Source organism: Sphingomonas trueperi (assembly GCF_011927635.1).
Lineage (GTDB): Bacteria > Pseudomonadota > Alphaproteobacteria > Sphingomonadales > Sphingomonadaceae > Sphingomonas > Sphingomonas trueperi.
The window spans coordinates 113,610-167,626 of the sequence record NZ_JAATJB010000010.1 but is presented as its reverse complement, the minus strand read 5'-3'; the positions used below and the strand labels follow the sequence as shown (position 1 = coordinate 167,626).

59 protein-coding genes, 1 tRNA gene and 1 pseudogene (1 of these 61 only partly in view) are annotated in these 54,017 nt (G+C 68.4%); 27 read left to right on the top strand and 34 right to left on the bottom strand.

The annotated features are described in order from the left end of the window. The first annotated feature begins 241 nt into the window (after positions 1-241). From GGR89_RS15555 to GGR89_RS15515, 9 genes are all read left to right on the top strand, one after another. On the top strand, positions 242-742 hold the full coding sequence (locus tag GGR89_RS15555) for a sigma-70 family RNA polymerase sigma factor (protein WP_425338763.1): 501 nt from the start codon (positions 242-244) through the stop codon (positions 740-742). Next, complete coding sequence (locus tag GGR89_RS15550; protein WP_241213512.1) at positions 739-1,404, top strand: DUF1109 domain-containing protein; 666 nt, start codon at positions 739-741, stop codon at positions 1,402-1,404. The genes GGR89_RS15555 and GGR89_RS15550 overlap by 4 nt, the downstream gene beginning before the upstream one ends. 75 nt (positions 1,405-1,479) lie before the next feature. After that, positions 1,480-1,740, top strand: a complete 261-nt coding sequence (gene bufA2 / locus GGR89_RS15545) for a BufA2 family periplasmic bufferin-type metallophore (protein ID WP_125972340.1) — start codon at positions 1,480-1,482, stop codon at positions 1,738-1,740. 56 nt (positions 1,741-1,796) lie between these two features. Continuing rightward, on the top strand, positions 1,797-2,624 hold the full coding sequence (gene bufB, locus GGR89_RS15540; protein ID WP_125972338.1) for an MNIO family bufferin maturase: 828 nt from the start codon (positions 1,797-1,799) through the stop codon (positions 2,622-2,624). After that, positions 2,621-3,361, top strand: coding sequence for an HvfC/BufC N-terminal domain-containing protein (locus tag GGR89_RS15535; protein ID WP_125972336.1), 741 nt, complete (start codon positions 2,621-2,623; stop codon positions 3,359-3,361). The genes bufB and GGR89_RS15535 overlap by 4 nt, the downstream gene beginning before the upstream one ends. Positions 3,362-3,412: 51 nt before the next feature. Beyond that, a complete protein-coding gene (locus GGR89_RS15530) occupies positions 3,413-4,348 on the top strand; it encodes an alpha/beta fold hydrolase (protein WP_125972334.1) in 936 nt (311 codons plus the stop codon). Positions 4,349-4,474: 126 nt separating this feature from the next. After that, positions 4,475-5,041, top strand: a complete 567-nt coding sequence (locus GGR89_RS15525; protein ID WP_125972332.1) for a carboxymuconolactone decarboxylase family protein — start codon at positions 4,475-4,477, stop codon at positions 5,039-5,041. A gap of 97 nt (positions 5,042-5,138) precedes the next feature. Beyond that, positions 5,139-6,032: an alpha/beta fold hydrolase gene (locus GGR89_RS15520; protein WP_125972330.1), complete on the top strand. Its 894-nt coding sequence runs from the start codon at positions 5,139-5,141 to the stop codon at positions 6,030-6,032. A gap of 83 nt (positions 6,033-6,115) precedes the next feature. Further along, a complete protein-coding gene (locus tag GGR89_RS15515; protein WP_125972549.1) occupies positions 6,116-7,087 on the top strand; it encodes an alpha/beta fold hydrolase in 972 nt (323 codons plus the stop codon). Positions 7,088-7,132: 45 nt separating this feature from the next. Here GGR89_RS15515 and GGR89_RS15510 read toward each other — a convergent pair whose 3' ends face one another. After that, the gene (locus tag GGR89_RS15510; protein ID WP_125972328.1) at positions 7,133-7,822 is read right to left on the bottom strand and encodes an SDR family NAD(P)-dependent oxidoreductase; all 690 of its coding nucleotides are present in this window, start codon (positions 7,820-7,822) and stop codon (positions 7,133-7,135) included. 97 nt (positions 7,823-7,919) lie between these two features. Here GGR89_RS15510 and GGR89_RS15505 point away from each other — a divergent pair, with 97 nt between their 5' ends. Continuing rightward, entirely contained in the window at positions 7,920-8,834 is a 915-nt protein-coding gene (locus GGR89_RS15505) for a LysR family transcriptional regulator (protein ID WP_125972326.1), read from the top strand. Between the two features lie 22 nt (positions 8,835-8,856). Here GGR89_RS15505 and GGR89_RS15500 read toward each other — a convergent pair whose 3' ends face one another. From GGR89_RS15500 to GGR89_RS15490, 3 genes are all read right to left on the bottom strand, one after another. After that, positions 8,857-9,573 (bottom strand): SDR family oxidoreductase, encoded by a 717-nt coding sequence (locus GGR89_RS15500; RefSeq protein ID WP_125972324.1) that lies wholly within the window; start codon positions 9,571-9,573, stop codon positions 8,857-8,859. A gap of 47 nt (positions 9,574-9,620) precedes the next feature. Next, positions 9,621-10,295: a peroxiredoxin-like family protein gene (locus tag GGR89_RS15495; RefSeq protein ID WP_125972322.1), complete on the bottom strand. Its 675-nt coding sequence runs from the start codon at positions 10,293-10,295 to the stop codon at positions 9,621-9,623. Between the two features lie 113 nt (positions 10,296-10,408). Continuing rightward, positions 10,409-11,308, bottom strand: a complete 900-nt coding sequence (locus GGR89_RS15490; protein WP_125972320.1) for a LysR family transcriptional regulator — start codon at positions 11,306-11,308, stop codon at positions 10,409-10,411. Positions 11,309-11,423: 115 nt separating this feature from the next. Between GGR89_RS15490 and GGR89_RS15485 the strand changes: the two genes are divergently transcribed. The 3 genes from GGR89_RS15485 to GGR89_RS15475 are packed head-to-tail and all read left to right on the top strand — an operon-like array spanning position 11,424 to position 13,316. Next, positions 11,424-11,579, top strand: coding sequence for a hypothetical protein (locus GGR89_RS15485; protein ID WP_164521822.1), 156 nt, complete (start codon positions 11,424-11,426; stop codon positions 11,577-11,579). Continuing rightward, the gene (locus GGR89_RS15480) at positions 11,572-12,192 is read left to right on the top strand and encodes a glutathione S-transferase family protein (protein ID WP_125972317.1); all 621 of its coding nucleotides are present in this window, start codon (positions 11,572-11,574) and stop codon (positions 12,190-12,192) included. The genes GGR89_RS15485 and GGR89_RS15480 overlap by 8 nt, the downstream gene beginning before the upstream one ends. A 23-nt stretch (positions 12,193-12,215) precedes the next feature. Beyond that, positions 12,216-13,316 (top strand): alkene reductase, encoded by a 1,101-nt coding sequence (locus GGR89_RS15475; RefSeq protein ID WP_125972315.1) that lies wholly within the window; start codon positions 12,216-12,218, stop codon positions 13,314-13,316. Positions 13,317-13,369: 53 nt separating this feature from the next. Here the strand turns inward: GGR89_RS15475 and GGR89_RS15470 are convergent, their stop codons facing one another. Then, positions 13,370-14,266 carry a LysR family transcriptional regulator gene (locus GGR89_RS15470; RefSeq protein WP_125972313.1) on the bottom strand — a complete coding sequence of 299 codons (897 nt, stop codon included), beginning with the start codon at positions 14,264-14,266 and terminating at the stop codon, positions 13,370-13,372. A gap of 341 nt (positions 14,267-14,607) precedes the next feature. On the opposite strand from GGR89_RS15470, the gene GGR89_RS15465 reads away from it, so the two are divergent. Both GGR89_RS15465 and GGR89_RS15460 read left to right on the top strand, forming a co-directional pair. Beyond that, a complete protein-coding gene (locus GGR89_RS15465; RefSeq protein ID WP_125972311.1) occupies positions 14,608-15,378 on the top strand; it encodes an enoyl-CoA hydratase/isomerase family protein in 771 nt (256 codons plus the stop codon). 57 nt (positions 15,379-15,435) lie between these two features. Then, the gene (locus GGR89_RS15460) at positions 15,436-16,290 is read left to right on the top strand and encodes an alpha/beta fold hydrolase (protein ID WP_125972309.1); all 855 of its coding nucleotides are present in this window, start codon (positions 15,436-15,438) and stop codon (positions 16,288-16,290) included. Positions 16,291-16,603: 313 nt separating this feature from the next. Here GGR89_RS15460 and GGR89_RS15455 read toward each other — a convergent pair. Together GGR89_RS15455 and GGR89_RS15450 are read right to left on the bottom strand one after the other, a co-directional pair. Beyond that, positions 16,604-17,816, bottom strand: a pseudogene (locus GGR89_RS15455) (tyrosine-type recombinase/integrase). Positions 17,817-17,967: 151 nt separating this feature from the next. Then, positions 17,968-18,043: transfer RNA gene (locus tag GGR89_RS15450), tRNA-Thr, on the bottom strand. Between the two features lie 217 nt (positions 18,044-18,260). Here GGR89_RS15450 and GGR89_RS15445 point away from each other — a divergent pair. Both GGR89_RS15445 and GGR89_RS15440 read left to right on the top strand, forming a co-directional pair. Continuing rightward, positions 18,261-19,529 (top strand): PAS domain-containing protein, encoded by a 1,269-nt coding sequence (locus GGR89_RS15445; protein ID WP_125972307.1) that lies wholly within the window; start codon positions 18,261-18,263, stop codon positions 19,527-19,529. An 89-nt stretch (positions 19,530-19,618) separates the two neighbouring features. Then, on the top strand, positions 19,619-24,241 hold the full coding sequence (locus GGR89_RS15440; RefSeq protein WP_125972305.1) for an NAD-glutamate dehydrogenase: 4,623 nt from the start codon (positions 19,619-19,621) through the stop codon (positions 24,239-24,241). Between the two features lie 46 nt (positions 24,242-24,287). Here GGR89_RS15440 and GGR89_RS15435 read toward each other — a convergent pair whose 3' ends face one another. Both GGR89_RS15435 and GGR89_RS15430 read right to left on the bottom strand, forming a co-directional pair. Beyond that, positions 24,288-24,728: an NUDIX hydrolase gene (locus GGR89_RS15435; protein WP_125972303.1), complete on the bottom strand. Its 441-nt coding sequence runs from the start codon at positions 24,726-24,728 to the stop codon at positions 24,288-24,290. Then, the gene (locus GGR89_RS15430) at positions 24,725-25,009 is read right to left on the bottom strand and encodes a BolA family protein (RefSeq protein ID WP_125972301.1); all 285 of its coding nucleotides are present in this window, start codon (positions 25,007-25,009) and stop codon (positions 24,725-24,727) included. The genes GGR89_RS15435 and GGR89_RS15430 overlap by 4 nt, the downstream gene beginning before the upstream one ends. 89 nt (positions 25,010-25,098) lie before the next feature. Here GGR89_RS15430 and GGR89_RS15425 point away from each other — a divergent pair, with 89 nt between their 5' ends. Next, entirely contained in the window at positions 25,099-25,656 is a 558-nt protein-coding gene (locus GGR89_RS15425; protein WP_125972547.1) for a J domain-containing protein, read from the top strand. 55 nt (positions 25,657-25,711) lie between these two features. Here GGR89_RS15425 and GGR89_RS15420 read toward each other — a convergent pair whose 3' ends face one another. The 6 genes from GGR89_RS15420 to GGR89_RS15395 are packed head-to-tail and all read right to left on the bottom strand — an operon-like array spanning position 25,712 to position 28,734. Then, a complete protein-coding gene (locus tag GGR89_RS15420) occupies positions 25,712-26,491 on the bottom strand; it encodes a VOC family protein (protein ID WP_125972299.1) in 780 nt (259 codons plus the stop codon). Between the two features lie 16 nt (positions 26,492-26,507). After that, on the bottom strand, positions 26,508-26,864 hold the full coding sequence (locus tag GGR89_RS15415; RefSeq protein ID WP_125972297.1) for a DUF1428 domain-containing protein: 357 nt from the start codon (positions 26,862-26,864) through the stop codon (positions 26,508-26,510). A gap of 12 nt (positions 26,865-26,876) precedes the next feature. Further along, complete coding sequence (locus GGR89_RS15410) at positions 26,877-27,548, bottom strand: glutathione S-transferase family protein (protein ID WP_125972295.1); 672 nt, start codon at positions 27,546-27,548, stop codon at positions 26,877-26,879. An 18-nt stretch (positions 27,549-27,566) separates the two neighbouring features. Beyond that, positions 27,567-27,797, bottom strand: coding sequence for a DUF4287 domain-containing protein (locus tag GGR89_RS15405; protein WP_125972293.1), 231 nt, complete (start codon positions 27,795-27,797; stop codon positions 27,567-27,569). Between the two features lie 19 nt (positions 27,798-27,816). Further along, on the bottom strand, positions 27,817-28,299 hold the full coding sequence (locus GGR89_RS15400) for a VOC family protein (protein ID WP_125972291.1): 483 nt from the start codon (positions 28,297-28,299) through the stop codon (positions 27,817-27,819). Between the two features lie 3 nt (positions 28,300-28,302). Continuing rightward, entirely contained in the window at positions 28,303-28,734 is a 432-nt protein-coding gene (locus tag GGR89_RS15395) for a VOC family protein (RefSeq protein ID WP_125972289.1), read from the bottom strand. 75 nt (positions 28,735-28,809) lie between these two features. On the opposite strand from GGR89_RS15395, the gene GGR89_RS15390 reads away from it, so the two are divergent. Next, a complete protein-coding gene (locus GGR89_RS15390; protein WP_125972287.1) occupies positions 28,810-29,490 on the top strand; it encodes a winged helix-turn-helix transcriptional regulator in 681 nt (226 codons plus the stop codon). A gap of 73 nt (positions 29,491-29,563) precedes the next feature. Continuing rightward, entirely contained in the window at positions 29,564-30,568 is a 1,005-nt protein-coding gene (gene cobS, locus GGR89_RS15385) for a cobaltochelatase subunit CobS (protein WP_125972285.1), read from the top strand. 35 nt (positions 30,569-30,603) lie between these two features. On the opposite strand, the gene GGR89_RS15380 is transcribed toward cobS, so the two are convergent. From GGR89_RS15380 to GGR89_RS15355, 6 genes are all read right to left on the bottom strand, one after another. Then, positions 30,604-30,858 carry a ribbon-helix-helix domain-containing protein gene (locus GGR89_RS15380; protein ID WP_125972283.1) on the bottom strand — a complete coding sequence of 85 codons (255 nt, stop codon included), beginning with the start codon at positions 30,856-30,858 and terminating at the stop codon, positions 30,604-30,606. 4 nt (positions 30,859-30,862) lie between these two features. Continuing rightward, positions 30,863-32,692, bottom strand: coding sequence for a cobaltochelatase subunit CobT (gene cobT / locus GGR89_RS15375; RefSeq protein ID WP_125972281.1), 1,830 nt, complete (start codon positions 32,690-32,692; stop codon positions 30,863-30,865). A gap of 72 nt (positions 32,693-32,764) precedes the next feature. Further along, complete coding sequence (locus tag GGR89_RS15370) at positions 32,765-33,658, bottom strand: FAD:protein FMN transferase (protein ID WP_125972279.1); 894 nt, start codon at positions 33,656-33,658, stop codon at positions 32,765-32,767. A 98-nt stretch (positions 33,659-33,756) separates the two neighbouring features. Beyond that, on the bottom strand, positions 33,757-34,659 hold the full coding sequence (locus GGR89_RS15365) for a DUF4198 domain-containing protein (protein ID WP_125972277.1): 903 nt from the start codon (positions 34,657-34,659) through the stop codon (positions 33,757-33,759). 18 nt (positions 34,660-34,677) lie between these two features. Continuing rightward, complete coding sequence (locus GGR89_RS15360; RefSeq protein WP_125972275.1) at positions 34,678-35,202, bottom strand: DUF2271 domain-containing protein; 525 nt, start codon at positions 35,200-35,202, stop codon at positions 34,678-34,680. Positions 35,203-35,212: 10 nt separating this feature from the next. Beyond that, complete coding sequence (locus GGR89_RS15355) at positions 35,213-35,857, bottom strand: PepSY-associated TM helix domain-containing protein (RefSeq protein WP_125972273.1); 645 nt, start codon at positions 35,855-35,857, stop codon at positions 35,213-35,215. 192 nt (positions 35,858-36,049) lie between these two features. Between GGR89_RS15355 and GGR89_RS15350 the strand changes: the two genes are divergently transcribed. Then, entirely contained in the window at positions 36,050-36,949 is a 900-nt protein-coding gene (locus GGR89_RS15350; RefSeq protein ID WP_125972271.1) for a pirin family protein, read from the top strand. A 102-nt stretch (positions 36,950-37,051) separates the two neighbouring features. Then, entirely contained in the window at positions 37,052-37,954 is a 903-nt protein-coding gene (locus GGR89_RS15345) for an alpha/beta fold hydrolase (RefSeq protein ID WP_125972269.1), read from the top strand. An 85-nt stretch (positions 37,955-38,039) separates the two neighbouring features. Here the strand turns inward: GGR89_RS15345 and GGR89_RS15340 are convergent, their stop codons facing one another. Both GGR89_RS15340 and GGR89_RS15335 read right to left on the bottom strand, forming a co-directional pair. After that, entirely contained in the window at positions 38,040-40,844 is a 2,805-nt protein-coding gene (locus GGR89_RS15340) for a TonB-dependent receptor (protein WP_125972267.1), read from the bottom strand. 239 nt (positions 40,845-41,083) lie between these two features. Further along, on the bottom strand, positions 41,084-42,166 hold the full coding sequence (locus GGR89_RS15335) for a DUF2332 domain-containing protein (protein ID WP_125972265.1): 1,083 nt from the start codon (positions 42,164-42,166) through the stop codon (positions 41,084-41,086). Between the two features lie 60 nt (positions 42,167-42,226). On the opposite strand from GGR89_RS15335, the gene hisG reads away from it, so the two are divergent. Genes hisG through thiL form a run of 4 tightly spaced genes read left to right on the top strand, consistent with a single transcriptional unit; the run spans position 42,227 to position 45,562 of the window. Next, positions 42,227-42,877 carry an ATP phosphoribosyltransferase gene (hisG, locus tag GGR89_RS15330; RefSeq protein ID WP_064310984.1) on the top strand — a complete coding sequence of 217 codons (651 nt, stop codon included), beginning with the start codon at positions 42,227-42,229 and terminating at the stop codon, positions 42,875-42,877. Then, positions 42,874-44,160, top strand: a complete 1,287-nt coding sequence (gene hisD / locus GGR89_RS15325) for a histidinol dehydrogenase (RefSeq protein WP_125972263.1) — start codon at positions 42,874-42,876, stop codon at positions 44,158-44,160. The genes hisG and hisD overlap by 4 nt, the downstream gene beginning before the upstream one ends. Before the next feature lie 12 nt (positions 44,161-44,172). Then, positions 44,173-44,634: a transcription antitermination factor NusB gene (gene nusB / locus GGR89_RS15320; RefSeq protein WP_121073911.1), complete on the top strand. Its 462-nt coding sequence runs from the start codon at positions 44,173-44,175 to the stop codon at positions 44,632-44,634. Positions 44,635-44,662: 28 nt separating this feature from the next. Further along, the gene (thiL, locus tag GGR89_RS15315) at positions 44,663-45,562 is read left to right on the top strand and encodes a thiamine-phosphate kinase (RefSeq protein WP_125972261.1); all 900 of its coding nucleotides are present in this window, start codon (positions 44,663-44,665) and stop codon (positions 45,560-45,562) included. On the opposite strand, the gene ruvB is transcribed toward thiL, so the two are convergent. Then, positions 45,559-46,581, bottom strand: a complete 1,023-nt coding sequence (gene ruvB / locus GGR89_RS15310; protein WP_064310980.1) for a Holliday junction branch migration DNA helicase RuvB — start codon at positions 46,579-46,581, stop codon at positions 45,559-45,561. The genes thiL and ruvB overlap by 4 nt on opposite strands. Positions 46,582-46,670: 89 nt before the next feature. On the opposite strand from ruvB, the gene GGR89_RS15305 reads away from it, so the two are divergent. Then, the gene (locus GGR89_RS15305; protein ID WP_125972259.1) at positions 46,671-47,561 is read left to right on the top strand and encodes a 2-hydroxyacid dehydrogenase; all 891 of its coding nucleotides are present in this window, start codon (positions 46,671-46,673) and stop codon (positions 47,559-47,561) included. 14 nt (positions 47,562-47,575) lie between these two features. On the opposite strand, the gene GGR89_RS15300 is transcribed toward GGR89_RS15305, so the two are convergent. From GGR89_RS15300 to tolQ, 10 genes are all read right to left on the bottom strand, one after another. Beyond that, positions 47,576-48,133 (bottom strand): DUF4337 domain-containing protein, encoded by a 558-nt coding sequence (locus GGR89_RS15300; protein WP_125972257.1) that lies wholly within the window; start codon positions 48,131-48,133, stop codon positions 47,576-47,578. Positions 48,134-48,137: 4 nt separating this feature from the next. Then, complete coding sequence (gene ruvA / locus GGR89_RS15295) at positions 48,138-48,734, bottom strand: Holliday junction branch migration protein RuvA (RefSeq protein WP_125972255.1); 597 nt, start codon at positions 48,732-48,734, stop codon at positions 48,138-48,140. A gap of 121 nt (positions 48,735-48,855) precedes the next feature. Further along, positions 48,856-49,098: a hypothetical protein gene (locus GGR89_RS15290; protein WP_125972253.1), complete on the bottom strand. Its 243-nt coding sequence runs from the start codon at positions 49,096-49,098 to the stop codon at positions 48,856-48,858. Then, the gene (locus GGR89_RS15285) at positions 49,095-49,313 is read right to left on the bottom strand and encodes a type II toxin-antitoxin system antitoxin (RefSeq protein ID WP_125972251.1); all 219 of its coding nucleotides are present in this window, start codon (positions 49,311-49,313) and stop codon (positions 49,095-49,097) included. The genes GGR89_RS15290 and GGR89_RS15285 overlap by 4 nt, the downstream gene beginning before the upstream one ends. A 9-nt stretch (positions 49,314-49,322) precedes the next feature. Next, entirely contained in the window at positions 49,323-50,228 is a 906-nt protein-coding gene (locus GGR89_RS15280) for an SPFH domain-containing protein (protein WP_125972249.1), read from the bottom strand. Positions 50,229-50,357: 129 nt separating this feature from the next. Then, entirely contained in the window at positions 50,358-50,870 is a 513-nt protein-coding gene (pal, locus tag GGR89_RS15275; RefSeq protein ID WP_125972247.1) for a peptidoglycan-associated lipoprotein Pal, read from the bottom strand. A gap of 65 nt (positions 50,871-50,935) precedes the next feature. Next, complete coding sequence (gene tolB / locus GGR89_RS15270) at positions 50,936-52,333, bottom strand: Tol-Pal system beta propeller repeat protein TolB (protein ID WP_209092277.1); 1,398 nt, start codon at positions 52,331-52,333, stop codon at positions 50,936-50,938. Between the two features lie 10 nt (positions 52,334-52,343). Further along, positions 52,344-53,249, bottom strand: a complete 906-nt coding sequence (locus GGR89_RS15265) for a cell envelope biogenesis protein TolA (RefSeq protein ID WP_342449849.1) — start codon at positions 53,247-53,249, stop codon at positions 52,344-52,346. Between the two features lies 1 nt (position 53,250). Then, complete coding sequence (tolR, locus tag GGR89_RS15260; RefSeq protein WP_125972245.1) at positions 53,251-53,691, bottom strand: protein TolR; 441 nt, start codon at positions 53,689-53,691, stop codon at positions 53,251-53,253. Positions 53,692-53,695: 4 nt separating this feature from the next. Next, positions 53,696-54,017, bottom strand: the final stretch of a protein-coding gene (gene tolQ / locus GGR89_RS15255; protein ID WP_125972243.1) for a protein TolQ. The gene runs 365 nt beyond the window's last position; the window shows 322 of its 687 coding nt (coding positions 366-687); its start codon lies off the right edge, out of view — the gene reads right to left on this strand; the stop codon is at positions 53,696-53,698.

Sequence of the window (54,017 nt, the reverse complement as noted above, 5' to 3'; positions counted from 1 at the left end):
GAGGGGGCCTCTCGCGCGGCGGCCCGCAGGGGGGCATGGCCGCCGCGCGGTGACCCCGGGGAAGGCGGAGGCGCCGGGTCACCTGCTGCCGTACGCCGCGGGTAAAAGCGCGGTTACAGATCCGGCCGGGTCGACCGTGCGATTTCTTTTCTGCATCGCTGCTGTAACCTGCCGCCATTCGCCCACGTACGCCCGACCAGGAGTGGGAATGCGGCACAGCGAAGCAGAGCTACGAGCGTGGATGACGGCAGGACTGGACGGCGATGCCGCGGCGCATGCGGCGTTGCTGCGCGCGCTCGTCCCGTTGCTGCGCAGCTTCTTTCGCCGCCGGATGCGGGGGGATGAGGATATCGAGGATCTGGTGCAGGAAACGCTGATTGCCATTCACACCAAGCGCGGCACCTATGACCGCGATCGACCGTTCACCGCCTGGCTCTACGCCGTCGCCCGCTACCGCCTGATCGACCATCTCCGCAGGCGCCGCGTTTCGGTGCCGATCGAGGAGGTCGAGGCGATCCTGATCACGGAAGGCTTCGAGGAGGCGGTGACCGCGCGTGTCGATGTCGATCGCCTGCTTTCCGGCCTGTCGGACAAGCAGGCGCGCGCGATCCGCGACACGCATCTGGAGGGCCTGAGCGTCGCCGAAGCGGCCGAGGGCGCGCGGATCGGCCAGTCCGACGTCAAGGTATCGGTCCATCGCGGGCTCAAGGCGCTCGCCGCGCGGCTGCGGGGGCACGAATGATGGCGCACGACCCCGACACCAACAGCACCGAGCGGCTGATCGCGGCGCTGTCCGCCGACGTCCGTGCCATCCCGCCGCGCTTCATCGGGCGCCGCATCGCGCTCGGCATCGCCGGCGGCGGCGTGGTGAGCATCGGGCTGGTCTTCGCGCTGTTCGGCATGCGGCCGGACTTTCCGCAGGCGATGTTCGGCTTCTCCTTCTGGATGAAATGGGCCTACACGCTGTCGCTGGGGCTGATCGCGGTCACCGCGACCGTACGGCTGGCGCGGCCGGAGGGCGGATCGCTGCGCATGCTGTGGCCGCTGGCGCTGCCGATCCTGCTGCTTGCAGCGCTCGCCATCGAGGAAATGATCCGCACGCCGATGCGCGACTGGCTCTCGATGTGGCTGGGCGGCAGCTGGAACCGCTGCCCGTGGCGGGTGCTGCTGCTCGCAGTGCCGATCTTCCTCGGGCTGCTCTGGTCGTTCCGGAAGCTGGCGCCGACCAATTTGCGGGCGGCAGGTGCTGCCGCGGGCCTGGCCGCGGGTGCCTGGGCCGCCACCATCTACTGCCTCCACTGCGACGAATATGCCGCGGTGTTCGTGCTGACCTGGTACAGCCTCGGCATCCTGCTGGCGACTGGACTGGGTGCGCTGATCGGCCCGCGCGTCCTGCGATGGTGAGCGTGTAACCGGCCCCCGCGCCGGCCCGTAGATGGAAGGCCGATCCGGCACCCATCTATCCAAGGGAACCTAACCATGATCACGCTCCAGACCGGCGCCAGCATCGCCGCCACCGCCGCCCTCGTCGCGCTCTCCGGCGTCAGCGTCGCCGCCCCGGCCGCTTCGGCGGGCAAGGTCGTCCACTGCTACGGCATCAACAGCTGCAAGGGCACGTCGGACTGCAAGTCGGGCAACCACGACTGCAAGGGCCAGAACGAATGCAAGGGCCAGGGCTTCAAGGCGGTGTCCGCCAAGGCCTGCAAGGCGGCGGGCGGCAGCCTGACCGAGCCGAAGTGACGCGCCCGGCGGCCCGGCCTCCCCGCCGGGCCGCCTCGTTTGGAAGGAGGAAGGGCATGCCCCATCCGCATCTTTTCGGCCTGGGGCTGCGCAAGCCGCACTATGCCGATTTTCTGGAGGCCGCAGCGCCGGTCCCGGTCGACTTCGTCGAAGTCATCTCCGAGAATTTCATGGTTCCCGGCGGCCGCCCGCGGGACATCTTGCGCCGGGTGCGCGAGCGTCATCCAGTGGCGCTGCACGGCGTGTCGATGTCGATCGGCTCGGCCGACGGCGTGGATCGCGACTATATGCAGCGCCTGCGCGCGCTGGTCGACGCGGTCGAGCCGCTGTTCGTCTCGGACCATCTCTGCTGGACGCGGTTCGGCGACTTCCAGTCGCACGACCTGCTCCCTTTGCCCTATACCGAGGAAGCACTGCGGACCGTGTGCGACAATGTCGACGCGGCGCAGACCGCGCTCGGCCGCACGATGCTGATCGAGAACCCGTCGAGCTACATCGCGTTCGACGGCGCCGACATGACCGAATGGGCGTTCCTCGACGCGCTCTGCGCCCGCACCGGCTGCGAGCTGCTGCTCGACGTCAACAACATCTTCGTCAGCGCGACCAACCATGGCTTCGACGCGCATGCCTATCTGGCCGGCATTCCCGCCGCGCGCGTGCGGCAGATCCACCTTGCCGGGCACAGTCGCGGCGAGACGCTGCTGATCGACACCCATGACCGGCCGGTGCCCGATCCCGTCTGGGCGCTCTATGCCGAAGCGTTGGAGCGTGTCGGGCCGGTCGCGACGATGATCGAGCGCGACGACGCCATTCCCCCGCTCGCCGAGCTGCTTGCCGAACTCGATCACGCGCGCGCCATTGCCGCGCTGCGGGTGGCGGCATGAGGCTGGCGGCGCTCCAGGCGGATTTCGGCCGCTGGCTGCAGGGCGAGTGCCCGGACGCGGCGACCCGGCTGGGCGACGATCCGGGTCTGGATGTCTATCTCAACAATTACCGCAGCCAGCTGGTCGCCGCGCTGGAGAGCAGCTTTCCGCAGCTGCAGCGCTGGCTGGGCGAGACGGCGTTCCTCGCCGCCGCCGCACGGCATATCGAAGCCTCGCCGCCCTCCGCCTGGACGCTCGACGCCTATGGCGAGGACTTCCCGGCGACCATCGCGGCGCTTTACCCCGACGATGCGGAATGCGCCGAACTGGCGCGTATCGAATGGGCGCTGGCGGCGGCGTTCACCACGCCCGACATTGCCCCCTTCCTCGTGGAGGCGCTGGGCGCCGTAGAATGGGAGACGGCGCGCTTCGCTTTCGTTCCCAACCTCGCCATGCTGCCCGTGAAGACCAATGCCGCCGCCTTGTGGCAGGCGCTTGTCGACGGCACCGTTCCGCCCGCCGCCCAGCGCCTGCCCGCCCCTGGCGCCGTGCTGCTCTGGCGCGACGGCTTCAACCCCAGCTTCCGCACGATCGAGCAGGCTGAGGCGACGGCGATCCTCCAGCTGGAGGCAGGCATGCAATTCGGCGCGCTCTGCACTGCCCTCGCGGAGGAGCATGGCGAAGCGGCCAGCGCCGCCATCGTGGGCGGCTGGCTGGGGGCGTGGCTTCGCGACGGGCTCCTCGCCGCGCTCCATTGACCGCCCTGTCGACCGGCGACCTGCGCAACTCCACAACCTTCGGAGGTTTCCATGTTCCAGCAGCTTGCGGCCCTCGCCCTCAGTGCCGCCACGCCGGCGCTGCCTGCGCCGCCCCTGCCCTCCACTTCGGCGACGACCAGCTTCCACAAGGTGCAGGTCGAAGGCGTCGGGATCTTCTACCGAGAGGCGGGACCGAGGGACGCACCGACGATCGTCCTGCTCCACGGCTTCCCATCGTCGTCGCGTGAATTCAACAACCTGATCCCGCTGCTGGCGACGCGCTATCACCTGATCGCGCCCGACTATCCCGGCTTCGGCCAGAGCGACGCGCCGTCGCCCGATACCTATGGCTACAGCTTCGATCACCTCGCCCAGACGACCGGCGCGCTGCTCGACCAGCTGGGGATCCGTCGCTATTCGCTGTACCTGCACGATTACGGCGCGCCGGTCGGCTACCGCATGATCCTCGCGCATCCGGAGCGGTTGCAGGCGCTGATCGTCCAGAACGGCAATGCCTATCGCGAAGGCCTCGGCCCGAAATGGACGAGGATCGCGGAGTATTGGGCGGCACCGGCCGCGCATCCGGAGGTGGTGGACGCCTTCCTCTCGTTCGACGCCACGAAGCAGCGCCACCTTGCCGGCACCCGCCATCCGGAACGCTATGATCCCGACAGCTGGACCGACGAGGCCGCCCATCTCGCCCTGCCGGGACAGCGCGCGATCCAGGCGGCGCTGCTCTACGACTATCGGACCAATGTCGCCGCCTACCCAGTCTGGCAAGCATGGCTCCGCACGCATCGGCCGCCGACGCTGGTCGCCTGGGGTGCCAACGATCCGTCCTTCGTCGCCGCCGGCGCCGAGGCTTATCGGCGCGACCTGCCGGATGCCGAGATCCAGCTGCTCGACGCCGGCCATTTCGCGCTCGACGAAGCCACCGATGCCATCGCGCAGCGGATCCTCGACTTCCTCGCGCGGCATCCCGGCTGAGACCGGCCACTGCCAACCCATTCTCGGCAGGCATAGGCATTAGTCGGCCAAGCGGTCTTCGTCGCCGCGGTGGGAAACGGCATTTCCCTGCCTGTCGAACGCATCACCCCAGGAAAGGAACGACCCATGACCGACTTTACCGCCTACACCGTCGATACCGCCCCGGCCGCCGCCCGCCCGATCTTCGAAGGCGTCAAGGCAGCCTTCGGCTTCGTCCCCAATCTCCAGTCCTATATGGCGGAATCGCCCGAGCTGCTCGCCGGCTACACCGCGCTGTGGGACCTGTTCTCGAAGACCAGCCTGACCGCGCATGAGCAGCAGGTGGTCTACCTCACCGCCAATTTCGAGAATGAATGCCATTACTGCATGGCCGGCCACACCACCCTGGCCAAGATGCAGAAGATGGACGCCGGCGTCATCGCGGCGCTGCGTGCCGGCACCCCGCTGCCCGATGCGCGGCTGGAGGCGCTGCACCGCTTCGCCACGCTGGTCGTGCGCAACCGCGGCTGGGTCGACACCGCGGAGGTGGACGCGTTCCTCGCCGCCGGTTTTACCCGCCAGAACGTGCTCGAGGTCGTGCTCGGCGTCGCGACCAAGGTGATGAGCAACTACACCAACCACATCGTCCACACCCCGCTCGACAGCTTCATGCAGGGCAATGAATGGACCAGGCCGGCCGCCCAGGCCGCCTGACCCGCACGCCTCCCCCACGTGCGAACCTGCCCGGCCTGCGCCACGATGGCGCGGGCCGGGTTCTGCATTCCGCCCACCCGATATTGGTAGCGAACCCATGCCATCCCCTTTCCCGCAGGGTAGCCACACCCTGATCGTCGCGGACATCCCGCAGCATGTCCACGTCGCGGGCACCGGCCCCTGCTGCATCGTCCATTCCGGCGGACCGGGGATCGATTCCGGTTATCTGCGCATGCCGCTGCTCGAAGCGCATTGCACCATGGTCTATCTCGATCCGATCGGCACCGGCGCGTCCGGGCGGCTGCCGACGCACCCGATGGGCTATTCGGTCGATCGCTTCGCCGACCAGTTGGTCGCGCTGCTCGACGCCATGGCGGTGCACCGCCCGTATCTGCTCGGCCATTCGCACGGCGCGTTTGTTGTCCTCGAAGCGGCGCTGCGCCGGCCGGACGCCGTGGCGGGCCTGCTGCTATATGCCGGCGCTGCCAGTACCGGCGGGGGCTTCATGGCTGCGGCGGCCGCGCGGATCGACGACTTCGTACGCCGCCATCGCGATACCCCCGACGCGGAGAGCGTGCGCGCAGCCTGGAACGGGCTGCCGGCGATCCGCAGCGACGCCGCCTATACCGCGACGCTGCGAGGGCTGCTGCCTGCCTATTTCTCCAATCCAGCCCGCTCCGCCGAAGTGCTGGCGGCGCTGCGCCGCCGCTTGCACGCCACCTTCCTGGTCGGCGACTCCGCGCCGTTCGACGTCCGCGACCGACTGGCCACACTGACCACGCCGACGCTGGTGATGGCGGGCCGGGACGACTTCATCCTCGGTCCGGAATTTGCAGACCGTCTGACCGAACATCTGCCCGACGCTCGCCAGGTCCTGTTCGAGCAGAGCGGGCATTTCGCGCATCTCGAGGAACCCGAGGCCTTCGCCAAGGCGGTGCTGGACTTCGTCGCGTCGACGCGCGGCGATTATCGATCGGAATCGCAAGGATGAACTTCAGCATCCGCCGATTATCATCCGATCTGCCGAGAGCCACAAAGGGGTATCCAAGTCCTTCGCTCAAGGAGCAGACCATGATGAACGCACTCGCCGCCGGCACGCTTGCCGCCGCTCTCGCTTTCGGCACACCCGCTGCGCATGCCGCCGAGCCCGCAAGCCGGGCTACCGTGCAGGCGCCGGAAACGGTACTCCACTACCGCACGGCCAAGGTACAGGGCCTCGACATCTTCTATCGCGAAGCCGGCCCCAAGGACGCGCCGACCGTGCTGCTGCTCCACGGCTTTCCGAGCTCTTCCTTCCAATATCGCAACCTGATCCCCGCGCTGGCCACGCGCTACCATGTGATCGCGCCCGACTATCCCGGCTTCGGCCAGTCGAGCGCCCCCGATCACACCCAGTTCGCCTACACCTTCGCGCACCTGACCGACGTCACCGAGGCGCTGCTCGATCAGATCGGCGTCACCCGCTACACGATGTACATCCAGGATTATGGCGCGCCGATCGGCCTGCGCCTGGCGCTGCGCCACCCGGACCGCGTCGCCGGCCTGATCGTCCAGAACGGCAATGCCTATCTCGACGGCATCCAGGACTTCTGGAAGCCGGTGCAGGCGCTCTGGGCCGATCCCAGCCCCGCCAATCGCAACGCGCTGCGCAAGGTGGTGACGCCGGAGATCACCAAGTGGCAATATCTGAACGGCGTGTCGGACCCCAGCCGGGTCGACCCGGATACGTGGGGTCACGACCAGGCGCTGCTCGATCGGCCGGGCAATGACGAGATCCAGCTCGACCTGTTCTATGATTATCGCACCAACCTTGCGCTCTATCCGCAATTCCAGGCCTTTTTCCGCACGCGCAAGCCGCCGATGCTGATCGTATGGGGTGCCAAGGACGAATGCTTCGTCGTCGCCGGCGCCAAGGCCTATCTGCGCGACAATCCCCAGGCCGAACTGCACCTGATCGACTCCGGCCATTTCGCGCTGGAGGACAAGGCCGACGAGATCGTGCCGCTGATCCAGGACTTTCTCGGCCGCACGCTGCCCGCCCGTTGATACTGGAGATCGGCGGCGACCGCCGGGCCGCCGCCGATCCCGGTCTCACCAGGAAATGCGCCGGTTGAACCGGTCGACATAGCGGAGCCCCGGCTCGCCGCGATTGGCCTCGATCATGTCGACGACCAGCGGGATGCTCTCCTCGATCGACAGGGCGGCATCGCTACCGCCCATGTCGGTCCGCACCCAGCCCGGCGCAACCAGGAGCAGCACATGCCCGTCGCCTGCATGCTTTGCCGCATAGCCCTTCATCAGCATGTTGAGCGCGGCCTTGCTGGAGGAATAGAGCTGCCAGCCGCCCCCCGCGTGCTCGATGCTGCCCAGCTCGGAGGTCATGACCGCAATCGTCCCGCCCGCGGGCACCAGGTCGCGCAGCAGTTCGGCAGCACGGACCGGCGAAAAGGCGTTGGTGAGCATCATGTCGAGGAAATCGGCTTCGTCGGCGGTGGCGGGGCTCGCCTCGATCGCGCGCGCGATGCCGGCGTTGACGAACAGCACGTCGAGCCGCCGCCCGTCCAGCCGCGCGCGCAACGTCCGCACTGCGTCCGCCGCGTTGATGTCGACCTGCTCGATCGCGAGGGCATCGGGATAACGACGCGCGAGCGCGTCGAGCCCCTCGGATGCGCCGCGCGCCGTCGCGATCACCCTCCAGCCGCGGCCGAGCCATTCCTCGGCAAGGGCGAGCCCAAGCCCGCGCGATGCGCCGAGAACAAGGGCAGTCGAAGCTTCCGTCATGCGATTCTCCTCAAAACACCCCATCGCTATGGCGCGGCAACTCCGGCGGGCGTAGCGCCGTTTCGTCCAGACATTCCGGATAAGGAGTCATGGAACCATGGGGTATGACGGACGGCTGCTCTCGGGTGTGACGGTGCTGATGGCGGTAGTGGAGGCCGGCACGATGACCCGCGCTGCCGAGGCGCTGGGGCTGACCCAGTCGGGCGTCGGACGCGCCATCCAGCGGCTGGAAGCCCGCGTCGGCGTGCGGCTGCTCGACCGAACGACGCGCAGCCTGCGCCTTACCGACGAAGGGCGGCGGTTCTGGGAACAGGTGGGCCCGCATCTCGAAGGGATCGAACAGGCCGCGCTCGAAGCCGCCGGCAGCAGCCAGCGGGTCCGCGGCAGGTTGCGGGTCAACGTCGATCCGTTCTTCTCGCGGCTGGTGCTCGCGCCGGCGCTGACCGCGTTCCTCGCCGCGCATCCGGAGCTGCGGCTCGAATTGCTGATGCGCGAGCAGATCGGCGACTTGGTCGCCGACGGGTTCGACATGGCGCTCCGCTTCGGCGAGCCGCCCTCGGCGGGGGTCACCGCGCGCAAGCTGCTGGAGACGCGTATCCTGACCGTGGCCTCGCCCGCCTATATCGCCGCGCAGGGCCGCCCGGCCGACCCGCGGGAACTGATCGACCACGCCTGCATCGACTATCAGGATCCCCGCAGCGGCCGCCCCTTCGCCTGGGAATTTCGACGGGGGGATGTGGTGCTGCCCGTCCGCCAGCCGGCGCGGCTGATGGTCTCGGACGTCGACACGATGATCCGCGCCTGCTGCGGGGGTGCGGGAATAGCGCAGATCCTCGAACTGGGCAGCCGCGACCTTCTGGAGCGCGGCGCGCTGGCCGAGCTCTTTCCGGACTGGCCGGGCGAAACCTTCCCGCTCTACGCGCTGTACCCCACCCGCCAGCATCGGCCGGCCAAGGTGCGCGCGTTCACGGACTGGTGCCTGCAGTTGCTTCGCCAGCGCACCGCCCCCTGAGTGCAGACGGCACCATGCTGTCTTAGAACGCCGCCTTGCCGATCGAGGCGCCGCCGTCGACATGCAGCGTCTGGCCGGTGATGAAGCCGGCATCGTCGGAAAGCAGGAAGGCGATCGCCGACGCGATCTCGTCCGGCCAGCCCAGGCGACGCATCGGCACCTGCGCCAGATAGCGCTGCTCGCCGCTGCTGCCCACGGGATTGTTCTCGCGGAACAGCGCAGTCTGGGTGGGACCGGGCGACACCGCGTTCACGGTGATGCCGGTGGTCGCCAGTTCCAGCGCCCAGCTGCGGCTGAAGCTGGCCAGCGCGGCCTTGGCAGCGGCGTAGGCGGTGCGCTCGAGCGCGCCGAGTACGGTCAGGCTGGTGATGTTGACCACCCTGCCCCAGCCGCGCTCGATCATCCCCGGCAGCAGCGCCTGCACGGCCTGCAGCGCGGGGTGGAGGTTGACGCGCAGCACCTCCTCCAGCACGGGCAGTTCGACGGCGCCGAGCGGCTGGGGGCGCACCAGCCCGACATTGTTGACCACACCGTCGAAGCGGAAACGGGCGAGGAGCTCGCGGAGCGTCGCCTCGGTCGCCTCCGGATCGGCGAGGTCCGTCAGCACCAGCGTGCCGGGAAAGTCCGCCGTCGAGCGGCGTGCGAGGCCGACAACCTGGTGGCCGCTTCGATGGAGGCGCTGGGCGAGCGCAAGGCCGATGCCCTTGCTGGCACCGGTGACGAGAAAGGTACGCGACATGGGACTGCTCCCGAAAGGCCCGGCCGCCGGCGCGGCCGGGCGGAGGGTCAGGCTGAAAGGGCGACGGCGCGGCGGAGCGCCGGGAGCATGTCCTCGGGCTCGGGGCGGCGGGTGTAATCCGGGTTCACCTCGGCATAGAGGATCGTGCCGTCCTGGCCGATCACGTAGCGGGCCGGCATCGGCAGGGTCCAGCTGGGGTCGCCGTTGAACGCGGGCAGGTCGTTCTTGAGGCTCTGGTAAAGTTCGACCAGATAGTCGGGAAGCGCGAAGCGGAGGCCGAACGCGGCGGCGACATCGTTATGGGTGTCCGACAGGATCGGGAAATCGAGCGCATTCTGGCGCACCGACTTGCGGCTGTTCACCGCGGTCTGCGGCGAGATGGCGACGAGGTTCGCGCCCAGTGCCTGGAACGCCGGCAGCGCTTCCTGCAGCGCCTGCAGCTCCATGTTGCAATAGGGACACCAGGCCCCGCGAGAGAAGCTGACGACCAGCGGCCCGTTGGCGAGCAGCGCCGACGAGGAGACGGGATTGCCGTCGGGATCGTTGAGGGTGAAGGCCGGGGCCTTGTCGCCGGCCTTGCGCGCCTCGGCTGCGGCACCGCTGGCGATCAGCTCCGCCGTCGCGCGGCGCATCGTTGCGATCACCGAGGGCGGCACGTTGTAGGGCGGCTTGCCGGCTTCGAAATCGGCCTTGAAAGCATCGAGCTTGGCTTGGAGAGTCATGGGGGTGGTCCTTGTCCGTAGTGGCAAGGCACAGATGCGCCACCGCACCCCGCCGGTGCAGCCGCGCCCGGCGACTAACGTCCATTCCTCCGGGGAATGAGCAGCCGCCGCTGCTAGTTTGGCGATGTAGCCTGGTGGCCCGCCATGGCTGCCTCGACAAAGGCGGCGAACTGGCGCGCCTTGGCGCTCGCCATGCGCCCGGCCGGGAACACGGCCCAGAGGTCGATCGGCGGCAGCGTCCAGTCCGTCAGCACCCGGCGGACTTCCCCGCTCGCCAGTTCGGACCAGAACATCCAGTCCGACGCGATGGTCAGCCCCATGTCGCTCAGCACCGCGGCGCGCAGACCCTCGGCCGCACTCACGCGCACCCGGCTGCGCACCGTCACCGACGCTTCGGTGCCGTCGCGCTGGAACGACCAGATGTTGGAGAGCTGGCTGTACAACACGGTATCGTGCGCGGCGATGTCGGCCGGGCTTTGCGGCGCGCCGGCGCGGGCGAGATAGCCGGGCGTTGCCAGCACCGAACGGCGCCCGGTCGCCAGCTTGCGCGCCACGGCGGAGGAATCTGGCAGCGCCCCCATCCGCAGCGAGACGTCGATGCCCTCGGCAATCAGGTCGATCACGCGATCGTCGAGGATCACGTCGATCTCCAGTTCGGGATGCTGTGCCAGGAAGCGCGGCAGCAGCGGCACGACATGCAGCCGCGCGAAGGTCGTGGCCGCCGAGACCCGCAGGCAGCCGGAAAGGCCCGCCCTCGCCCCGCGCGCGGCAAGCTCGGCCTCGTCGGCCTCCTGGATGGCGAGCTTGGCGCGCTCGTAGAAGCGCTGCCCCGCCTCGGTCGGGGTAAGGCCGTGGGTCGAGCGGATCAGCAGGCTCACCTGCAGCCGGCCCTCCAGCTGCGCGATCGTCTTGGATACCGCCGGCTGCCCCACGTTGAGATGCCGCGCCGCCGCCGAGAAGGAGCCGGTCTCCACCACCCGCACGAAGGTGGCCATTGCCTGATATCGGTCCACGTCATTCCTCCTCGGAATGGACGTTATCGCGCAGGCGCGGCTGCCATGTCCACAACAGAAGAGGCATTTCGTCGACACGTCTTCGGATCCGCCGAGGCGAACAAGGAGACCGTCGATGCTGACATGGCTAATGCGGACCAGCGCCGCACCCGCGGTCCTCGACGGGCTGCTCGCCTACCAGAGCACCGGTAGCCCGATCCCGGCGCTGGTCGCGATGGCCGCCCCGCTGCTCCGGGCCCGCTTCAACTCCAAGGAGGACTCTCATGCTTGACGTCTATGCCTTCGCCACGCCCAACAGCATCAAGGTGCCGATCGCACTGGAAGAACTCGGCCTCGACTATGAGCTTCACGCGGTGAACATCCGCAAGGGCGAGCAGAAGCTGCCCGACTTCATCGCGCTCAACCCGAACGCCAAGGTACCGGTGCTGGTCGACAATGACCTGGTGCTAACCGAGTCCGCCGCGATCCTCGTCTATCTCGCCGAGAAGGCCGGCAAGCTGCTCCCCGCCTCGGGCGAGGCGCGGGCGCGCGTGTTCGAGCAATTGTTCTTCCACGCCTCCGGCCTGAGCCCCGCCTTCGGCCAAGCGGGCTTCTTCCAGCGCCTCGCCGCCGAGCCGCAGCCGCTCGCCATCGAACGCTTCTCCGGAGAGGCGAAGCGCACCGTCGCGGTGCTCGACGCGGTACTGGCGACACGCCGCTTCGCCGCCGGCGACGCCTTCACCATCGCCGACATCGCCCATTTCGGCTGGCTGTGGCGCCGCGAATTCGCCGGGGTCGGCCTGGAAGCCGCGCCCAACGTCGCCCGCTGGTACGCCGAGGTTGAGCAGCGCCCTGCCGTCCGGCGCGCCATCGCCCGTGTCGAGGCGCTGGTGCCGGTCGCCTGAAGCCCCATCGAAGAGGAAGTCCCATGTCCAAATTGTTCACACCGGTCCGCGCCGGTGCCCTTTCGCTCGGCCATCGCGTGGTCATGGCCCCGCTCACCCGCATGCGCGCCGATCCCGGCGATCGCCCGAGCGCATTGATGCGCGAATACTATACCCAGCGCGCGTCCAAGGGCGGGCTCATCGTGTCCGAGGCAACGCCGATTTCGCGGCAGGGCTATGGCTATGCCGGCGCGCCGGGGATCTATGACGATGCCCAGATCGAGGGCTGGCGGGCGGTGACCAACGCCGTCCATGCGAAGGGCGGGCAGATCGTGCTGCAGCTGTGGCATGTCGGCCGGCAATCGCATCCGGACATCCAGCCGAACGGCGCGGCGCCGGTCGCGCCCTCAGCTATCGCGGCGGCCGAGGGCTATGGCTATGCCACGCACGGCCCGGTCCCGTTCAGCATGCCGCGTGCGCTGGAGCGGGACGAAATCCCGGCGATCATCGCCGAGTTCGGCGCGGGCGCGGCGCGGGCCCGCGCCGCCGGGTTCGACGGCGTCGAGATCCACGGCGCCAATGGCTATCTGCCGGATCAGTTCCTGCAGGACGGCACCAACCGCCGCACCGACGACTATGGCGGACCGATCGAGAACCGCGCGCGCTTCCTGCTGGAAGCGACGCAGGCCGCGATCGATGCGTTCGGTGCCGATCGCGTCGGCGTACGGCTGAGCCCCAGCGGCACCTACGGATCGATGTTCGACAGCGATCCGCAGGCGACCTTCGGCTATGTCGCGCGGAAGCTCGATGCACTGGGCATCGCCTATCTCCACGTCGTCGAGCCGCGCATCAAGGGCACGGAGCTGATCGTCGAAGCCGAACCGGTCGCGGTGCGCCACCTTCGGCCGCTGTTCCGCGGCACGATCATTGCGGCAGGTGGGTTCGACGGCGTCGGCGCCAAAGCGCTGCTGGAGGCCGGGGATGCCGATGCGGTGGCGTTCGGCCGCGCGTTCATCGCCAATCCCGACCTGCCCGAGCGGCTGCGGCTCGGCCTGCCGCTCAACGCCTATGACCGCGCGACCTTCTATGGTGGCGATGCGCGCGGCTACACCGACTATCCGTTTCACGACCGCGCCGCGGCATGAACCAGGTGCGCAGGCTCTTCCCGCAAGGGCCTGCGCACCCGTCCTGCCCCGGCTCAGCCGAGCCGCGCGGTCCGGAAATACTGCTTCACCGCCTCGATAAACACGCGGAGGTTGGGCGAGGCGGATCGCTGGCCCTGGAACAGCAGGTGCACCGGGACGGGCGGCGGCTCCTGGTCGACCAGCAGCCGCTTCAGGCGTCCCGCGGCGATATCGTCCGCCACCTGGTAGGAGAGCGCGCGCGTGATCCCCATCCCCAGGCACGCCGCCTGGATCGCTGCGTCCGCGCTGTTGACGATCAGCCGCGGTTCGAGCCGGAGCGCCGGGCGCCCGGCAGCGCCGAAGCGCCATTCCCCCGGCGGCCCGGCCAGCCCGTCGAAATGGATCAGCCGGTGCGCGGCAAGCTCGGGGACGCTGGTCGGCTCGCCATGCTGCGCGAGATAGGCCGGGCTCGCCGTCACCACCTTGCGGATCTCGCCGACGCGCACGGCGTGGAACGCACTGTCCGAGAGATCGGCGATGCGCACCGCGATGTCGATCCCCTCCTCCACCATCCGCACCACGCGATCGAGCAGCAGCAGGCGGATGTTGAGATCGGGATTAGCGCGGATCACCGCGTCGATCACCGGCACGATGTGGAGCCGGCCGAACACCATCGGCGCGGTGACGACCAACGTGCCGTGCGGCTTGGCCCCGACGCCGCGCACGTCCCGCTCGGCTGCGTCCAGCTCCGCCAGCGCCGCGCGGCAGCGGCCGATATAGCCTTCGCCGGCTTCAGTCAGCCGCACCGAACGGGTGGTGCGCATCAGCAGCGTCAGCCCCAGCGACTCTTCCAGGTCCTTGATCGCGCGGGTGGCGGTGGAGGGCGTCATGTTCAGGCTGCGCGCCGCCTCCGCGAAGCTGCCCTTGTCGGCAACCGCGATGAACGTCCGCAACATCTCCAGTCGATCCATTTGACGCCCGCAAGAAACAGCCTCTGATGGCCCGGATTATCATCTGGATCCGCAAGGCCGCTAGAACGAAACCGATGGATTGCACGCCGTCCGCCCGGACGGCGCAGGCGTGCAAGAATGAGTTTCGACTTTTGCGCATTATCGCGCCGCCCGCGCTGCCGTAGCTAAACAGGTCGACGCCGGACACGCGATCGTCGCCAGCGCAGAGTCCGAAGCGCCCGCGCTGACCTGCCGAACAACATTTTGAAGGAACGGGCCGGGCAGCCCTTCTGTCCCGCCCCTGTCGTCGCGTCGACATGCCGTCGGCGCGCGCCCACCAGGCTCAACTTTGGAGACACGACATGGCAAAGTTCGAAACCTATCGCGACGCCTTCCCCAACGCCCGCCTCACGCGCAAGGACAATGGCGTCCTGGAGGTGGCGCTGCACAGCAATGGCGGCAAGCTGGTCTTCAACGGCCACACCCACGAGCAGTTCGTCGACCTATTCCACCAGATCGGCGAGGATCGCGACAATCGCGTGGTGATCCTCACCGGCACGGGCGACGCCTTCATGGACGTGATCGAGCCCGACGGTTTCGATTTCTTCACGCCCCAGGGCTATGACAAGATCCTGCGCGAGGGTCGCAAGGTCCTGTCCAACCTGCTCGACATCGAAGTGCCGATGATCACCGCGCTCAACGGCCCGGTGCTGCTCCACAGCGAATATGCGCTGCTGACCGACATCATCCTCGCCACGCCCGAGACGGTGTTCCAGGACAAGCCGCATTTCGAATTCGGCATCGTCCCCGGCGACGGCATGCACCTGCTCTGGCCGCATGTGATCGGCTCGGTGCGCGGGCGCTATTTCCTGCTGACCCGCCAGGTGCTGGACGCCGCGACGGCCAGGGACTGGGGCGTGGTCAACGAGATCGTGCCCGCCGATGGCCTGCTCGCCCGCGCGCATGCGATCGCCGACGGCATCGCGGCACTTCCGCCGCTGACCAGCCGCTACACCCGCATCGCGCTGACCACGCAACTGCGCCGCCTGATCGACGAGGGCACCGCCTATGGCCTGGCGCTGGAGGGGATCAGCGCCGCCGAGGTCGCCCGCACCATGGCCGCCCAGGCCTGACCGCGAACGCCCGCCGGGCGCACCGCCCGGCGGCGCACACTACGAGAGGAGTCCACAATGACCACCATCCGCTATCGCACCGTCGACGTCGACGGCCACGTCGTCTTCTACCGCGAAGCCGGGGACCCCAGCCGTCCGACGCTGCTGCTGCTCCACGGCTTTCCTACGTCGAGCCACATGTTTCGCGACCTGATCCCGCTGCTGGCAGATCGCTTCCACCTCGTGGCGCCCGATCTGCCCGGCTTCGGCCAGACCGAGGTCAAGCCGCGCGACCGCTTCACCTACAGCTTCGATGCGCTGGCGCGGGTGATCGGGCGCTTCACCGAGGTGCTCGACCTTCAGCGCTATGCGCTTTACATCTTCGATTATGGTGCCCCCACCGGCCTGCGCCTCGCCATGGCGCATCCGGAACGGGTGACGGCGATCATCTCGCAGAACGGCAATGCCTATGAAGAGGGACTGAGCACCGGCTGGAGTCCGATCCAGCGCTACTGGCGCGATCCCAGCCCGGAAAACCGTGAGGCCCTGCGGGAATTGCTCACCCCCGCCTCGATCCGCTGGCAATATGAGCATGGCGTGCCCGACACCAGCCTGCTGTCCCCCGATGGCAGCGCGCTCGACGCCTGGTACACCGGCGGCGACGAGATCGACGAGATCCAGCTCGACCTGTTCGGCGATTATGCCAGCAATGTTGCGCTCTATCCGGCCTTCCAGGCCTATTTCCGGGAGCACCAGCCGCCCTTGCTGGCGATCTGGGGCAGGAACGATCCGTTCTTCCTGCCCGCCGGCGCCGAGGCCTATCGCCGCGACCTGCCGAACGCGGAGATACGCTTCCTCGACACCGGGCATTTCGCGCTCGAAACGCATGCACTGGTAATCGCCGACGCAATTCGCGACTTCTTGCCGAACTGAGGTCGTTGTTGGAGGCGAGTTGAAAACCCGCCTCCACACACATCGTCGACGACAGGTTTCGATGCGATCCGCCGTTCGATACACCTCTGGTGAACGTCTTAATCTGGTCGCCAGCTGCCGATCGATCGTGGGACATCTCCGGAGTTCGTAGTTGCCCAACCCGATCGCGTTTGTGCTTCGAACCCGATTTACGAAAAGGGGAGTGGGGCCTTACCCCTGGGGCTTCATTTTTGCTGCATTGCGGTAAGTGCTTATTTTGACGAGCGTATTTCGATCGGTTGGTTTCCCTTCACCGCAGGCGATTAGGCCAACTCTATCCGCGCTTTCGGAATTTCGCCTTGATCACCGCACCGCCGACCCGAAGCTGGTCAAGGTAGTCAGACCACCACTGCGCCATGCGGCCCCGCTCATCCCAGTGAGCACCTCGGTGATAGGCTGCCCGGACCCGATCCCGTTCGCCATGGGCCAACGCACGCTCGATCGCATCGGGGTGCCAAAAGCCGGATTCATTGAGCAGCGTGCCCGCCATGGCCCGGAAGCCGTGGCTGGTCATTCGTCATGCTCGAAGCCCAGGCGCCGAAGTGCGACATTCAGCGTGTTGTCGGAGATCGGACGCAACGTCGTATGCAGCGCGGGGAAAAGGAACTCGCTGGATCGCGCAAGCGAGCGCAGATCCTGGAGCAGATACAGCACCTGCCGGGAGAGCGGCACAGCGTGCGGCTGCTTCATCTTCATGCGCTCCGCAGGCACGCGCCAGACCTCCTCGGCGAAGTCGATCTCGCTCCATTTCGCTTGCCGGAGTTCGCCCGGCCGCAGGAACACATGCGGAGCGATCCGCAGTGCATACAACGTCTCCGGGCGACCCTGATAGTCTTCGATCGCCCGAAGTAATTCGCCCACCTTCTTCGGTTCAACGATCGCGGCGTGGTGCTTCACACGAGGGACGGTCAGCGCCCCCCGGAGAATGTCCGCCGGGTTCTTTTCGGTGCGCAGCGTTGCGAAGCCATAGCGGAACACGCGGCCTGCGAAGGAGCGTAGCCGCACCGCCGTTTCATGATGCCCTCGGCGCTCGGCCCGCTTCAACACGTCGAGCAACTCGTGCGGGGTTATCGCCGCGATCGGCCGCCGGCTATGCCCGCTAGCAGTTCCAGAAACCAGCGCGCCTTCTTGAGGGTGGCCGCCGGCCTCCCCTCCCGCTCCATCTTTTCGATATACTCCGTCGCGACGACCTCGAAGGTGGTCTTCGCCAGATCTGCTTGGAGACGCTTCTGCCGCTTCTCCTCGACCGGATCGATCCCTTCATCGAGTTCGGCCTTCGCCACGTCCCGAGCCCTTCGAGCCTGCTGGAGCGATACGTCGGGGAGGCCGCCGAGCGACAGCTTCCGCTCGATCCCGCAGCAGCGATAGCGGAACCGCCAGAGCAGGGCGCCGCTGGGTTGAACGAGCAGATAGAGCCCCTCCGAGTCGAAAACCTTGAAGGGCCGGGGTGCCGGCTGAAGCGCTCGAATCTGGACCACGGTAAGCATGGGACCACGGCTCCTGAAGCGTTCGTGGCTCCATGATTCGTGGCCCCTTTTGAGTGGGCCACAGCGGAGCATAATGAGGAAATATGGGACCGCGTTAGGCCCATTTTACCGCAGTTTTCCGCGGCTTTCTAACGATGTTCACTAGATGTAGTGGTGCCGCTTACAGGACTCGAACCTGTGACCCCCGCATTACGAATGCGATGCTCTACCAGCTGAGCTAAAGCGGCGCCCGGTGCCGGGCGCTGGCTTGCCCGGAGGAGGGCGCGCTTACCAGCCGTTCCGGGCGCATGCAAGCGTCTCCGTGCACCGTCGGCAACTTTCTTGGCCCACGCCATTCCCGCGGCTTTTCCTGATCCGCCTTTTACGCAGCATTTACCATGGACCCTGCACAAGGCGCCGGATCAGCGTTTTCGGGCCCTTCCTTGCCCGCAGTGGAGCATCCGCATGAACATGGCTCGCGGCATCAATCGTCCGACGGATCCCGAGCCCGTGCCCGCGGCGGACGAGGCGATCGACGAGCGCCCCGTCGCGATCGGCGGCGACGAGCGGCGGATGCACGTGCGCGCCTATAACCACTGGGTCTCGCTGCTGCGCGGCCGCCCCTACCCCGCGATCCACGATCTCGATCCCGAGAACATCGCCGATTTCGGCCCGAACAGCGTGCTGCTCGATTTCACCGCCGGCATCGAGAACCCCGCCATCCGCTATCTCGGCACCGCGCTGCGCGAGGAATGCGGGATCGAGGGGCCGATCGCGCATGTCGGCGAGGTGCCCAGCCGTTCGCTGCTGTCGCGGCTGACCGACCATTATCTGCAGATCATCGCCAACCGCGCGCCGATCGGCTTCGAGGCCGAGTTCGTCGGCCAGCGCGGGCACCAGATGTTCTACCGCGGCATCCTGATGCCATTCGCCTCCAACCCCGAGACGATCGACTTCATCTACGGCGTGATCAACTGGAAGGAAGTGGTCGACGCCGAGATGCAGGCGCGACTCGATGCCGAGATCGAGGCGTCGCGCCGCGCGGTGCCGCATCCCGCGCCGACCCAGCCGGTCTGGGCCGACGGCCCCAGCGCCGGGTTCGATTCGCCCGCCACCGCCGAAGTACCGCGCACCGAAGTCGCCTCGCCTCTGGCGGACCAGCTGATGCTCGCGCGCGAGTCGGCCGCCGCCGCCCGCGCCTCGGAGCTGCGTGGCCGTGTGGCGCTCTACCGCGCACTCGATCGCGCCTATGGCTTCGCGATCGCCGCAGAGAAGGACACGCAAGGCTATGCCGCGCTGCTCGCCGAGGCGGGGATCGCCGCCCAGGCACGCGCGCCGATGACGCCGGTGGCCAAGCTCGTCTTCGGTGCCGACTATGACAAGACGCGGCTCGCCGAATTCGCCGCCGTGCTCACCCATGCCCGGCGCCTCGCGGTCCCGGCGGACGGGCTCGACGCCTTCCTCGAGATCACCCCCGGTGGGATCAAAGGCGTCGTCGCGGCCGAGCGCGAGTTGCGCGCTTCGGTGGCCGGCGAGCGCCGCCCGGCCGCCTTCGCCCGCGCCGTCGAGGCGCTGCGCCATCGGCCGCCGCTCGCCCGCGTCGCGATGGCGCCGGGCCAGGCCGAATTCGTGCTGCTGCTGGCGCGTGCGGGCGAGCAGGGCCTCGACATCATCGCCAAGCTGGAAGACGACGCGCAACTGACCGACCGCGCCGTCCGCCGCGCGGCGGCCTGAGTCCCACCGGGGCGGAGGGCGCTTCTGCGCCTTTCCTCCCGGTTTTTCCAGACTTGAGGTGGCCTTCGCCCGGGAGCATAGCCGCATTCATGAAGAACCTAGAAAAAAAGATCATGCAGGCTTTTGAGGATCGGATCTTCGAAGGTGCCCTGCCCGGAGAGCTGGAAGGACTGGACGACACCGAGCGCACCGAGGTGGCGCGGTTCGTCGCGGAAACGGCGGCGGAACGCCCGTCGCAGACGGTACGGCTCAATCTCGAAACCTATCAGGACGATGCCAGCCGCAAGATGCGGCTCGCCGTGATCAACGACGACATGCCGTTCCTGGTCGACTCGATCGCGGCGGCGATCGCCTCGTTCGACCTGAGCATCTTCCGCATCATTCACCCGATCCTGCCGGTGGAGCGCGACGCCAAGGGCGTGGTGACCGACATCGGCGAGAAGGCGAAGGATGCGTCGCCCGAGTCGATGATCTACATCGAGATGGAGCGCGCCGACGCCCGCACCCGCCGCGCGCTGACCAGCGAGATCGAGCGCGTGCTGGAGCATGTCCGCGACGTGGTCTCGGACTGGCGCCCGCTCCAGCAGGCGCTGTCGATCGACGGCGCCCGCGTTCCCTCGCGCGAAGGCGAGGCGCTGCTCCGCTGGTTCGCCGACGATGCGATGACGCTGCTCGGCCATGAGAAATGGTCGGTCAGCGGCGAGAGCAGCGACCAGATCGGCCTTGCCCGCTACACCCATGAAGTGCCGCTGCTCGCCGATACCTCACGCAAGCTGGCGATCGATTATTTCGAGATGGGCGGCGAGATCCCGCTGCTCCTAAAGTCCAACGCCACCTCCACCGTGCATCGTCGCGTGCCGCTCGACATCGTCGTCACGCCGCTGATGACCGGCCAGGACGTCACCGGCCTTTCGATCCACTATGGCCTGTGGACCAGCCAGGCGCTGAACACACCCCCGGCGATGGTGCCGATGCTGCGCGGGCGGCTGGAGATGCTCGAATCGAAGTTCGGCTTCGATCCCTCGGGCCATACCGGCAAGGCGATGACGCATGCCCTCACCGGCCTGCCGCACGACCTGACCACCGCCTTCGACCTTGAGGCGCTGGAGAGCCTGGTGCTCACCGCGATGTCGGTCGCGGACCGTCCGCGCTCGAAGCTGGTGCTGGTGCGCAGCACGCTCGGCCGCCATTTGTTCGCCTTCGTCTGGCTGCCGCGCGAGCAGGTCGCCGCCGGCCATCGCGAGACGATCGGCACCATGCTGACCGAGGCGGCGCACGCCAAGATGATCAACTGGTCGATCGCGCTGGAAGACGGCGTGCTGGCGCAGCTGCGCTACACGCTCGACCTGCGCGGCGACACGACGATGCCCGACGAAGCCGAGCTCGACGCGCGCATCGCCCGCATGGTGCGCGGCTGGGCGCCGGCCGTGGAAGCGTGTTTGAGCGAGATCGCCGGCAGCGGCGCCGCCCGCCTGTCGCTGCGCCTCGCCAACGCCTTCCCCGACGTCTACCGCCTCACCCACACCCCCGAGGAAGCCGCGCAAGACATGGTGCGGATCGGCGGGCTCGAGGATGAACATGCCCGATCGGTGCGGATCGTGCCGCTCAAGGGCGAGCCGGGCAAATACCGGATCAAGCTGTACCGCCTGGGCGGCGCGCTGGCGCTGTCGGACGCGGTCCCGGCCTTCGAAAATTTCGGCTTCCGCGTGATCGAGGAAGTGCCGACCGAGCTGACCAACGGCGCTTTCATCCACGACTTCAAGGTCGAGCCGGCGACGCCCAGCGAGATGCTGGATACCGACCCGGCGACCGTCGAGGCGGCGGTGGCCGCGGTGCTCGAAGGCCGCGCCGAGAACGACCTGTTCAACCGGCTGATCGTCGAGGCGGGCCTCAGCCCGTCGGCGGTGGTGCTGCTGCGCGCCTGGTTCCGCTATCTGCGCCAGACCGGCATGCTGTATGGCCTGGGCACCGTGGTCGACGCGCTGCGCCGCGCGCCGCTCGTCGCCACCGCGCTGGTCGAGCGGTTCGAAGCCGCACACAATCCCGCACGCGGCGGCGAAGCCGAAGCGATCGAGGATGCCGAACGCGCGATCGACCTTGGCCTCGGCCAAGTCAACGCGATCGACGACGATCGCATCCTGCGGCTGTTCAAGGGCGTGGTGCTCGCCACGCTGCGCACCAACGCCTTTGCGCCCGCCGGTGCCGAGGCGCTCGCGTTCAAGCTCGATTCGGCCAAGGTGCCGGGCCTCCCCGCCCCGCTCCCCTGGCGCGAAATCTGGGTGTACAGCCCGCGCGTCGAGGGCATCCACCTGCGCGCCGGCCCGGTCGCCCGCGGCGGCCTGCGCTGGTCCGATCGCCGCGACGACTTTCGCACCGAAATCCTCGGCCTGATGAAGGCGCAGCGCGTGAAGAACGCCGTCATCGTGCCGACCGGCGCCAAAGGCGGTTTCTATCCGAAGCATCTGCCCTCGCCCGCCGTCGATCGCGACGCCTGGCTGGCCGAGGGCACCGAGAGCTACCGCATCTTCATCCGCGCGCTGCTGTCGATCACCGACAACATCGTCGCCGGCGAGGTGGTGCATCCGCCGGGCGTGACCGTGCTCGACGGCAACGACCCCTATTTCGTCGTCGCGGCGGACAAGGGCACGGCGACCTTCTCGGACGTCGCCAATGCACTGGCGATCGAGCGCAATTTCTGGCTGGGCGACGCCTTCGCCTCGGGTGGCAGCGTCGGCTACGACCACAAGGCGATGGGCATCACTGCCAAGGGCGCCTGGGTCTCGGTCCGCCGCCACTTCCTCGAAATGGGCACCGACATCCAGTCCGAGCCGGTGACCGTGGCGGGCGTGGGCGACATGTCGGGCGACGTGTTCGGCAACGGCATGCTGCTGTCCAAGGCGATCAAGCTCGTCGCGGCGTTCGACCATCGCCACATCTTCCTCGATCCCAATCCGGATCCGTCGAAGAGCTGGGAGGAGCGTGCGCGCATGTTCGCGCTGCCGCGGTCGAGCTGGGCGGATTACAACCTCGACCTCATCTCCGAGGGCGGCGGCGTGTTCCCGCGCACCGAAAAGTCGATCCCGCTCAGCCCGCAGGTAAAGGCGCTGCTCGACCTCGACGTCGACAGCATCGATCCCAACGGCCTGATGATCGCGATCCTCAAGGCGCGAGTCGGGCTGCTGTGGTTCGGCGGCATCGGCACCTATCTGAAGGCGGCGAGCGAGAGCAACGGCGAGGTGGGCGATCCCGCCAACGACCGCATCCGCATCAATGCCGAGCAGGTGCGTGCGCAGGTGGTGGGCGAAGGCGCCAATCTCGGCGTGACCCAGGCGGCGCGCATCGCATTCGCGCGCAACGGCGGCCGCCTCAACACCGACTTCATCGACAATTCGGCCGGTGTTGACTGCTCGGACAACGAGGTCAACATCAAGATCGCGCTCAACCGCGAGATGATCGAGGGCCGGCTCGGCTTCGAGGACCGCAATACGCTGCTCGTGTCGATGACCGACGACGTGGCGCACCTGGTGCTGGAGGACAACCGCCTCCAGACGCTGGCGCTCTCCTTCATGGAGAATGACGGCGCGCTCGACCTGCCCAGCTATGTGCGGGTGATCGAGATCCTGGAGGCCAATGGCCGCCTCGACCGTAATGTCGAGGGCTTGGGCTCGAACGAGGACCTGCTGCGCCGCGCGCAGGAAGGTCGCGGGCTCACCCGGCCCGAGCTGGCGGTGCTGCTCGCCTCGGCCAAGCTGGCGCTGCAGGATGCGATCGAGCAGGGCGAGCTCGGCCATGATCCGGCCCTGGCCGGCGACCTCCACGCCGCCTTCCCCAAGGCGATGCAGGCGCGCTTCGCCAAGGCGATCGACGAGCATCGGCTGCGGGGCGAGATCGTCGCGACCAAGCTCGCCAATCGCGTGGTCAACCGCCTCGGCGTGCTCCACCCGTTCGAGCTGGCCGAGGAAGAAGGCGCGTCGATGCGCGACATCGCCGCGATGTTCGTCGTCGCCGAACGGCTGCTCGGCCTGCCCGCGCTTTGGGAAGCGGTGGAAACCGCCGAGATCAGCGAAGGCGCCCGCGTCGCGCTGCTCGACGAGCTGGCGGTGGCGGTGCGCGGCCAGATCGCCGATCTGCTGCGCATCACCCGCCCGGGCGCCAGCCCGGCCGAGGTGATCGCCCGCCTGCAGCCCGGCATCGAGGCGCTGGGTCGCGAGACCAAGAGCCTGATGCTCACCGAGGTGCGTGCCCAGGCCGATCGGATCATCGGCAAGCTGACCGCCGCCGGCGCGCCGCACGAACTCGTCAACCGCGTGGTCCATGTGTTCGAGCTGGACGGCTGCATCGGCCTTGCCGATCTCGGCCAGCGCAGCGGCGTTGACGAAGTGGTGCTCACCCGCGCCTTCACGTCGCTCGGCCAGGCGCTGGGGCTCGACTGGGCGCAGGCGACCGCGGCGCGGATCACCACCGGCGACGTGTGGGAACGCCTGCTGATCGCCGGCCTGGCCCGCGACTTCCAGCAGCTGCGGCTGGACTTCCTCGGCCGCGTCGACGGGCAGGACCCGCAGGCGGCGGTGGACGCCTGGCTCGCCGAGCACCGCGCCCGCGTCGACCAGTTCAGCGCGCTGGTGCGGCGTGCGCGGCAGTCGGCGGTGCCGAACGCTGCGATGCTGGCGCAGATCGCGGGGCAGGCCCGCGTGCTGCTCGGACGGGAATGAGCCTCTGAATCCCCCCTCCCGCTTGCGGGAGGGGGTGCGTGGCCCGCTACAGTTCGAGCGCCGTCAGCATCTTCAGCAGATCCTCCGGGAAAATCGGCTCGTCATGCGCGGCGATCTCGTCGCTGGTGAACCAGCGCCAGCCGCGCATCACCCGCTGCTCGAGCGCGGTATGGCCGCCGGTCGCGATCGCCTCCACTTCGGTGCGCACCAGGAAGTAGCGCTCGTCGGCCCAGACCGGCACGCCGTCGATCGTCACGAATTCCACGACCCGCCGGGCCACCTCCGGCCCGGGCTCGGCCCAAATGCCCGTCTCCTCCCACAGCTCGCGCCTCGCAGCGTCCGCATAGCTTTCGCCCGGATCGACCGCCCCGCCCGGCGTACACCAGAAGGGCGGCCGGTCGCTGGGATCGAAGCGGAACAGCAGCACGCGCCCTGCGCCGTCGAGCAGCAAAATCCGCGCCGCCGGGCGCGCGATTCGCGTGCTCATTCGCCCGGCGCGGTCGCCTTGATCGCCAGAGCGTGGATGCGCGTGGCAAGCAGATCGGCGAGAACATGGTTCACCTTGCGCTGGCGGGCGACGCGATTGAGCCCGGCAAATGCGGGGCTCTCGATGGTGACGGTGAAATGGCTTTCGCCGGTGCCGTCGTCGCCCAGATGCCCGCGATGCTGGGCACTGTCGTTGCTGACATGGAGGTGCGAGGGGGCGAGCGCGGTGCGCAGGCGATCGGCGATAAGATCGGCCAGGGGGCCGGTAGCGAGGTCGGTCATCGCGCCTATATAGGCGGTTTGCTCGAGGGAGTCGCGTGGCTAGCCGTCCGCCGAAAAAGGATCGTCCGAATGCCCGTTTCCATGGTCGCATGGAAGCGGAGGGAAGACTGTGCGCAGAGCCGGGCTGCAGCGCCCCCGGCGAATTCCGCGCGCCGCCGCTGGAAGGCGCGCGCAGCGGCTTCGACGGGCCGCCGCCGTTCCGCTGGCTGTGCCTCGACCATGTCCGCGCGTTCAACTCCGGCTACAATTTCTTCGCGGGGATGAGCCCCGACGAAATCCACGAGGCGCAGCGCCCGATCGCCGGCTGGGAGCGCGAGACGCGCGCGTTCAGCGCCAATCCCGACATCCCGCCGCGCTGGGCCGACTTCGCCGACCCGCTCGACGCGATCGGCGCGCGCTTCCGCGACAGGATGAAGGATCGCGGCGAGCGCAAGGACGGCCGGCCGCTATCGGGCGCCGACCGCGACGCGCTCAAGGTGCTCGACCTGGCGATCGACTGCGATCGCACGGCGCTGCGCAAGCGCTATTCGGAACTGGTGCGCAGGTTCCACCCCGACCGCAACGGCGGCGACCGCAGCCACGAGGCGCGGCTGCAGCGGGTGATCGCGGCGTATCAGCAGCTGAAGGGGTCGGCGGCCTTCGCTTGAGTTTGGGCGCGCGGGGATGTCCCCTCCACCACGCTGCTGGCGCGGCGCGTAGCCGCTACGCTTCGACCCCGCTGACCAGCCCGAAGACCGTACCGTCGGGATCCACCGCCTGCAGCGCGCGCTCGCCACCGGGCACGTCCATCGGCGCCATTACCACCATTCCCCCCGCCGCCTCGACCCGGCCTCTCGCCGCATCGACATCGTCGACCCGGAAGTAGAAGCCCCAGCCCGGCTTCGCCTCTGGCGGGCACGGCATGATCGCGCCGATCGGCGCACCGCCGTCATGGCCGATGAAGCTATACTCCCCCATCTCGCCCATCGGCATCCCGCCCATCCGGGTGAGGCCGAACTGGCGATGATAGAAGCCGAGCGCCGCCTCGGCATCCGGCGCCAGCAATTCGTTCCAGCCGACATGGCCGAGCCCGTGCCGCTGGTAGACGCTGCTCGTCGCGCCCTCGGTCGCGCCGCGCATCACGTAGAAGGGCACGCCCTGGGGATCGGTGACCATCGCGATCCGGCCCACGCCAGCCGCATCCCACGCGGGTACCAGCACCTTCCCGCCCGCGGCGACGATGCCCGCGACGCTCGCATCGACATCGTCGACCCCGAAATAGGCGAGCCAGGTGGGGCTCGCGCCGGCCTGCAGCATGGCCGCGTCCAGCTGGAGCATGCCGCCCGCATTGCCGTCGGGCGCGACGATCATGCGATAGTCAGGCCCGCCGGGCGGCGGCGCGCCGACCTGCCAGCCGACAACCGCGTCATAAAAGGCCGCCGCCCGATCTGCATCGCTGGTCATCAGTTCGTACCAGATGATCTCGCCCTGCCGGTTGGTCATGTTCGGCTCCCTGTCCTCAGCCTTGGGCGATCTCGACGATGGGCTCGAAGCCGCCCCAGAACATTCGCTTGGTGTCGAACGGCATCGCCAGCCCATCCATTTCCGGGTCGGCCATCATTGCCGCCCAACCCTTGTCGCGTGCCACCTTGTCCGGCCAGACGACCCAGGAGAAAACCACCGTCTCTCCCGCTTCGGCGTTGGTCGCGCGATAGAAATCGGTAGCCGTCCCATGGGGCACGTCCTGACCCCAGCATTCCACGACATGCGTCGCGCCCAGCGCGCGCAGCTTCTCGCCGGTCCGCTGGGCAAGCTCGGTATAGGCGGCGCGGTTCGCCTCCGGCACCGGCAGTACATATCCGTCGACATAGGTCATGCTCACGCTCCTTCAGGCGGGTTCGGGCATCTCCGTCCGCAATTCCTCGAGCTGCGCTGCAATCGCGGCGACGAACGCCGGTCGCGCGAGACAGCGCCGCTGGTACGCAGCGAGCGCCGGATGCGCGGCGAGCATGTCGGTATGGTCGAGCATGCGCAGCGCCGAGGCCATCAGCAGATCCCCGGCGGTGAAGCGCCCTTCCAGATACTCCCGCGTCCCCAGCGCCGCGGCCAGATGACCGAGCCGCGTGTCGACATCCGCCACAAGGCCGGGGCGGCGAAGCTGCGCCCAGGCCTCGCCCTGTGCGAACCTGTCGACCGTGGCGAGTTCCATCAGCATCGGTTCGACGCTGTTGAGCGCCGCGACCGCCCAGCTGAGCGCCCGCGCCCGGCCAACGGCATCGCGCGGCAGCAGGACTTCAGAGCGCTCGGCAATGTGGAGCACGATCGCGCCCGATTCGAACATGCGCACCGCGCCTTCGCGATAGGCGGGCACCTGGCCAAAGGGCTGTTCGGCGAAATAGTCCGCCGGCCGATCCACCGTGCTGATCGGAGCGGTGCGGTAGCCGATCCCGGCCTCCTCCAGCGCCCAGCGGACGCGGAAGTCGCGGACATGACCGCGCGCAAAGTCCGGCACCCAGTCCAGGGTGACGATCTCAACGGGACTTTCAGCAATAACAGGCATGGCGTTCTCTCCTCTGGTTCAGGCGTCGCCTTCGCGCTTGGCGCCCTTGAGCAGCGCGACGATCGCCATGGCGTGGCCGTGCCCCAGCCCGAACTGCGCCTTGAGATCGGCGACGATCGTCCCCGCCTTCACCCCGGCGCGCAGGCCTGCCGCATCGGCCCAGCCCTTCTCGGCGGCATAGTCGCGGAAATCGTCGGGGCTGCGACCGGTCTTGGCTTGGATGTTGTCCAAATAGGCTTGGAAGGACATTGCGGTTCTCCTCTGTAGCTCAGGCGGGTTCGACCGCCGCTTCCAGGGCGGCGATGTCGATCTTGCGCATCGTCATCATCGCTTGCATCGCGCGGGCCGCGCGCGCCTGGTCCGGGTCGCCCATCAACTCCACCAGGCGGCGGGGCACGATCTGCCAGCGCAGGCCCCAGCGGTCCTCGCACCAGCTGCAATCGCGCTCGGTCCCGCCATCGGCGGTGATCGCTTCCCACAGCCGATCGGTTTCGGCCTGGTCCTCGGTGTGAATCTGGAACGACACCGCATCATTGAAGCGCGCCTGCGGCCCCGCGTTGAGCGCGATGTAGTGCAAGCCCGCCAGGGTAAACTCCACCACCAGCACCGCGCCCGCCTCGCCCGCCTGATAGGCGGTGGGCGCGCGCACCACCTTGTCGATGCGGCTGTCCGGCAGCAGCGAGGTGTAGAAGCGCGCGGCTTCCTCGGCGGCGCCGTCGAACCAGAGGCAGGGGACGATCTTCTGCGCCATGGCTCAGGCCGGCTCCGCTTGCGCCATCGCTGCGGCGGCGGCGGCCATGTCCATGTGGAACGGCTCGAAGATATGGCCGTCGGGATCGGTGAAGCTGCGGCCGTACATGAAGCCCATGTCCTGCACCGGCCGGATGTCGCCCGTGCCGCCCGCCGCCGCCGCCTTCTCCACCAGCGCATCGACCGCGGCGCGATCGTCGAGCGGCAGCGCGATCAGCACCTCGGTCGTGGCGGTCGCATCGGCGACGGTACGCGGGGTGAAGGTCTGGAAGAAGTCGCGGTGGAGCAGCATGAAGGTCAGCGTCTCGGACAGGACCATCGCGCTCGCGGTCGGGCCGCTGAACTGTTCGTTCTTCGTGCAGCCGATCGCTTCGTAGAAGGCGGTCGCGCGCGGCACATCGGCCACGGGCAGGTTCACGAACACGGCGTTCGGCATGATTTTCTCTCCTTCGACGCTGCTTCGATTCGCGTCCTGCTTGATTCGTGCCTTCTTCGATCCTAAAAAACAACCGTGAAGTTAGAAAATATAACCAACCCCAAACGCCGCTATGACGATGCCTGCGGCACCGCCCTCGCCCTCGAGTTCGTCGGCGAGCGCTGGGCGCTGCTGATCATCCGTGAGTTGCTGCTGGGTCCCCGCCGTTTCGGCGAGATCCGCGCCGGGCTGCCGGGGCTCAGCGCCAATGTGCTCACCCAGCGGCTACAGGGGCTGGAGGCGGACGGGATCCTCGTGCGCGAGAAGCTGCCGCCCCCGGCCAGCGTCCAGGTCTATGCGCTGACCCCTTGGGGATATGAGGCAGAGCCGGTGGTACTGGCGATGGGCCGCTGGGCGCTGCGCTCGCCCCGGCACGATCCCGCGCTTCCCTTCTCGCGCGTCTCGCTGATGCTGGCGCTGCGCATGCTGCTGCTGCCGGACAAGGCGGCGGGCTGGGCGGGCCGGATCGGCTTCCGGCTGGGCGAGGAGACCTATCGCGTGACCGTGGGCGATGGCGCGCTGGCGATCGACCGCGGCACGCTTGCCGATACGGAGGCGGTGTTCGTCGGCGAGCCCAACGACTTCCTGCCGGTGCTGTTCGGCGTCATGCCGCTTGCCATAGCGCTGGCCGAGGGGCGGTTCGAAGTGGAGGGCGACACCGCCCGCGCCGCCGACTTCGCCACGCTGTTCCTGCTGCCGCCCAAGATCGGCGCCTGATCCCTCCCCTTCGGACATGCGGTTGCAGTGCGGCAAACAAGCCACTAGGTCCGGTGCGACTGAAGGATTTGATATGGCCGACATCCCCAACACCCTGCCCGACAGCCGGGACTCCACGATCCTCGACGCGCCCGACAAGATGGTGAAGGTGCGCGACCTGTTCGGGATCGACATCGACATGGAAGTCCCCGCGTTCAGCGAGGCGGACGAGCGCGTGCCCGATCTGGACCCCGCCTATGTGTTCGATCCGGATACCACCCTCGCGGTGCTGGCCGGCTTCGCGCACAATCGCCGCGTGATGATCCAGGGCTATCACGGCACTGGCAAGTCGAGCCATATCGAGCAGGTGGCGGCGCGGCTCAACTGGCCGTGCATCCGCATCAACCTCGACGCGCATATCAGCCGCATCGACCTGATCGGCCGCGACGCGATCGTGCTCAAGGACGGGCAGCAGATCACCGAGTTCCGCGAAGGCCTGCTGCCCTGGGCGCTGCAGACCCCGACCGCGCTCGTGTTCGACGAATATGATGCGGGCCGCCCGGACGTGATGTTCGTGATCCAGCGCGTGCTGGAGACCGAGGGCAAGCTGACCCTGCTCGATCAGAACCGGGTGATCCGCCCGAGCCCCTGGTTCCGCCTGTTCGCCACCGCCAACACGGTGGGCCTGGGCGACACCAGCGGCCTGTATCACGGCACCCAGCAGATCAACCAGGGCCAGATGGACCGCTGGAACATCGTCGTCACGCTCAACTATCTGCCGGCGGCCACCGAGGCGCGGATCGTGCTCGCCAAGTCCGGCGAATATGACAAGCCGGGCGGCAAGGAGACGGTGGAGAACATGGTCCGCGTGGCCGAGCTCACCCGCCGCGGCTTCATCAACGGCGACATCTCGACGGTGATGAGCCCGCGTACCGTGATCACCTGGGCGCAGAACGCGCTGATCTTCGGCGACGTGGGCTTCGCCTTCCGCCTCTCCTTCCTCAACAAGTGCGACGATGCCGAGCGGGCGCAGGTGGCGGAATATTACCAGCGCGTGTTCGGCAAGGACCTGCCGGAGAGCGTTGTCGGCCGGGCGTAATCGGACCTATTCTCCCCTCCCCGGGGGAGGATAGGCTAAGTTCGCGTTGCCGCCATCAGCCATGTCCGGATCGCGCTGGCAAGGTTGGGGGGATCGTCGGCGCTGATCCGCGCGTGGTCGATCGCCGCGACCAGCGCACTGAGCGGCAGCGCGGCGTCCGCCGCCGCCGTCTCCAGCGCGGCCCAGAAGATCGGCTCGAGGCTGATCGACGTGGGGTGCCCCGCGATGGTGATCGAGCGCTTGACCGGCCCGTGAAAGCCTCCCGGCGGGGCGATGATCTCCCGCGCCACCGCGTTACTCGGTGTCGAACAGCGCCGCCAGCTGCTCGACCATCGTGCCGGCCAGCTGCTCGGCATCCATGATCGTCACCGCGCGGCTGTAATAGCGGGTCACGTCATGGCCGATGCCGATCGCCGCCAGCTCCACCGGCGAGCGCGCCTCGATCCAGCCGATCACCTGGCGCAGATGCCGTTCCAGGTACGAGCCCGAGTTCACCGACAGCGTCGAATCGTCCACCGGCGCGCCGTCCGAGATCACCATCAGGATCTTGCGGTCCTCGGGCCGCGCGATCAGCCGGCCATGCGCCCAGAGCAGCGCCTCACCGTCGATATTCTCCTTGAGCAGCCCCTCGCGCATCATCAGCCCGAGCGACTTTTTGGCGCGGCGCCATGGCTCGTCGGCCTGCTTGTAGATGATGTGGCGGAGATCGTTGAGCCGGCCCGGCTGCGCGATGCGCCCCTCGCCCAGCCATTTTTCGCGCGACTGGCCACCCTTCCAGGCGCGGGTGGTGAAGCCGAGCACTTCGGTCTTCACGCCGACGCGCTCCAGCGTGCGCGCCAGGATGTCGGCGCTGATCGCCGCGATCGAGATCGGCCGCCCGCGCATCGAGCCCGAATTGTCGATCAGCAGCGTCACCACCGTGTCCTTGAACTCGGTATCGCGCTCGATCTTGTAGCTGAGCGACTGCATCGGGTTCACCACCACCCGCGCCAGACGCGCCGCATCGAGCAGGCCCTCGTCCTGGTCGAAGTCCCAGCTGCGGCTCTGCTGCGCCATCAGGCGGCGCTGCAGCCGGTTTGCGAGCTTGGTCACCGCGCCCTGCAGATGCACGAGCTGCTGGTCGAGGTACGAGCGCAGCCGCTCCAGCTCGTCGGTGTCGCACAGGTCGGTCGCCGCCACGACTTCGTCGAACTGGGTGGTATAGGCGCGATATTCGAAGCTCGGCGGCAGGTCGCTCCACGGGCGATTGGGGCGGACGGGCATCATACCCTCGTCACCGTCGTCGCCCGGCTCGCCATCGCCATCGTCCATGCCTTCGGACTGCTGCTCCTGGTCGCCTTCCTCGCCCTGTTCGGACTCGCGCTGCTCGCCGCGCGCCTCGGTCTGGCCCTCGCCCTGCTGCTGCTGGGACTCGCCTTCTTCTTCGCCCTGTTCCTGCTGTTCTTCCTGGCCCTCCTCCTCGCCGCCGCCTTCATCGGCTTCGTCGGGGACCATCTCGCCTTCGGTCAGCTCGAGATCCTGGAGCAGCTTGGCGGCAAGCGCGGCAAAGGCATTCTGGTCGTCGATCGCCATCGCCATCGCGTCGAGATCCGATCCCGCCTTCTCCTCGATCCAGTCGCGCACCAGCGCCAGGCCGAGCGCGGCGCTCGACGGCGATTCGCGGCCGGTCAGCCGCTCGCGCACCATCAGGCCGAGCGCGGTGGACAGCGGTACTTCCTCGCGGGTGCGGGCACGGCCGATCGGGTCCGAGCGCAGCCGCATCGCCAGCGCCTGCTCCAGATTGTCGGCGATGCCGGCATAGCCGCGCGAGCCCAGCGCCTCCACCCGCGCGGTCTCGATCGCGTCGTATACGGCGCGCGCGACCGGCTCGCGCGGCGCGGTGCGGCCGTGGAGGTTGGCGTCATGGTGGCGCATGCGCAGCGCGAAACCGTCGGCAAAGCCGCGCGCCTCGGCGATCTGCTCGGGCGGCAGCGTGCGCGAGGGCATCGGCACCTTGATCGTCTTGCCGCTCTGGAACGGCGCGTCAGCGGTGAAGCCGAATTCGAGTTCGTCGGCACCCGAAAGCGCGCGCGCGGTGCCCGCGAGCACGTCGCGAAGCCGGTCGAGAGGGTTGTCCTGCGCCATGTCTCCCACATGCGCCGCATGGGGCAGATGTCAAGGAAGCGCGGCCATCGCTGGCGGCGTCCTTTGGTGCAATCAGCCCAGCATCGCCTGCAACCTGGCGGAGATGCGTTCCGAGAACGCCTCACCCTCTCGCGTCACCATATGCGCTGCCAGCCCCTGCTGCTCGGCGAGCGTCATGCCCGCAGGGCCCAGCACCGTGAGCGCGGTCGCCCAGGCATCGGCCAGCATCGCCTCGCGGTGCAGCACCGAGACCGAGACGACCTGGTTGTCGATCGGCCAGCCGGTCCGAGGATCGATGCTGTGCGCATAGCGGCGCCCGCCCTGCTCGAAGAAGCGGCGATAGTCGCCCGAGGTCGCGACCGACAGGCCATGCAGCGCGACGCGGAGCGGGGCGAGCGTGCTGTCCGGCACCGGCTCCAGCTCGACCCACCAGGGCTGGCCGTCGGGCTTGATCCCCTCGCCGCGCAGCTCGCCGCCGATCTCGATCAGGAAGTCCTCGATGCCCAGCGCGAGCAGCCGCTCGGCCACGGCATCCACCGCAAAGCCCTTGGCGATGCCGGAAAGGTCGATCTGCACCGCTTCGCGCCGGCGGATGCGGCGCTGCTCGGAATCGAACTCGAGGTGACGCGCACCCGACATGACCCTGGCCTCGCCGATCGCGTAGGCGCTCGGCACGTCGTCGCGCGGGCCGGCGGGGCCGAAGCCCCACAGGTCGGCGAGCACGCCCGAAGCCGGATCGAAGGCGCCGCCGCTCGCCGCATGGACCGACAGCGCCGCCTCCAGCACGCGCACCCCCTCGGGCGAAAGCGGCTGCCAATGGCCGAGCATGCCGCGGTTGAACCGGCCGACGCGCGAGCCCGGCTCCCAATGGCTGAACTCGCCGATCATCCGCATCAGCACCGCCTGGACGGTTTCGCGGATGTCCTCGGGCGGGTCGACGACGACCAGCCGCCAGGTGGTGCCCATCGTCGCGCCGCCAAAGGTTGCGACGGGCGCAGCCGGTCGCCGCCGGTGGAACGCCGCCGGCGACAGGCTTTCGGGAACGGCAATACGCGCGTCGATGATCAGGGTGCCAGTACCTCCAGCGTGGTCGTGTAGCTGACGCGGCGGCCGGAGGGAACGCCCCGCATGCCCTGCGATCCGCCCTGGGCCGGATGCGGCGCCCCCGCCTGAGCCTGGGCCTGGGCCGGCGGACGCGGGCCCTCGCCTTCACCCTCGGGCCGCGGCGCGTTGGGCGTGACGTTGATCCAGTACATGCCCGCTTCCGGCCACTGGATCGTCACCTTGCCCGACGCATCGGTGCGCTGCTCCATCTGCTTGGGCGCATTGCGATAGCGGCCGCCGCCGAGGATGGTGGTGACATAGAGGCCCGAGGCGGGCTTGCCGTCGAGCAGGAACTGGAAGGTCGCGGGCTCATTGGCGACGAGATCGTTGGGGTGCGTCACCGGCACCAGCTCGATGCCCTCGCCGGTCGGCTTGAACACGGTGTTGGTCGGCGCGCCCTGCGTCACGAAGATCTCGTTGCGGGCGAGCATCTCGCTGGTCTGCACGTCGGTGGCGCCCGCCGGGATCGCGGTGGCGAGCTGCGCCTTGGTCGTGCCGCGCGGGAGCATCTTGGTCTCGCCGTTCAGCGTGTAGCGGCCGAACACGCCCTGGTTGACCACCGCGATCCGATAGGTGCCCTGCTGGGTGAGGTGCACGTCGAAAGTCGCGCGGAACTGGCCGACATTGTGGTGCTCGGCCTTGCCCTCGGTGCCGTCGGGCTGGGTGATCGTCGGGATCGCGCCCATCGGGCGATGGTCGAAATAGAACAGGTCGTTCGACACCGCGGCATCGACGGTCACCCAGTTGTCGGTGCCGGAGACGACCGTCGACGACGGCAGCAGCCACATGCGGTGGGCGATCGCGGCCGGCGCGGCGAGCGCGGTGACGGCGGCGAGGGCGAAAAGCGGCTTGCGGAACTTCATGATCTGGATCCCCCCGGTTTAACGCTTGAGCGTGAACGAAACGGCACCGAGTTCGCTGGCGCCCTTGGCAGTGGCGGTGGCGCTGCTGCCGTTCCAGGCGAAGGGCAGGCGCACGACCTCGCGGCCGCCGACTTCGCGCGCCGCTTCCACCACCAGCGTATACTGGCCCGGCGTGAGCGCCGGCATGCCGCCCTTGCCGGCGACGAGCCGCTGCTTCTGCACGCCCGGCGCGCGGGTGGCGCCGCTGATGCCGTCTGCAGGGAAGCTCATCGTGCGGCCCGAGGCACGCCACCATTGGCGCACGTCGTGGAGCCATTTGGTGCCTTCGCCGCCGCGCTTGTCGACATCGTACCAGACGGAGAGGGTTCGGGCCGGCTGCCCCTCCTTCTCCAGCCACACCGCGACGTACGGCTTGTGATATTCGGCCACCCGCATCCGCGGCAGCTCGATCGACAGGTCCATCGTCTGCGCCGCCGCCGCGTTCGGCAGCAGCGCGCCGGCGCCGAGCGCGGCCGTAGTGAGTCCGGTCAGGCGAAACTGCATGAAACCCCCTTTAGTGTATCAGGAACAGCGCGATCAGCGCGGGAATGGCGAGGCCGGCGGCGACCAGCGGCCAGGTGCTCTTGCGATGCTTGGAATGCATCCACAGCAGCACCAGCCCGGTCAGCGTGAACACCAGGCAGGCAAAGGCAAACACGTCGATGAACCATTTCCACGCGGTGCCGGCGTTGCGGCCTTTATGGAGATCGTTGAGATAGGCGATCCAGCCGCGCGAGCTGATCTCGCTCGTCACCTTGCCGGTGTTGCGCTCGATCGCGATCCAGCCGTCACCGCCCGGGCGCGGCTGGGCGAGATAGATTTCGTCTGCCGACCATTCGGCGACACCTTCCGCCGGCATCTGCAGGTTGGTGCGCAGCCAGCCCGCGACTGGCGCAGGCAGCGGCTGCTTGGCGTCGGGCTTGTCGTCGGGCTTAACCAGCGGCAGCAGCGCCGCCGGCAGCTGCGCCGCACGGTCCACCGTCTGCGGCGCGCCTTCGATGTCCGCCGCGTGGTTGAGCGTGAAGCCGGTGATTGCGAACAGCAGCAGCCCGATCAGGCTGATCGCCGAGCTCATCCAGTGCCAGGTATGGAGCTGCTTGAGCCAGAAGCTCTTGCGGCTGCGCTTGCGGGGCGCGACGGGAGGAGACGGGGCGTGCATTGGGCGGTCGGGAATCTCGGCTGAAGTCGGGCCGATGCGATAACGCGAACGATTCGCAATTACAACGATCGAGTTGTAACAAGCTGTACCGGCCGCATCGGAAACGCTGTGTTCCCGATCCTATCCGCTGGTTTGGCTGGGCCTCGCCGCCGCGAGCGGCTATCCCGGCATCAGCAAACACGGAGACGAACGATGCGCGACGACCTGGTGATCCAGACGATCGAGCCGACCACGCACGACCTGGGCGGCTTCAAGGTGCATCGCACCCTCCCCTCGCGGCCGCGCACCATGGTGGGGCCGTTCATCTTCTTCGACCAGATGGGCCCCGCGATCCTCGACGTCGGCACCGGCATCGACGTGCGCCCGCACCCGCACATCAACCTCGCCACCGTCACCTATCTGTTCGCCGGCGCGCTCGACCATCGCGACTCGCTCGGCACCTATGCCACGATCGAGCCCGGTGCGGTGAACCTGATGACCGCCGGCCACGGCATCGTCCATTCGGAGCGCTCGCCCTCCGCCGAGCGCGAGAAGGGCCCCGAGCTCTCCGGCATCCAGACCTGGCTCGCGCTGCCGGAAGCGGTGGAGGAAATGAACCCCGCCTTCGAGCATGTCGCGGCCGCCGAGCTGCCGATCGTCGAGGCGCACGGCGCCCGCGCGCGCGTGATCATGGGCGAGCTCTGGGGTGCTTCGGCACCGACCACCACCTATGCCCAGACCATCTATGGCGACGTCGTCCTCGATGGCGGCGCGAGCATCCCGATCGACGCGGTGGCGGACGAGCGCGCGCTTTATGTCGCGATGGGCGATGCCAGCCTCGACGGCATGCCGCTGCTGCCGATGACGCTGTACCTGCTGCGCCCCGGCGTCCGCGCGACGCTGCGCTCCGAACGCGGCGCGCGGGTGATGTTCTGCGGCGGCGAGGCGTTCAAGACGCCGCGCCACGTCTGGTGGAACTTCGTCAGCTCCAACCGCGATCGGATCAACCAGGCCAAGGAGGACTGGAAGGCCGGCGCCTTCCCCAAGGTGCCCAATGACGACAAGGAATTCATCCCCATTCCCGAAGTTCCTAAGACGGTAAGTTACCCCTAGTTTTCCTTCACTTGCGGCTTTCGTCCAACCGGCGCATCTAGGGCCGGGGCAGAAAGACTGGACGGCACGGAGGCGGTGCCGTCCAGGAACAGGGAGAGCCGCGTGACCGGAATTCGACAGACCAGCCTGCCGCTGGCGACGGGCGTTACGCTCAACGTCGCGCTGGCGGGGGACCCCGCCAACCCGCCCATCATTCTGCTCCATGGTTTCCCCGAGTCGCACCGCACCTGGCGGCACCAGATTCCGGCGCTGGCCGAGCGCTATTTCGTGATCGCGCCGGACCAGCGCGGCTATGCCAACTCTTCCAAGCCCGACGGCGTCGAGGCCTATGCCGCGGACAGGATCGCGGCGGACGTGTTCGCGCTTGCCGATGCGCTGGTGGTCGATCGATTCACGCTGGTCGGGCACGACTGGGGCGGCGCGATCGCGTGGATGGCGGCACTGCGCGAGCCCAAGCGCGTCGCCCGGCTGGCGATCGTCAACGCGCCGCATCCACAGGTCTTCCAGCGCAAGCTGTTCGACGATCCCGGCCAGCGCCGCGCGAGCCAGTATATCCGCTTCTTCCGCGAGACCGAGCTCGATCGCGCGCCGGACAAGACGGGGCTCGAGCAGTTCCTGCTCTCGCTGTTCGGCGAGCATCTCCAGGTCACCGTGCCGCGCGAGGAACAGGCGATCTATCTCGAACAATGGAGCCAGCCGGGCGCGCTCACCGCGATGCTCAACTGGTACCGCGCCACCCAGATCGTGGTGCCGGCGATGGACGAGGATCCGCCGCGCCCGAGCTGGATCGACGGCCCCTTCCCGCTCCAGCCGCAGCCCACGCTGGTGATCTGGGGTATGCGCGATCGCGGGCTGCTGCCCTGCCTGCTCGACGGGCTGGAGACGCTGATCCCCGACTATCGGATCGTCCAGATCCGCGACGCTGGCCATTTCGCCCCCTGGGAAAAACCCGAGGAGGTGACGAGCGCGCTGCTCGAATGGCTGGCCGCCCGGCCGGCGCAATAAAGCCGCCGGTCGAAGCCGGGCCTCTCCTTAAAAAAACGCCCGGTCGAAGCCGGGCGCAGGGGGGAAGGAACCGGAAGCCCGGGTCTCAGAAACGGAAGCGCACGCCGACGCTGTAGTAGCGCCCTTCGTAGCGCGTATCGATCGGGTAGTACTGCGTCTCGTTGAAGTAGCGATAGTTGCTGAACGGCTGCGCCAGGATATTGTTGACTTCGGCCGTCAACGTGATGTTCTCGATCGGCGTGTACGATCCCGAGAAATCCAGCCGCGATATCGGCCGCACGCTCTGGCCGGTATATTGCTGATCGTTCGAATTTCGACTGTAGAAATCGATATAGGAGCTGCGATAATTGTACGACAGGCGCAGCGATATCTTTTCGCGCTCGTAGAAGCCGCTGAGGTTGTAGGACCATTTCGACAGGCCGGTGAGCGAGACCATGGGCTGCGCCGTGCCGAGTGCCGCCGGCAGCTGGTTCTTGGCGTCGACATAGGTGAGGTTCGCCTGCGCGCCGAAGCCGCTCAGCCAGCCCGGCAGGAAGTCGAAGAAGCTCTGCGCCGAAAGCTCGAAGCCCTTGATCTTGCCGGTGCCGGCGTTCTCCGGCCGGCTGATCTGGATCAAGCCATAGACCGGATCGTTGACGTCGCGGGTGTAGTTGCTGATGAAGCCCTTGAGATCGCGATAGAATACCGCACCGCTCACCGCACCGTTCCGCCCGAAATAATATTCGATCGTCGCGTCGTAATTCTTCGAGGTCAGCGGCTTCAGGTCCGGGTTGCCGCCCGAGCCGAAAAAGGCGTAGCGCGAGGCGTTACCGCCCGATCCGGCATCGGTGTTGCGGTTGAGGCTGAACGCGGGGTTGAGCTGGCCGAAGCCGGGCCGGGTACGCGTCATGGTGAAGCCCAGGCGCGCCTGCAGCCCCTGCGCCAGCTTGGCGCGCAGCCCGAAGCTCGGCAGCACGTCGACATAGTTCTGGCGATTGGTGTCGGTGACCGCCGAGACGGTGCCGTCCACCGCGGTCACCTTGGAGGTGCCGACATAGCGGCCATCGGTGTTGACGATGCGCACGCCGACGCTGCCGTCGATCGGGATGCCGACATCGAAGGCATAGCCGGCCGAGGCATAGGCGGCGTAGCTCGATTCCTTGGCGTAGAAGCCGCCATAGGGATCCATCGGGATCGCCTGGGTGCTGAACTGCTGCAGCGCGTCCTTGTAGCCCTGGTCGTTCGGGTTGGCGGCGACGATCTTCTGGAGCGACGCATAGGAGAGCTGGCGCAGCGCCTCGGCATTGCCCTGGATCGCGTCATAGGACGGCATCAGCCAGTTGCGGAACGGGGGGCCGTCGCCGCGGAAGCCGTCCTGCACCTGCTCCAGGCTGCCGGTCGGCAGGCTGGCGAACGGGATGTTCAGCGTCGGCGTATAGGCGTAGCGGTTGCCCTGTCGACGCTTCGCGTCGCGGTCGGTTGCGCGCAGGCCGAACTTGATCTTGGGCAGCCAGCCGATCTCGGTGTCCAGCGCGACATCGCCGCGCCACTGGATGCCGGCGCCGCTGACATAATATTCGCGCTCATAATAGCCGCGCCATACATAGTTGGCGGGGTTGGTCATGTCGTAATTGCCGAGATCGAACCAGGAGGATTTCTCCTTCTCGAAGATCACGTTGACCGGCGGCGCCGAAGCGGTCTGCGAATCGAGGCTGCGTTCGTTGGCGCCATATTCCGAGAAGGTGTAGGCGAAGTCGCTCGAGATCACCGCGCGGCCGGTGTTCCAGACGAAGCCCGCGGCGGCCTGGTAGGTGTTGGTGAAGTCGCGGCTGGTCGAACGGAACATCTCCGCCGGATAGCCGCCGGTCTTGCTCACGCTGACCAGCTTGTTGGGCTCACCGGGCACGCGGACGATGTTCGACAGGGTCGGGGGCACTTCGACGCCCGCGGCGTTCTTCGGCGCGGCGCGCAGCAGCGACACGTCGAAGCTCTCGGTCGAACCCTGGTTGCGGAACGCCTGCCACAGGCCGTCGGCATAGATTTCGAGATTGTGCGCCGGCTTCCACTGGAGCGAGCCGTTGACCGACGGGCGCTCGCGCAGCCCGCGCGGATAATAGAGGCCGACGCTGTACGGCAGGCGGAAATCGGCGGCCTCGCCCGCGGGCAGCGTCGCCTTGCTGTTCGCCACCGGATCGACGCCGCCATTGGTGTAGCGGATCGCGTTGTTATAGTAGAAGCGGTTATAGGCGACGTTGACCAGCGCCCCCATCTCGCCGATCGGCGTGTTCCAGCGGTTGCTGATCAGCAGATTGCCGTTCGGGTTCGTCTTCTTCGACTGGTCGTTGTAGGAAGCGCGGATCGCGCCGGCGATCTCCAGCCCCTTGAAGTCGAACGGACGGCGCGATCGGACGTTGACCAGCCCGGCCAGGCCCGGCTCGATCAGATCGGCGGTGGCCGACTTGTACACTTCCAGCGCCGCGAGCGCGCCGGCGGGGAAATCATGCACCTGCACGGTGCGGTTCTCGGCGGTGAAGATCTCGCGCCCGTTGAACGAGGTCCCGACGTCCGGCAGGCCGCGGATCAGGATGCCCGAAGCTTCGTCCGCATAGCGGCTGACCTGCACGCCCGGCAGTCGCGCAAGGCTCTCGGAAGCATTATTGTCCGGCAACTTACCGATATCCTCGGCGACGATGGCGTCGAGGATCGAATCCGAGTTGCGCTTAAACTCGCGTGCCGAGGCAAGGCTGGCGCGGATGCCGGTGACGAGGATCTCCTCCTCGGTCGCGCTGCTCTGCGCGCTGGGCGTTTGCGGCGTCTCGCCGGAATTTGCGTCGGATTGTGCCCATGCCGGCGCGGCACCGGCGAGCGCCATCAGGGCCACGCCCATCAACAGAATCGGTTTGCGAGTCATGCCGTCCTCCCCTTTCGACGTCCACCGGCTCGGGCTTTCCCGATCGCTGCAGCGGACACAGATCACCGCGACAGACGCGGCTTCGATCTTTTAAGTCCGACAAAACGGCAAAACTGTCAATGATGCAGGGATGAAAATTCGCGCTCAACGGTGAAAGACGAGCAGGAGCAACGCGTTGCTCCCGCAAGGGCGACGGTGCCGTCTGCCGGCAGTGCGTGGGAGGGCCGCCAGCGCGGCCGTCAGGCGACCCGCATCACATAAGGCGTGGTGTCATAGGGCGGCGCGAGCCCCTCGACCCAGGCGCCGTGCGCATGCGTCCGCGCGACCAGTTCCATCGGCGTGTCGCCGGGCCAGCCGCGCACCCGCACCTCCTGCGCGGCGAGGTCGCGATTGGGCTCCATCATCACCCAGCCGAGCGGGCGCTCGGGCGTCGCGGCGGCGCCGGCTGCCTCCATCCTCGCGGCGATGCGCGCCTGCGCCTCGGGCCGCAGATATTGCCAGACGACCGAGTGCATCAGCACCCGGGTGACGCCCGCCGGCTGCGGCTCGGCGAGACGGGCTTCGAGCCAATCGGCGGCATCGCCGCGCTCCAGCCGCACCGGATCGGCGCGCAGCATCGCGATTCCGGTGTCCAGCCGCGCCTGCCGCGCCACCGCATCGACCCAGACATAGGCCTGCAGCCGATCGGCATCGCGGTCGTCGGTCAGGTCGAGCGGGGCGATGTCGACGCCGCGGGCGGAGACGATCGCCACCGGCACCGCGGGCGGCGGGCTGCCCCGCCATTCGGGCCGCAGCACCAGCGGCGACTCGGCCGGGCCGGCCGCCACCCCGCCCAGATCGAAGCGGTAGCGCCCCAGCATCAGGTTCAGCCCGGCGCTCGACCCGATCTCGAGCAGTTCGAAACGCGGGCCATAGCGCGCCGCCAGATGCAGCAGCCCGGTCATCAACCCGTTCGAACGCGCCGCCTCGTTGGTCTGGGGCGGGCCGTAGAGCCAGGGCATCAGCGGCAGGTCATAGGCGCAGAGCACCGCATCGAGCGCCGTGGCCATCCGGCCAATATCGGTCTCCTCGCCCGTGAAGATGCGCCGCAGCTCGATCACGCCGCGCCGATGCAGCGCATGCAGCCCGCCCACCAGCCGCAGCACCAGCGCGTCGGCCACCGGCTCGCCCGGCCAGTCGAGCACCCGCCGCCCCGTCTCGCTGCTTCGGCTGATCCCCTGCCCCAGCGCGGTACAGATGCGCGCGGTGATCGGCGCATCCATCGCCGTACAATAGTCGGCCTGGATGGCAAAACTCTTGCGGTTCTCTGCTTCGGACGCCATGCGCTTCCCCTTTGGCGCGTGTTGCGCCCATGGCCGCCCCCAAGTAAAGCCCCCGCACCCATGACCGAGCCGTTGATCCTTGCCGTGCCGAAAGGCCGGATTCTCGAAGAGGCGCTGCCGCTGCTGGCGGCGGTCGGCATCGTGCCCGAAGCCGCCTTTTCCGATAAGAACTCGCGCGCGCTGCGTTTCGCGACCAACAACCCGGCGATCGACCTGATCCGGGTGCGCGCCTTCGACGTGGCGACCTTCGTCGCGCACGGCGCCGCGCATCTGGGGATCGTGGGTTCGGACGTGCTCGCCGAGTTCGACTATTCGGAGCTCTACGCGCCGGTCGACCTGGGCATCGGCCATTGCCGCATCTCGGTCGCCGAGCCGGTGGCGCTCGCCGAACAGGACGATCCGCGCGGCTGGAGCCATGTCCGCGTCGCGACCAAATATCCGCACATCACCCGCGCCCATTTCGAGGCGCGCGGGGTGCAGGCCGAGTGCGTCAAGCTCAACGGCGCGATGGAGCTGGCGCCGGTGCTGGGGCTCGCCCCGCGCATCGTCGACCTCGTCTCCTCGGGCCGCACGCTGAAGGAAAACGGACTGGTCGAGGTGGAAGTGATCGCCGAGGTGACCAGCCGCCTGATCGTCAACCGCGCCGCGTTCAAGACGCGCGCGAGCGAAGTCGTGCCGCTGGTCGACGGCTTCCGAAAGGCCGTGGCATGATCCGCCTGAACTCCACCGACGCCGGTTTCACGCAAGCCTTCACCGCGTTGGTCAACGCCCGCCGCGAAGCGGACGACGATGTCGCGCGCAACGTCACCCACATCATCAAGCGCGTCCGCGACGAAGGCGATGTCGCGCTGCGCGACCTGACCCGGCTGTTCGACAAGCACGATCTGGACCGCTCGGGCTGGACGATCGACCGCGCCGACTGCCTCGCCGCCTATGAGGGGCTGACACCCGAGCTGCGCGACGCACTCGAACTCGCCGCCGAGCGGATCGCGGTCTATCATTCGAAGCAGCGCCCCGAGGATCGCGACGAAACCGACGCGCAGGGCATCCGCCTCGGCGCGCGCTGGACGCCGGTCGATGCAGCGGGCGTCTATGTCCCCGGCGGCCGCGCGGCCTATCCCAGCTCGGTGCTGATGAACGCGATTCCCGCCAAGGCGGCGGGCGTGCGCCGGCTGGTGATGGTCACGCCGACGCCCAACGGCGAGGTGAACCCGCTGGTCCTCGCCGCCGCGCATGTCGCGGGCGTCGACGAGCTGTACCGCGTGGGCGGTGCGCAGGCGGTGGCCGCACTGGCCTATGGCACCGAGACGATCGCGCCGGTCGACGTCGTCACCGGGCCGGGCAATGCCTGGGTGGCGGAGGCCAAGCGCCAGCTCTACGGCGTGGTCGGCATCGACATGGTCGCGGGCCCGTCCGAAATCGTCGTGGTGGCCGACGGCAAGAACGATCCCCAATGGATCGCCGCCGACCTGCTCAGCCAGGCCGAGCACGACCCCACCAGCCAGTCGATCCTGTTCACCGACGATGCCGCCTTTGCCGACAAGGTCGCGGCGGCGGTCGACGCGCAGATCGCGACGCTGGCGACCGGCGCCACCGCACGTACCAGCTGGGACGCGAACGGCGCGATCATCCTGGTGCCCGACCTGCCCACCGCGATGCCGCTGGTCGATCGCCTCGCGCCCGAGCATCTCGAACTCGCCTGCGACGATGCCGAGCCGCTGTTCGACATGGTCCGCCATGCCGGATCGGTGTTCCTCGGCCGCTATACGCCCGAAGCCGTCGGCGATTATGTCGCCGGCCCCAACCATGTGCTGCCCACCGGGCGGCGCGCGCGCTTCGCATCGGGCCTGTCGGTGCTCGATTTCATGAAGCGCACCTCGTTCCTGAGCCTGGATCCGTCCGGGCTCGCCGCGATCGGCCCCGCCGCGGTCGCGCTCGCAGAAGCCGAAGGCCTGCCCGCGCACGCGAAGTCGGTCGCGATCCGTCTAAAGTGATAGAGTAAGAATATGGCCAGTCCGCAAGCACGCTCCCGTTCCAAGGCCCGCGCCGCCGCGCGCCTCGGTGCCGTCCAGGCGCTGTACCAGCGCGAGATGGAGGGCACCTCGATCCCGGCGCTGCTGCACGAGTTCCACCAGCACCGGCTCGGCGCGATCATCGAGGACGTCGAATATGCCGACGCCGACATCGCCTTTTTCGACGACATCGTCAGCGGCGCCGACGCCCGCCGCGAGGAGATCGACGGCATCATCGCCGCCAAGCTGAGCACCGGCTGGACGCTGGAGCGGCTCGACAAGCCGATGCGCCAGATCCTGCGCGCCGGCACCTATGAGCTGCTCGCCCGCGCCGACGTGCCGACCGCGGCGGTGATCAGCGAATATCTGGATGTCACCGACGCCTTTTACGATCGCCGTGAAAAGGGGTTCGTGAACGGCATTCTGGACGCGATCGCCAAGGACGCACGCGGTTGATGCCCGCCCCTGCCCCGTGCCGGGCGGGATGAACGAGGCGGCGTTCCTTGCCTATCTTCGTCACCTGCCGCTCCATGCCGGAGCGCGCGGGCTGCGCGACGATGCGGCCGTGCTCGGCGATCTCGTCCTCACGCACGACCTACTGGTGGAGGGCGTCCACTATCTGCCGGACGATCCGGCGGAGGACGTCGCCTGGAAGCTGGTGGCGGTAAACCTGTCCGATCTCGCCGCCAAGGGCGCGGTGCCGGAGGGCGTGCTGCTCGGCTATCCGCTCGCGGGCGACGAGGCCTGGGACTCGTCGTTCCTGGCAGGGCTGGACGCCGCGCTGGCGGCCTTCGCCTGCCCGCTGATCGGTGGCGACACGGTGAAGGCGCCCCCAGGCGTGCCGCGGACGCTGTCGCTGACGGCGCTCGGGCGCTCGCCCCATGCTCCGGCAAGGAACGGCGCGCAGGCGGGCGATCTGCTCTACGTCACCGGCACGATCGGCGATGGCGGTGCGGGGCTGGAGGTGGCGAGGACGGGAGAGGGCCCGGCGACGCTGCTCGCGCGCTACCGTCGCCCGACGCCGCGGCTGGAGGAGGGCCAGGCGCTCGCCTCGGGCGTGCACGCGATGATGGACGTGTCCGACGGGCTGCTGATCGACGCGACGCGGATGGCCGAGGCCAGCGGGCTGGGGGTGACGATCGACCTCGCCGCCCTGCCGCTTTCGGCGGACTATCAGGCGGTGCGCGGCGGCGACCGCGCGGCGCGTCTTGCCGCCGCGACCGCGGGCGACGATTACGAGCTGCTGTTCGCGGCGCCACCGGGACCACTGCCGCTGGCAGCGACGTGCCTCGGCGCGTTCAGCGAGGGCGCAGGCCTGACGCTCCACGATGCCGGCACACCGCTCCCGCTGCCAGATCGGCTGGGCTTCGAACACGGCGCCTAGTCGAACAGCCCGTCCTGCGATCCAGCCGGCGGATTGAGGCCGAGATGCTTCCAGCCCGGCCCGTTCAGGCACCGCCCCCGCGCCGTCCGCGCGATCAGGCCGAGCTGAATCAGATAGGGCTCGATCACTTCCTCGACGGTATCGCGCGGCTCGCTCAGGCCGGCGGCGAGCGTCTCCACCCCCACCGGGCCGCCGCGATAGACGTCGGCGATCATCATCAGATAGCGCCGGTCCATCGCGTCGAGCCCCAGCCCGTCGACCTCCAGCCGGTTGAGCGCCGCATCGGCGACCTTGGCGTGCACCACCGCCTCGCCGAAGACGTTGGCGAAATCGCGCACCCGGCGCAGCAGCCGCCCGGCGATGCGCGGCGTCCCCCGAGACCTGCGCGCGACTTCACGCGCCCCATCGGCGGCGATGTCGAGCCCCAGCAGCCCGGCGGCCCGGGTTACCACCCGCTCCAGCTCATCGACGGTGTAGAACTGCAATCGCACCGGAATGCCGAAGCGGTCGCGCAGCGGCGTGGTCAGCAGCCCCTGCCGCGTCGTCGCCCCGACCAGCGTGAAGCGCGGCAGATCGATCCGCACGCTGCGCGCCGAAGGCCCTTCGCCGATCATCAGGTCGAGCGCGCGGTCTTCCATCGCGGGATAGAGCACTTCCTCCACCGCCGGATTGAGCCGGTGGATCTCGTCGATGAACAGCACGTCGCCGTCCTCGAGATTGGTGAGCAGCGCCGCCAGATCGCCCGACTTGACGATCACGGGGCCGGAAGTCGAGCGGAACCCCACCCCCATCTCGCGCGCGATGATCTGGGCGAGCGTGGTCTTGCCCAATCCCGGCGGCCCGAAGAACAGCACATGGTCCAGCGCATCGCCGCGCGCTCTGGCGGCATCGATGAACACGCGCAGATTCTCGCGCGCCGCCTTCTGCCCGACGAACTCGTCGAGCGACTTGGGACGCAGCGCGGCGTCGACGTCTTCGGCGCGGCGGCCGGCGGTGAGGAGGCGATCGGTGTCGGTCATGGCAAGGAAATCACATTGTAGCCGCCGCGCACGCGCCGGTCGATTGGCTGGACTGGCAAAGCCGCGGCGAAGTGCGCATCTAGGGGCGCATGGTCGATCTGTACGTGGCAACCGCCATTTCCGACTCGCTCCGCGCCGAACTCGCGCGGCGCTTCACGCTGCACGAGCGCACCCCACCCGCGACCACGCGCGCGATCGTCGGCGGCGGTCAGCTGCAGCTGGATGCGGCGATGCTCGATCGGCTGCCCGAACTGGAGATCGTCGCGATCAACGGGGTCGGCTATGACGGGCTGGATCTCGATGCGTTGCGCGCCCGCGGCGTGCGGGTGTCGACCACCCCCGACGTGCTGACCGAGGACGTCGCCGATCTCGCCATCGGGCTGATGCTGGCGGTACAGCGCCGGATCGCCGCCAACGACGCGCTGGTGCGCCGCGGCGGCTGGAAGGCACCGCTCGGCCGGCATGCCAGCGGCCGCCGCATCGGCATTTTCGGGATGGGCAAGATCGGCGCCGCCATCGCCGCCCGCGCCGCGCCCTTCGCGCGCGAGCTGCTCTACACCGCCCGCAGCGCGAAATCGCTTCCCTGGCGCTATGTGCCCGACATCGCCAGCCTGGCGGAGGAAAGCGACGTGCTGATCCTGGCGGCACCCGGCACCGCGGCGACGGCGCACGTGGTGGATGCCGCCGTGCTGGACAGGCTCGGCCCGGCCGGCGTGCTGGTCAACGTCGCGCGCGGCAGCCTGGTCGACGAGGATGCGCTTGTCACAGCCCTGTGGGCAGGCACCATCGCCGGCGCGGGGCTGGACGTGTTCGCCGATGAGCCCCACGTGCCCGAGGCGCTGCGCGCGATGGAGCAGGTGGTGCTCGCCCCCCATCAGGGCAGCGCCACGGCGGAGACGCGCGCGGCGATGGCGGCGCTGGTGGTCGCCAATCTCGACGCGCATTTCGCCGGCGAGCCGCTGCCGACGCCGTTGCTCTAGGGGCGCCCTGCCCCTCATCCCAGCAGCGTGCTCAGCACGTCGGGATGGAAGCCCCAGCCGGCGAAGCCGCACAGCCCCATGAACAGCCCGAACGCGCCGAACACCCAGGCGACCACCAGCAGCCAGCTGCTCTCCGCCAGCGCCGAGACGGCCGCGACCGAGATCGCGGTGGCGATCGCCGCGTCGCTGGCGTCGAACTGGTCGTCATGGACGTTGAGCGCGTCGTACAGCGCCGCCTGCGCCTTGGCCTGCTCGGCGAGCCTGGGTGCCTCCTGCTTGTACTTGGCGATATCGGCATCGAGCCCGTGCAGGATCGGGGCGACTCTCGCCGGATCGCTCGCCACCGCCGCGATCTGCGCGCGGCTGGTTTCGGCGAGGTGCTGCTTGGTCTTGGTGGCCTGATATTCGTTCCACAGGTCGACCGAGCCGGACTGCGCCTGTTCCATCGACTGGACGATGTTGCCGTCCTTGATGTTGCACAGCCCGGTCGCGACCGACAGCACCACCACGGTGATCGCGACGCGGCGGTTGAGGCGCTTGTCCTTCGCCTCGGCGGAGACTTCGATTTCCACGATGCTACTTCGCCGCCTTGCGCAGCGCGAGGCGGACGAGCGCGTCGAGCGTTGCTGCCGGGCCGAGCTCGTCGCTGGCCGCGTTGACCGCCGCGCTGGCCTCGGCGGGCTTGAAGCCGAGGTTGAGCATCGCCGACACCGCATCGGCCCCCGCCCCGCCGCTGGGTGCCGCCGTGGCACCGACCCCGCCGAGCGCGAGGCCGCCGGCCTTGTCCTTCAGCTCGTTGACGATGCGCTGGGCGAGCTTCGGCCCCACCCCGTTCGCCCGCGCGATCGTCGCGGAATCGGCGCGGGCGACGGCGGTGCGCAGTTCCTCGGGGGCGAGGATCGATAGGATCGCCAGTGCCACCTTGGCCCCCACCCCCTGCACGCTGGTCAGCAGCTTGAACCAGTCGCGCTCGTCGGCGGTGGCGAAGCCCATCAGCCGGATCGAATCCTCGCTGACCAGCATCTCGGTATGGATGGTGACCTGCTCGCCCACCGCGCCCAGCTTGTCGAGCGTCTTGGCCGACGCCCCGACCAGATAGCCCACGCCGTTCACGTCGATCACCGCATGATCGGCGCCGCTGGACGCCAGTGCGCCGCGGAGGTGGGCGATCATCGGCGGGGCTCCCAAAGGAGGGGGAGCGGCGACAGGAACGAGGCGAAGCGCGGCATGCCCGGTACATAAGCGGAACAGTGAAACGGAGAAAGCGATTTCGGTCGTTCCTGCGGCACGCCGTTCAGGGCCGCCAGCGCCACGCCCCGTCGGTCTTCGCCCAGCTGATCCAGACCAGTGCCAGCGTCAGCGGCGCGAGCAGCGCCAGGAACAGCGGGTGCCGCGGCATCGCCAGGCGCAGGATCAACCCCGTCAGCAGCACGAACAGCGCCACGACCAGCCAGCCCTGCCACGTCACCGGCGTCGCGCCATAGCCGAACGCCTTGGGCTTGAACCAGAAGCCCGGGCGCACATCCTCCTCGCTCATTCCTCGTCTCCTTCCACCTGCTTGGGCGGGCGGCCGCGCCTGGGGCGCACCGGGTCCGCCAGCTTCACCCCCCGCCGCGCCAGCGCCTCGCGCAGCAGGCACTCCACCTGCGCGTTGACGCTGCGCAGGTCGGTCGCCGCGCTCCGCTCGATCGCCGCGTAGAGCGCCGGATCGAGGCGGAGCGGGAACGCCTTTTTCTGCGGGGGGACGCTCACGCGACGGCCTTACTGATAGAGCGAACCGGCATTCACCACCGGCTGGGTGTCGCGCTCGCCGCACAGCACCACCATCAGGTTCGAGACCATCGCGGCGCGACGCTCGTCGTCCAGCTCCACGACATTCTTCGCCGAGAGCTGGTCCAGCGCCATCTCGACCATGCCGACCGCGCCCTCGACCAGCGCCTTGCGCGCCGCGACCACCGCCTGGGCCTGCTGGCGCCGCAGCATCGCGCCGGCGATCTCCTGCGCATAGGCGAGATGGGTGAAGCCGCATTCGTCGACGGTGATGCCTGCCACCAGCAATCGCTCGATCAGCTCGGCGCGGAGCTCGCCGCCGACCTGGTCGTGGTTGCCGCGCAGGGTGACTTCCTGATGCTCGAAATCGTCATAGGGATAGCGCGAGCCGATGGTGCGCACCGCCGCCTCGATCTGGACGTTCACGAAGGCCTTGTAGTCGTCGACGTCGAACAGCGCCTGCGCGGTGTCGGTCACCCGCCACACCACCTGCGCCGCCATCTCGATCGGGTTGCCGCGCAGGTCGTTCACCTTGATCTTGTCCGAAATCATGTTGTTGGCGCGGACCGAGACCTTGGTCTTGATCAGCCACGGCCAGGACCAGCGCAGGCCGGTGGTGCGATCGGTGCCGCGATAGTCGCCGAACAGCAGGATCGCCGCCGCCTGGTTGGGCTGGAGCAGGTAGAAGCCGCACAGCACGAAGAGGAAGACGAGCGACGCGAGCACGATCCACGCGACCACCATCCAGTCCGGCAGCCGATCGATCTGCGTGAAGGCCAGTCCGCCGAAGACCAGCGCCGCCACCGCGACCAACAACATGCCATAGCCGCTCGCCGTTTGCGCCACCGACTCGGTGCTCTGGCGCAAAGCGGGCGCGGTGCTCCGTACGTCCGTCATTTTTCCCTCCTGAATTATGATATCATATTTATATCGAATCAGAAGGCCGGACAAGCGGATTCGGCGAACACGAAAAAGGCCGCCGGAGCATGTCCCCCGGCGGCCTCGATTTCGGCGTCAGGCCCGAACTCAGTTCAGGACGAGCGTCACCGCGCGGCGGTTCTGCGCCCAGGCGGCTTCGTCCGAACCCAGCGCGATCGGGCGCTCCTTGCCATAGCTGATCGTGGTGATGCGATCGGCCGAGACGCCCTGCGCCGCCAGATAGTTCTTCGCGGCATTGGCGCGGCGATCGCCCAGCGCGAGATTGTACTCGCGGGTGCCGCGCTCGTCGCAATGGCCTTCCAGCGTGATGCGGACGTTCGGGTGCGCGACCAGCCACTTGGCCTGGCTGTCGAGGATCGCGCGCGACTGCTGGTCGACGTCATACTGGTCGAGCGCGAAGTGGATCGTGTCGCTCGTCACCTCGCGGCGGAACTGCTCGGAGAGCGGCGTGGTCTGCGTCGTCTCGCCATTGCCATAGGGCTGGCTCGGCGCCGGGGTCTCGGTCGGCGCGGGCGGCAGTTCCTTCGGCGGCTTCTTCGAGCAGGCCGCGGTGGCGACGAGTGCCACGCCGAGCATCAGGCTGGGGACGAGCTTGGTCATGAATTCCTCCTTGTACTAGTGTCGCGCATGCCGCGCATTCGTTACGCTAGAGTTTCTACTTGGTGTCAGGGACGCACGGCACCCCAATTTGGATCCGAGCCGTCGAGCGGCGTCGGCACTTTTCGCGTCGCGCGGCCGGTGAGGTCGACCGTCCAGAGGTCCGGGCGGCCCGATCCCTGCGCGGAGCGGAAGAAGATGATCACCCGGCCATTGGGCGCCCAGCTCGGGCCCTCGTCGCCCCAGCTGTTGGTGAGCAGCTGCTCGCCGCCGCCCGAGGGGTTCATCACGCCGATGCGGAACGCGCCGCCGCCCATGCGGGTGAAGGCGATCTGGTCGCCGCGCGGGCTCCAGGCCGGCGCCGCATAGCGCCCGCCGCCGAAGCTGATGCGGTGCTGGTTGGAGCCGTCCGCATTCATCACATAGAGCTGCTGGGTGCCGCCGCGATCGCTTTCGAACACGATCTTGGAGCCGTCGGGCGAATAGCTGCCGCCGGTGTCGATGCCCGGCGACGTGGTCAGCCGCTGCGGGGTGCCGCCGCTGGCCGGCACGCGGTAGATGTCGGTATTGCCGCCGACCGCCATCGAGAACACCACCCAGCGCGCATCGGGCGACCAGTGCGGCGCGAAGTTGAGCGCCACGTTCGCCACCAGCGTGCGATCCTGGCGCGAGTTGAGGTCGTAGATGTGGATCGACGGGCGATCGCGCTCGAAGCTCATGTAGAGGATCGCGTTGAGCTTGGGGCTCAGCCGCGGGGTCAGCACGATCGACTGGCCGTTGGTGAGGAAGCGGTGATTCGCGCCGTCCTGATCCATGATCGCCAGCTGCTTGCGGCGGCGATTCTTGGGGCCGCTCTCGGCGATATAGACGACCTGGGTGTCGAAATAGGGGCCCTCGCCGGTGAGCCGCGCATAGATCGCGTCGGCGCACTTATGGCCCGCGCGGCGCCAGTCGCCCGGCGAGACGACGAAGCCCTGGCGGATCAGCTCCACCTTCGACGAGACGTCGTAGAGGTAGCAGCCGACCGTCAGCGTGCCGTTCGAGTTGGCGCGGACATAGCCCTGCACCAGCGACTGCGCGCCGGTGCCGCCCCAATAGTCATAGGCCGGGGCGGTCACTTCCGGGAAGGCGACGGTGCGCAGCTGCGCAGGGGGAATCGGCGTGAACAGCCCGGAGCCGCGCAGATCGTTGGTGATGATGTCGGCGAGCTTCTGCCCCAGCACGTCGGTCGAGCCGGCCGGGGTATCCACCACCGCCGAGGTCGGCATCGCCGGGATCGCGATCGGCATCGGCGCGGAGATGCCGCCGACGATGTCGATCACCGGTTGCGCGCCGCCCTGCTGCGGTGGCTGCGCGGCCTGCGCCTGCGCTTCGGGGCTGTTGGCGATCGGCGGCGGCGGAGTCGTCTGGGCGTGGGCCGCGGTCACGAAGCAGACCGTCGCAAGGGCCGCAAATTTGAATTTCATCGCTTCATCCTCATCCAGGCAGCTTGTAGCTGAACGCCAGACTCTTCCAGCCGCTCGGCACGGCGTAGAGATTGGCGGGCAGCCCACGAATCGGCGTGCAGCCCTTGAAGGTGGCGATCGCCAGATCCTTCACCCGCTCCACATACCGACCATTGGTCGCATCGTTCCCCTGTACGCCGGTAATGTCCGGATCGCCCGCCAGCGAGCCATCCGGATTGAAGTTCACGCGCAGCAGCACGCGTATGCGCTCGGCGCCGGGCCCGGGGGTGACCTGGCGGTTGGCGCAGGGCTGGATCTGCCGTGCGATCAGTCCGCGGAAGCTCGCCACGTCCTCGGCCGAAGCCTTGCTGCCGGGGTTCCGCAGCGACGTACTGGCGGTCTTGTTGTTCGAGCGGCCGAGATCGAGTCCGGCCAGATTGCCGGTCGGCTTCACCGGGCGGCGCGCGCTGCCGGTCGCGGCGCTCTGCGCGGGCGCGGTGCTCGGCTTTTGCGGTTGCGGCTTGGCGGCCGGCGACGGCTTGCTCGGCTTGGCCGGCGCCGGCTTCTCGGCTGGCTTGGGCTTGGGCTGCGGCGGCGCCGGCTTGGGCTGCGGTTGCGGCTCCGGCGCGGGCTTGGGCGGGGCCGGCTGCGGCTTGGGGAGCGGTTGCGGCTCGGGCGCGGGTGCAGGCGCCGCCTCTGGCTCCACCGGCGCCTCGACCGGTGACTTCTTGGCGGCCAGCTCCTCCTGGCTCGGCACCGGTGCGCTGCTTTCCAGCCCCACCTTGTCGGCGAGCGAAATGTCGATCGGAATCGCCTTGGGCGGCTCCTGCGGCGGCGTCTTCGCGAAGCTGAGCACGAGCGCGGCGAACACCGCGGCGTGCGCCGCGATGGAAACGCCGAGCCCGATCCGCTCGCTACGGTCCATGGTCTCGCTCACTTCAGCGCTGGTCGCTCGGTTCGGTGAGCAGCGACACCTTGTTGAGGCCGGCCTGGTTGAGCTCGCCCATCACCCGCATCACCTTGCCATAACCGAGCGCGGTATCGCCGCGCAGATAGATGGCGGCGGGCTTGCCGTCGGGGCCCTTCCTGGCGGCGATCGCTTCCAGCTTCGCCGGCAGCTCGGCATCGCTCACCGCGTCGTTGTCGAGGAACACCTGCCCCTTGTCGTCGATCGAGATCTGGACGGGCTTCTGCTCCTGGTCGAGCGCCTTGGCGCGGCTCTCGGGCAGGTTCACCTGCACGCCGGCGGTGAGCAGCGGCGCGGTGACCATGAAGATGATCAGCAGCACCAGCATCACGTCGACCAGCGGCGTGACGTTGATCTCGGCCATCGGCGTGCGGCGGCCGCGGCCCTTGCCGGAGGGGAGGTGCATGGCCATCGGCTTAGCCCTCCATCTCCAGGCGACGGCTCAGCGTCGCGTGGAAGCCGTCGGCGAAGCGATGGAGCCGCGCCTCGACGCGGTTCACGGCATGGCTGTAGCGGTTATAGGCGATCACCGCCGGGATGGCGGCGAACAGGCCGATCGCGGTGGCGAACAGCGCCTCGGCAATGCCCGGCGCGACCACGGCGAGCGACGAGCTCTGCGCGGCGGCAATGCCGGTGAAGCTGCGCATGATGCCCCAGACGGTGCCGAACAGGCCGACGAACGGGGCGACCGAACCCACGGTGGCGAGGAAGTTCAGGCGGTCGGAGAGGCGATCGATC

What these genes read in the sequence shown, in the direction of transcription:
- GGR89_RS15555 (WP_425338763.1), top strand. Translation starts at nt 242, where the DNA reads ATGACGGCAGGACTGGACGGCGATGCCGCGGCGCATGCGGCGTTGCTG.
- GGR89_RS15550 (WP_241213512.1), top strand. Translation starts at nt 739, where the DNA reads ATGATGGCGCACGACCCCGACACCAACAGCACCGAGCGGCTGATCGCG.
- bufA2 (WP_125972340.1), top strand. Translation starts at nt 1,480, where the DNA reads ATGATCACGCTCCAGACCGGCGCCAGCATCGCCGCCACCGCCGCCCTC.
- bufB (WP_125972338.1), top strand. Translation starts at nt 1,797, where the DNA reads ATGCCCCATCCGCATCTTTTCGGCCTGGGGCTGCGCAAGCCGCACTAT.
- GGR89_RS15535 (WP_125972336.1), top strand. Translation starts at nt 2,621, where the DNA reads ATGAGGCTGGCGGCGCTCCAGGCGGATTTCGGCCGCTGGCTGCAGGGC.
- GGR89_RS15530 (WP_125972334.1), top strand. Translation starts at nt 3,413, where the DNA reads ATGTTCCAGCAGCTTGCGGCCCTCGCCCTCAGTGCCGCCACGCCGGCG.
- GGR89_RS15525 (WP_125972332.1), top strand. Translation starts at nt 4,475, where the DNA reads ATGACCGACTTTACCGCCTACACCGTCGATACCGCCCCGGCCGCCGCC.
- GGR89_RS15520 (WP_125972330.1), top strand. Translation starts at nt 5,139, where the DNA reads ATGCCATCCCCTTTCCCGCAGGGTAGCCACACCCTGATCGTCGCGGAC.
- GGR89_RS15515 (WP_125972549.1), top strand. Translation starts at nt 6,116, where the DNA reads ATGAACGCACTCGCCGCCGGCACGCTTGCCGCCGCTCTCGCTTTCGGC.
- GGR89_RS15510 (WP_125972328.1), bottom strand. Translation starts at nt 7,822, where the DNA reads ATGACGGAAGCTTCGACTGCCCTTGTTCTCGGCGCATCGCGCGGGCTT.
- GGR89_RS15505 (WP_125972326.1), top strand. Translation starts at nt 7,920, where the DNA reads ATGGGGTATGACGGACGGCTGCTCTCGGGTGTGACGGTGCTGATGGCG.
- GGR89_RS15500 (WP_125972324.1), bottom strand. Translation starts at nt 9,573, where the DNA reads ATGTCGCGTACCTTTCTCGTCACCGGTGCCAGCAAGGGCATCGGCCTT.
- GGR89_RS15495 (WP_125972322.1), bottom strand. Translation starts at nt 10,295, where the DNA reads ATGACTCTCCAAGCCAAGCTCGATGCTTTCAAGGCCGATTTCGAAGCC.
- GGR89_RS15485 (WP_164521822.1), top strand. Translation starts at nt 11,424, where the DNA reads ATGCTGACATGGCTAATGCGGACCAGCGCCGCACCCGCGGTCCTCGAC.
- GGR89_RS15480 (WP_125972317.1), top strand. Translation starts at nt 11,572, where the DNA reads ATGCTTGACGTCTATGCCTTCGCCACGCCCAACAGCATCAAGGTGCCG.
- GGR89_RS15475 (WP_125972315.1), top strand. Translation starts at nt 12,216, where the DNA reads ATGTCCAAATTGTTCACACCGGTCCGCGCCGGTGCCCTTTCGCTCGGC.
- GGR89_RS15470 (WP_125972313.1), bottom strand. Translation starts at nt 14,266, where the DNA reads ATGGATCGACTGGAGATGTTGCGGACGTTCATCGCGGTTGCCGACAAG.
- GGR89_RS15465 (WP_125972311.1), top strand. Translation starts at nt 14,608, where the DNA reads ATGGCAAAGTTCGAAACCTATCGCGACGCCTTCCCCAACGCCCGCCTC.
- GGR89_RS15460 (WP_125972309.1), top strand. Translation starts at nt 15,436, where the DNA reads ATGACCACCATCCGCTATCGCACCGTCGACGTCGACGGCCACGTCGTC.
- GGR89_RS15445 (WP_125972307.1), top strand. Translation starts at nt 18,261, where the DNA reads ATGAACATGGCTCGCGGCATCAATCGTCCGACGGATCCCGAGCCCGTG.
- GGR89_RS15440 (WP_125972305.1), top strand. Translation starts at nt 19,619, where the DNA reads ATGAAGAACCTAGAAAAAAAGATCATGCAGGCTTTTGAGGATCGGATC.
- GGR89_RS15435 (WP_125972303.1), bottom strand. Translation starts at nt 24,728, where the DNA reads ATGAGCACGCGAATCGCGCGCCCGGCGGCGCGGATTTTGCTGCTCGAC.
- GGR89_RS15430 (WP_125972301.1), bottom strand. Translation starts at nt 25,009, where the DNA reads ATGACCGACCTCGCTACCGGCCCCCTGGCCGATCTTATCGCCGATCGC.
- GGR89_RS15425 (WP_125972547.1), top strand. Translation starts at nt 25,099, where the DNA reads ATGGAAGCGGAGGGAAGACTGTGCGCAGAGCCGGGCTGCAGCGCCCCC.
- GGR89_RS15420 (WP_125972299.1), bottom strand. Translation starts at nt 26,491, where the DNA reads ATGACCAACCGGCAGGGCGAGATCATCTGGTACGAACTGATGACCAGC.
- GGR89_RS15415 (WP_125972297.1), bottom strand. Translation starts at nt 26,864, where the DNA reads ATGACCTATGTCGACGGATATGTACTGCCGGTGCCGGAGGCGAACCGC.
- GGR89_RS15410 (WP_125972295.1), bottom strand. Translation starts at nt 27,548, where the DNA reads ATGCCTGTTATTGCTGAAAGTCCCGTTGAGATCGTCACCCTGGACTGG.
- GGR89_RS15405 (WP_125972293.1), bottom strand. Translation starts at nt 27,797, where the DNA reads ATGTCCTTCCAAGCCTATTTGGACAACATCCAAGCCAAGACCGGTCGC.
- GGR89_RS15400 (WP_125972291.1), bottom strand. Translation starts at nt 28,299, where the DNA reads ATGGCGCAGAAGATCGTCCCCTGCCTCTGGTTCGACGGCGCCGCCGAG.
- GGR89_RS15395 (WP_125972289.1), bottom strand. Translation starts at nt 28,734, where the DNA reads ATGCCGAACGCCGTGTTCGTGAACCTGCCCGTGGCCGATGTGCCGCGC.
- cobS (WP_125972285.1), top strand. Translation starts at nt 29,564, where the DNA reads ATGGCCGACATCCCCAACACCCTGCCCGACAGCCGGGACTCCACGATC.
- cobT (WP_125972281.1), bottom strand. Translation starts at nt 32,692, where the DNA reads ATGGCGCAGGACAACCCTCTCGACCGGCTTCGCGACGTGCTCGCGGGC.
- GGR89_RS15370 (WP_125972279.1), bottom strand. Translation starts at nt 33,658, where the DNA reads ATGGGCACCACCTGGCGGCTGGTCGTCGTCGACCCGCCCGAGGACATC.
- GGR89_RS15365 (WP_125972277.1), bottom strand. Translation starts at nt 34,659, where the DNA reads ATGAAGTTCCGCAAGCCGCTTTTCGCCCTCGCCGCCGTCACCGCGCTC.
- GGR89_RS15360 (WP_125972275.1), bottom strand. Translation starts at nt 35,202, where the DNA reads ATGCAGTTTCGCCTGACCGGACTCACTACGGCCGCGCTCGGCGCCGGC.
- GGR89_RS15355 (WP_125972273.1), bottom strand. Translation starts at nt 35,857, where the DNA reads ATGCACGCCCCGTCTCCTCCCGTCGCGCCCCGCAAGCGCAGCCGCAAG.
- GGR89_RS15350 (WP_125972271.1), top strand. Translation starts at nt 36,050, where the DNA reads ATGCGCGACGACCTGGTGATCCAGACGATCGAGCCGACCACGCACGAC.
- GGR89_RS15340 (WP_125972267.1), bottom strand. Translation starts at nt 40,844, where the DNA reads ATGACTCGCAAACCGATTCTGTTGATGGGCGTGGCCCTGATGGCGCTC.
- GGR89_RS15335 (WP_125972265.1), bottom strand. Translation starts at nt 42,166, where the DNA reads ATGGCGTCCGAAGCAGAGAACCGCAAGAGTTTTGCCATCCAGGCCGAC.
- hisG (WP_064310984.1), top strand. Translation starts at nt 42,227, where the DNA reads ATGACCGAGCCGTTGATCCTTGCCGTGCCGAAAGGCCGGATTCTCGAA.
- hisD (WP_125972263.1), top strand. Translation starts at nt 42,874, where the DNA reads ATGATCCGCCTGAACTCCACCGACGCCGGTTTCACGCAAGCCTTCACC.
- nusB (WP_121073911.1), top strand. Translation starts at nt 44,173, where the DNA reads ATGGCCAGTCCGCAAGCACGCTCCCGTTCCAAGGCCCGCGCCGCCGCG.
- thiL (WP_125972261.1), top strand. Translation starts at nt 44,663, where the DNA reads ATGAACGAGGCGGCGTTCCTTGCCTATCTTCGTCACCTGCCGCTCCAT.
- ruvB (WP_064310980.1), bottom strand. Translation starts at nt 46,581, where the DNA reads ATGACCGACACCGATCGCCTCCTCACCGCCGGCCGCCGCGCCGAAGAC.
- GGR89_RS15305 (WP_125972259.1), top strand. Translation starts at nt 46,671, where the DNA reads ATGGTCGATCTGTACGTGGCAACCGCCATTTCCGACTCGCTCCGCGCC.
- ruvA (WP_125972255.1), bottom strand. Translation starts at nt 48,734, where the DNA reads ATGATCGCCCACCTCCGCGGCGCACTGGCGTCCAGCGGCGCCGATCAT.
- GGR89_RS15290 (WP_125972253.1), bottom strand. Translation starts at nt 49,098, where the DNA reads ATGAGCGAGGAGGATGTGCGCCCGGGCTTCTGGTTCAAGCCCAAGGCG.
- GGR89_RS15280 (WP_125972249.1), bottom strand. Translation starts at nt 50,228, where the DNA reads ATGACGGACGTACGGAGCACCGCGCCCGCTTTGCGCCAGAGCACCGAG.
- pal (WP_125972247.1), bottom strand. Translation starts at nt 50,870, where the DNA reads ATGACCAAGCTCGTCCCCAGCCTGATGCTCGGCGTGGCACTCGTCGCC.
- tolB (WP_209092277.1), bottom strand. Translation starts at nt 52,333, where the DNA reads ATGAAATTCAAATTTGCGGCCCTTGCGACGGTCTGCTTCGTGACCGCG.
- tolR (WP_125972245.1), bottom strand. Translation starts at nt 53,691, where the DNA reads ATGGCCATGCACCTCCCCTCCGGCAAGGGCCGCGGCCGCCGCACGCCG.